The organism is Polaromonas sp. P1_F4, assembly GCF_056405675.1.
In genome coordinates this window covers 229,098-284,352 of the sequence record NZ_JBFUBP010000002.1, presented here as the reverse complement: position 1 = coordinate 284,352, position 55,255 = coordinate 229,098, and the positions used below count along the sequence as shown (strand labels likewise).

General features: G+C 61.1%; 57 protein-coding genes and 1 tRNA gene (2 of these 58 only partly in view). 35 read left to right on the top strand and 23 right to left on the bottom strand.

What is annotated here, in order from left to right:
* From AC1DYQ_RS06320 to AC1DYQ_RS06300, 5 genes are all read left to right on the top strand, one after another.
* On the top strand, positions 1–281 hold the end of the coding sequence (locus AC1DYQ_RS06320; RefSeq protein ID WP_477686065.1) for a M23 family metallopeptidase. It extends 700 nt beyond the left edge of the window; the window shows 281 of its 981 coding nt (coding positions 701–981); the start codon falls outside the window, past its left edge; the stop codon is at positions 279–281.
* Positions 282–493: 212 nt separating this feature from the next.
* Positions 494–3,259 carry a preprotein translocase subunit SecA gene (secA, locus tag AC1DYQ_RS06315; protein ID WP_477686064.1) on the top strand — a complete coding sequence of 922 codons (2,766 nt, stop codon included), beginning with the start codon at positions 494–496 and terminating at the stop codon, positions 3,257–3,259.
* A gap of 58 nt (positions 3,260–3,317) precedes the next feature.
* A complete protein-coding gene (gene argJ / locus AC1DYQ_RS06310) occupies positions 3,318–4,559 on the top strand; it encodes a bifunctional glutamate N-acetyltransferase/amino-acid acetyltransferase ArgJ (protein WP_477686063.1) in 1,242 nt (413 codons plus the stop codon).
* 13 nt (positions 4,560–4,572) lie between these two features.
* Positions 4,573–5,547 carry an ATP-binding protein gene (locus AC1DYQ_RS06305; RefSeq protein WP_477686062.1) on the top strand — a complete coding sequence of 325 codons (975 nt, stop codon included), beginning with the start codon at positions 4,573–4,575 and terminating at the stop codon, positions 5,545–5,547.
* Entirely contained in the window at positions 5,544–5,984 is a 441-nt protein-coding gene (locus AC1DYQ_RS06300) for an NUDIX domain-containing protein (RefSeq protein WP_477658581.1), read from the top strand. The genes AC1DYQ_RS06305 and AC1DYQ_RS06300 overlap by 4 nt, the downstream gene beginning before the upstream one ends.
* 525 nt (positions 5,985–6,509) lie before the next feature.
* Here AC1DYQ_RS06300 and AC1DYQ_RS06295 read toward each other — a convergent pair.
* Together AC1DYQ_RS06295 and AC1DYQ_RS06290 are read right to left on the bottom strand one after the other, a co-directional pair.
* Positions 6,510–7,184, bottom strand: coding sequence for a lytic transglycosylase domain-containing protein (locus AC1DYQ_RS06295; protein WP_477686061.1), 675 nt, complete (start codon positions 7,182–7,184; stop codon positions 6,510–6,512).
* Between the two features lie 7 nt (positions 7,185–7,191).
* Entirely contained in the window at positions 7,192–8,934 is a 1,743-nt protein-coding gene (locus AC1DYQ_RS06290; RefSeq protein WP_477686060.1) for a proline--tRNA ligase, read from the bottom strand.
* 159 nt (positions 8,935–9,093) lie between these two features.
* Between AC1DYQ_RS06290 and AC1DYQ_RS06285 the strand changes: the two genes are divergently transcribed.
* Together AC1DYQ_RS06285 and AC1DYQ_RS06280 are read left to right on the top strand one after the other, a co-directional pair.
* Positions 9,094–9,798, top strand: a complete 705-nt coding sequence (locus tag AC1DYQ_RS06285) for an RNA pyrophosphohydrolase (RefSeq protein ID WP_477686059.1) — start codon at positions 9,094–9,096, stop codon at positions 9,796–9,798.
* The gene (locus tag AC1DYQ_RS06280; RefSeq protein ID WP_477686058.1) at positions 9,795–10,301 is read left to right on the top strand and encodes a CNP1-like family protein; all 507 of its coding nucleotides are present in this window, start codon (positions 9,795–9,797) and stop codon (positions 10,299–10,301) included. Before AC1DYQ_RS06285 ends, AC1DYQ_RS06280 begins: the two co-directional genes overlap by 4 nt.
* A 42-nt stretch (positions 10,302–10,343) precedes the next feature.
* Here AC1DYQ_RS06280 and proB read toward each other — a convergent pair whose 3' ends face one another.
* The 4 genes from proB to rplU form a co-directional block, all read right to left on the bottom strand.
* Positions 10,344–11,480: a glutamate 5-kinase gene (proB, locus tag AC1DYQ_RS06275; protein WP_457279681.1), complete on the bottom strand. Its 1,137-nt coding sequence runs from the start codon at positions 11,478–11,480 to the stop codon at positions 10,344–10,346.
* A 106-nt stretch (positions 11,481–11,586) separates the two neighbouring features.
* The gene (cgtA, locus tag AC1DYQ_RS06270; protein WP_457279680.1) at positions 11,587–12,663 is read right to left on the bottom strand and encodes an Obg family GTPase CgtA; all 1,077 of its coding nucleotides are present in this window, start codon (positions 12,661–12,663) and stop codon (positions 11,587–11,589) included.
* A gap of 119 nt (positions 12,664–12,782) precedes the next feature.
* A complete protein-coding gene (gene rpmA, locus AC1DYQ_RS06265) occupies positions 12,783–13,040 on the bottom strand; it encodes a 50S ribosomal protein L27 (RefSeq protein WP_122955354.1) in 258 nt (85 codons plus the stop codon).
* A 27-nt stretch (positions 13,041–13,067) separates the two neighbouring features.
* Positions 13,068–13,379: a 50S ribosomal protein L21 gene (gene rplU / locus AC1DYQ_RS06260; RefSeq protein WP_122955355.1), complete on the bottom strand. Its 312-nt coding sequence runs from the start codon at positions 13,377–13,379 to the stop codon at positions 13,068–13,070.
* Between the two features lie 194 nt (positions 13,380–13,573).
* Between rplU and AC1DYQ_RS06255 the strand changes: the two genes are divergently transcribed.
* From AC1DYQ_RS06255 to AC1DYQ_RS06215, 9 genes are all read left to right on the top strand, one after another.
* Positions 13,574–14,557 carry a polyprenyl synthetase family protein gene (locus AC1DYQ_RS06255; protein WP_477686057.1) on the top strand — a complete coding sequence of 328 codons (984 nt, stop codon included), beginning with the start codon at positions 13,574–13,576 and terminating at the stop codon, positions 14,555–14,557.
* 13 nt (positions 14,558–14,570) lie between these two features.
* Positions 14,571–14,647: transfer RNA gene (locus AC1DYQ_RS06250), tRNA-Pro, on the top strand.
* A 135-nt stretch (positions 14,648–14,782) separates the two neighbouring features.
* The gene (gene pilB / locus AC1DYQ_RS06245) at positions 14,783–16,516 is read left to right on the top strand and encodes a type IV-A pilus assembly ATPase PilB (protein ID WP_477686056.1); all 1,734 of its coding nucleotides are present in this window, start codon (positions 14,783–14,785) and stop codon (positions 16,514–16,516) included.
* Positions 16,517–16,596: 80 nt separating this feature from the next.
* Entirely contained in the window at positions 16,597–17,817 is a 1,221-nt protein-coding gene (locus tag AC1DYQ_RS06240) for a type II secretion system F family protein (protein WP_477686055.1), read from the top strand.
* Complete coding sequence (locus AC1DYQ_RS06235; RefSeq protein WP_477686054.1) at positions 17,817–18,668, top strand: prepilin peptidase; 852 nt, start codon at positions 17,817–17,819, stop codon at positions 18,666–18,668. The genes AC1DYQ_RS06240 and AC1DYQ_RS06235 overlap by 1 nt, the downstream gene beginning before the upstream one ends.
* Before the next feature lie 6 nt (positions 18,669–18,674).
* Positions 18,675–19,286, top strand: coding sequence for a dephospho-CoA kinase (gene coaE, locus AC1DYQ_RS06230; protein ID WP_477686053.1), 612 nt, complete (start codon positions 18,675–18,677; stop codon positions 19,284–19,286).
* Positions 19,287–19,331: 45 nt separating this feature from the next.
* Positions 19,332–20,087, top strand: a complete 756-nt coding sequence (gene zapD / locus AC1DYQ_RS06225; RefSeq protein WP_477650967.1) for a cell division protein ZapD — start codon at positions 19,332–19,334, stop codon at positions 20,085–20,087.
* A gap of 70 nt (positions 20,088–20,157) precedes the next feature.
* On the top strand, positions 20,158–20,364 hold the full coding sequence (locus tag AC1DYQ_RS06220) for a DNA gyrase inhibitor YacG (protein ID WP_477649824.1): 207 nt from the start codon (positions 20,158–20,160) through the stop codon (positions 20,362–20,364).
* Positions 20,365–20,425: 61 nt separating this feature from the next.
* Positions 20,426–20,698, top strand: coding sequence for a hypothetical protein (locus AC1DYQ_RS06215; protein WP_477686052.1), 273 nt, complete (start codon positions 20,426–20,428; stop codon positions 20,696–20,698).
* A 45-nt stretch (positions 20,699–20,743) separates the two neighbouring features.
* Here AC1DYQ_RS06215 and grxD read toward each other — a convergent pair whose 3' ends face one another.
* The 4 genes from grxD to hemA form a co-directional block, all read right to left on the bottom strand.
* Positions 20,744–21,076, bottom strand: coding sequence for a Grx4 family monothiol glutaredoxin (gene grxD / locus AC1DYQ_RS06210; RefSeq protein WP_457279670.1), 333 nt, complete (start codon positions 21,074–21,076; stop codon positions 20,744–20,746).
* Between the two features lie 110 nt (positions 21,077–21,186).
* Positions 21,187–22,074 (bottom strand): peptide chain release factor N(5)-glutamine methyltransferase, encoded by an 888-nt coding sequence (prmC, locus tag AC1DYQ_RS06205; protein WP_477686051.1) that lies wholly within the window; start codon positions 22,072–22,074, stop codon positions 21,187–21,189.
* Between the two features lie 90 nt (positions 22,075–22,164).
* Positions 22,165–23,286, bottom strand: coding sequence for a peptide chain release factor 1 (prfA, locus tag AC1DYQ_RS06200; protein ID WP_477686050.1), 1,122 nt, complete (start codon positions 23,284–23,286; stop codon positions 22,165–22,167).
* Positions 23,287–23,392: 106 nt separating this feature from the next.
* The gene (gene hemA / locus AC1DYQ_RS06195) at positions 23,393–24,682 is read right to left on the bottom strand and encodes a glutamyl-tRNA reductase (RefSeq protein WP_477686049.1); all 1,290 of its coding nucleotides are present in this window, start codon (positions 24,680–24,682) and stop codon (positions 23,393–23,395) included.
* A gap of 137 nt (positions 24,683–24,819) precedes the next feature.
* Between hemA and AC1DYQ_RS06190 the strand changes: the two genes are divergently transcribed.
* A complete protein-coding gene (locus AC1DYQ_RS06190) occupies positions 24,820–25,110 on the top strand; it encodes a hypothetical protein (protein WP_477686048.1) in 291 nt (96 codons plus the stop codon).
* Between the two features lie 151 nt (positions 25,111–25,261).
* Here AC1DYQ_RS06190 and ugpQ read toward each other — a convergent pair whose 3' ends face one another.
* From ugpQ to ugpB, 5 genes are all read right to left on the bottom strand, one after another.
* Positions 25,262–26,017 carry a glycerophosphodiester phosphodiesterase gene (gene ugpQ / locus AC1DYQ_RS06185; protein ID WP_477686047.1) on the bottom strand — a complete coding sequence of 252 codons (756 nt, stop codon included), beginning with the start codon at positions 26,015–26,017 and terminating at the stop codon, positions 25,262–25,264.
* A gap of 42 nt (positions 26,018–26,059) precedes the next feature.
* Entirely contained in the window at positions 26,060–27,079 is a 1,020-nt protein-coding gene (locus AC1DYQ_RS06180) for a sn-glycerol-3-phosphate import ATP-binding protein UgpC (RefSeq protein WP_477686046.1), read from the bottom strand.
* Between the two features lie 62 nt (positions 27,080–27,141).
* Complete coding sequence (gene ugpE, locus AC1DYQ_RS06175) at positions 27,142–27,993, bottom strand: sn-glycerol-3-phosphate ABC transporter permease UgpE (protein WP_477649832.1); 852 nt, start codon at positions 27,991–27,993, stop codon at positions 27,142–27,144.
* Positions 27,994–28,029: 36 nt separating this feature from the next.
* The gene (gene ugpA / locus AC1DYQ_RS06170) at positions 28,030–28,911 is read right to left on the bottom strand and encodes a sn-glycerol-3-phosphate ABC transporter permease UgpA (RefSeq protein WP_477686045.1); all 882 of its coding nucleotides are present in this window, start codon (positions 28,909–28,911) and stop codon (positions 28,030–28,032) included.
* A gap of 131 nt (positions 28,912–29,042) precedes the next feature.
* Positions 29,043–30,356, bottom strand: a complete 1,314-nt coding sequence (gene ugpB / locus AC1DYQ_RS06165) for a sn-glycerol-3-phosphate ABC transporter substrate-binding protein UgpB (RefSeq protein WP_477686044.1) — start codon at positions 30,354–30,356, stop codon at positions 29,043–29,045.
* A 219-nt stretch (positions 30,357–30,575) separates the two neighbouring features.
* Here ugpB and AC1DYQ_RS06160 point away from each other — a divergent pair, with 219 nt between their 5' ends.
* From AC1DYQ_RS06160 to AC1DYQ_RS06085, 16 genes are all read left to right on the top strand, one after another.
* Positions 30,576–34,508 carry a DUF3683 domain-containing protein gene (locus AC1DYQ_RS06160; protein WP_477686043.1) on the top strand — a complete coding sequence of 1,311 codons (3,933 nt, stop codon included), beginning with the start codon at positions 30,576–30,578 and terminating at the stop codon, positions 34,506–34,508.
* 101 nt (positions 34,509–34,609) lie between these two features.
* Positions 34,610–35,023 (top strand): gamma-butyrobetaine hydroxylase family protein, encoded by a 414-nt coding sequence (locus AC1DYQ_RS06155; RefSeq protein WP_477686042.1) that lies wholly within the window; start codon positions 34,610–34,612, stop codon positions 35,021–35,023.
* A 144-nt stretch (positions 35,024–35,167) separates the two neighbouring features.
* Positions 35,168–35,899, top strand: coding sequence for a bifunctional demethylmenaquinone methyltransferase/2-methoxy-6-polyprenyl-1,4-benzoquinol methylase UbiE (gene ubiE / locus AC1DYQ_RS06150; RefSeq protein ID WP_477686041.1), 732 nt, complete (start codon positions 35,168–35,170; stop codon positions 35,897–35,899).
* Positions 35,900–35,938: 39 nt separating this feature from the next.
* Positions 35,939–36,928: a Tim44 domain-containing protein gene (locus AC1DYQ_RS06145; protein ID WP_477686040.1), complete on the top strand. Its 990-nt coding sequence runs from the start codon at positions 35,939–35,941 to the stop codon at positions 36,926–36,928.
* A 149-nt stretch (positions 36,929–37,077) separates the two neighbouring features.
* Entirely contained in the window at positions 37,078–37,710 is a 633-nt protein-coding gene (locus AC1DYQ_RS06140) for a hypothetical protein (protein WP_477686039.1), read from the top strand.
* A complete protein-coding gene (gene ubiB / locus AC1DYQ_RS06135) occupies positions 37,707–39,260 on the top strand; it encodes a ubiquinone biosynthesis regulatory protein kinase UbiB (protein ID WP_477686038.1) in 1,554 nt (517 codons plus the stop codon). The genes AC1DYQ_RS06140 and ubiB overlap by 4 nt, the downstream gene beginning before the upstream one ends.
* A 126-nt stretch (positions 39,261–39,386) precedes the next feature.
* Positions 39,387–39,761 carry an FmdB family zinc ribbon protein gene (locus AC1DYQ_RS06130; RefSeq protein WP_477686037.1) on the top strand — a complete coding sequence of 125 codons (375 nt, stop codon included), beginning with the start codon at positions 39,387–39,389 and terminating at the stop codon, positions 39,759–39,761.
* Positions 39,761–40,390: a DUF502 domain-containing protein gene (locus AC1DYQ_RS06125; protein WP_477686036.1), complete on the top strand. Its 630-nt coding sequence runs from the start codon at positions 39,761–39,763 to the stop codon at positions 40,388–40,390. Before AC1DYQ_RS06130 ends, AC1DYQ_RS06125 begins: the two co-directional genes overlap by 1 nt.
* Before the next feature lie 51 nt (positions 40,391–40,441).
* On the top strand, positions 40,442–42,247 hold the full coding sequence (aspS, locus tag AC1DYQ_RS06120) for an aspartate--tRNA ligase (protein ID WP_477686035.1): 1,806 nt from the start codon (positions 40,442–40,444) through the stop codon (positions 42,245–42,247).
* Positions 42,248–42,379: 132 nt separating this feature from the next.
* Positions 42,380–42,826 carry a dihydroneopterin triphosphate diphosphatase gene (gene nudB, locus AC1DYQ_RS06115; protein ID WP_477686034.1) on the top strand — a complete coding sequence of 149 codons (447 nt, stop codon included), beginning with the start codon at positions 42,380–42,382 and terminating at the stop codon, positions 42,824–42,826.
* Between the two features lie 136 nt (positions 42,827–42,962).
* Positions 42,963–44,189, top strand: a complete 1,227-nt coding sequence (gene clsB, locus AC1DYQ_RS06110; RefSeq protein ID WP_477686033.1) for a cardiolipin synthase ClsB — start codon at positions 42,963–42,965, stop codon at positions 44,187–44,189.
* Between the two features lie 140 nt (positions 44,190–44,329).
* Entirely contained in the window at positions 44,330–45,052 is a 723-nt protein-coding gene (gene folE / locus AC1DYQ_RS06105; protein WP_477686032.1) for a GTP cyclohydrolase I, read from the top strand.
* 2 nt (positions 45,053–45,054) lie between these two features.
* Positions 45,055–45,477 (top strand): BLUF domain-containing protein, encoded by a 423-nt coding sequence (locus tag AC1DYQ_RS06100; RefSeq protein ID WP_348045618.1) that lies wholly within the window; start codon positions 45,055–45,057, stop codon positions 45,475–45,477.
* Positions 45,478–45,503: 26 nt separating this feature from the next.
* Positions 45,504–46,385, top strand: coding sequence for an EamA family transporter (locus tag AC1DYQ_RS06095; protein WP_477686031.1), 882 nt, complete (start codon positions 45,504–45,506; stop codon positions 46,383–46,385).
* Positions 46,386–46,404: 19 nt separating this feature from the next.
* Positions 46,405–47,223, top strand: a complete 819-nt coding sequence (locus AC1DYQ_RS06090) for a DUF429 domain-containing protein (protein WP_477686030.1) — start codon at positions 46,405–46,407, stop codon at positions 47,221–47,223.
* Positions 47,224–47,466: 243 nt separating this feature from the next.
* Positions 47,467–47,994, top strand: a complete 528-nt coding sequence (locus AC1DYQ_RS06085; protein ID WP_477686029.1) for a thermonuclease family protein — start codon at positions 47,467–47,469, stop codon at positions 47,992–47,994.
* 157 nt (positions 47,995–48,151) lie between these two features.
* Here AC1DYQ_RS06085 and AC1DYQ_RS06080 read toward each other — a convergent pair whose 3' ends face one another.
* From AC1DYQ_RS06080 to AC1DYQ_RS06050, 7 genes are all read right to left on the bottom strand, one after another.
* The gene (locus AC1DYQ_RS06080; RefSeq protein WP_457279644.1) at positions 48,152–48,466 is read right to left on the bottom strand and encodes a BON domain-containing protein; all 315 of its coding nucleotides are present in this window, start codon (positions 48,464–48,466) and stop codon (positions 48,152–48,154) included.
* A 92-nt stretch (positions 48,467–48,558) separates the two neighbouring features.
* Entirely contained in the window at positions 48,559–49,110 is a 552-nt protein-coding gene (locus AC1DYQ_RS06075) for a ferritin-like domain-containing protein (protein ID WP_477686028.1), read from the bottom strand.
* A complete protein-coding gene (locus AC1DYQ_RS06070) occupies positions 49,107–49,559 on the bottom strand; it encodes a hypothetical protein (protein ID WP_477686027.1) in 453 nt (150 codons plus the stop codon). The genes AC1DYQ_RS06075 and AC1DYQ_RS06070 overlap by 4 nt, the downstream gene beginning before the upstream one ends.
* Positions 49,560–49,563: 4 nt before the next feature.
* Entirely contained in the window at positions 49,564–49,929 is a 366-nt protein-coding gene (locus AC1DYQ_RS06065; RefSeq protein WP_477686026.1) for a hypothetical protein, read from the bottom strand.
* A 67-nt stretch (positions 49,930–49,996) separates the two neighbouring features.
* On the bottom strand, positions 49,997–50,380 hold the full coding sequence (locus tag AC1DYQ_RS06060; protein ID WP_477686025.1) for a glycine zipper domain-containing protein: 384 nt from the start codon (positions 50,378–50,380) through the stop codon (positions 49,997–49,999).
* A 99-nt stretch (positions 50,381–50,479) separates the two neighbouring features.
* Entirely contained in the window at positions 50,480–50,644 is a 165-nt protein-coding gene (locus AC1DYQ_RS06055; RefSeq protein WP_457279639.1) for a DUF1328 domain-containing protein, read from the bottom strand.
* A 259-nt stretch (positions 50,645–50,903) separates the two neighbouring features.
* Positions 50,904–52,244 carry a sensor histidine kinase gene (locus AC1DYQ_RS06050; protein ID WP_457279638.1) on the bottom strand — a complete coding sequence of 447 codons (1,341 nt, stop codon included), beginning with the start codon at positions 52,242–52,244 and terminating at the stop codon, positions 50,904–50,906.
* A 130-nt stretch (positions 52,245–52,374) separates the two neighbouring features.
* Between AC1DYQ_RS06050 and AC1DYQ_RS06045 the strand changes: the two genes are divergently transcribed.
* Positions 52,375–53,007 carry a response regulator gene (locus AC1DYQ_RS06045; RefSeq protein WP_007867910.1) on the top strand — a complete coding sequence of 211 codons (633 nt, stop codon included), beginning with the start codon at positions 52,375–52,377 and terminating at the stop codon, positions 53,005–53,007.
* A 2-nt stretch (positions 53,008–53,009) separates the two neighbouring features.
* On the opposite strand, the gene AC1DYQ_RS06040 is transcribed toward AC1DYQ_RS06045, so the two are convergent.
* On the bottom strand, positions 53,010–53,390 hold the full coding sequence (locus AC1DYQ_RS06040; protein WP_477669807.1) for a response regulator: 381 nt from the start codon (positions 53,388–53,390) through the stop codon (positions 53,010–53,012).
* Positions 53,391–53,735: 345 nt separating this feature from the next.
* On the opposite strand from AC1DYQ_RS06040, the gene AC1DYQ_RS06035 reads away from it, so the two are divergent.
* A protein-coding gene (locus tag AC1DYQ_RS06035; RefSeq protein ID WP_477686024.1) for an AsmA family protein crosses the window boundary here: on the top strand, positions 53,736–55,255 show its 5' portion. Its footprint extends 496 nt past the window's final position; the window shows 1,520 of its 2,016 coding nt (coding positions 1–1,520); the start codon lies at positions 53,736–53,738; its stop codon lies off the right edge, out of view.

Here is a 55,255-nt window from a genome sequence, read left to right as displayed (position 1 = left end):
TGGAAATCGACCACGGCAACGAACTCGTCACACGCTACGCCCATGCGTCCCGCGTGCTGGTCAAAAAAGGCGACCTGATCAAGCGCGGCCAGAAGATTGCAGAAGTGGGCACTACGGGCCGTTCCACCGGTCCGCACCTGCATTTCGAGGTGCTGGTCCAGGGCGTCTTCCAGGACCCGCAAAAATTCCTGACCGCAGGGCAAAAACTGCCCGGACCCACGGTGGCAGCGGTTTCTCCGCGGCAGCCTGTGCCGGCTCCCCAACTGCCGCGCCCCCACTAGGCGCTTGCCGCTGCCGTGCCACGTGCGCGGCTTTTGGCTTGCCGCTGCGGTTTTACGGCGCCCGGCCATGTGGCTCCCTTGGCAGAGTTAAAATCAGGGGTTTGGGCCCAGTTGAAGTAACTGTTGGCGCCCACACCTAGGTTCCGTACACAAAAAGGGATTTCGGCCGCATTGCCTAGCTCGCGGGAGCGGTCAAAGGCGGCCTCGCATTTATGGCTTCCAACATCCTGACCAAAATTTTCGGCAGCCGCAACGACCGCCTGCTCAAAACCTACCGCAAAACCGTAGAACGCATCAATGCGCTGGAACTCGAGTATGAGAAGCTGAGCGACGACCAGCTGCGCACCAAAACCCAGGAATTCAAAGACCGGGTGGCCGCAGGCGAAGAACTCGATGCCATTCTTCCCGAAGCTTTTGCCGTGGTCCGGGAGGGCAGCAAACGCGTCATGAAGATGCGTCACTTTGATGTGCAGCTGCTGGGCGGCATGTCGCTGCACAACGGCAAGATTTCCGAGATGCGCACCGGCGAGGGCAAGACCCTCACCGCCACGCTGCCGGTCTACCTCAACGCACTGACCGGAAAAGGCGTGCATGTGGTGACGGTCAATGACTACCTGGCCAGCCGTGACGCGCGCTGGATGGGCAAGCTCTACAACTTCCTGGGCCTCACCGTCGGCATCAATCTGCCCAACATGTCGCGCGAGGAAAAGCAGGCAGCCTACGGCTCCGACATCACCTACGGCACCAACAACGAATACGGCTTCGACTACCTGCGCGACAACATGGTCTACGAGGTGGCTGACCGCGTGCAACGCGGCCTGAACTACGCCATCGTCGACGAGGTCGATTCGATCCTGATCGACGAAGCCCGCACGCCGCTCATCATCAGCGGCCAGGCTGAAGACCACACCGAGATGTATCTGGCGATGAACAAGGTCGTGCCCTTGCTGACACGCCAGGAAGGCGAAGCCGATCCGCGCACCGGCGAAGGCGTGACCAAGCCCGGCGACTACACCATCGACGAGAAAACCCACCAGGTCTTCCTGACCGAGCAGGGCCATGAGAACGCCGAGCGCCTGCTGTTCAACCTGAGCCTGATCCCCGAAGGCGCCACGCTGTACGACCCGGCCAACATTTCGCTGATGCATCACCTGTATGCAGCGCTGCGCGCCAACCTGCTGTACCACCGTGACCAGCACTATGTGGTGCAGGACGGCGAGGTCGTGATCGTTGACGAATTCACCGGCCGCCTGATGTCGGGCCGCCGCTGGAGCGACGGCCTGCACCAGGCCGTCGAGGCCAAGGAAGGCGTGCAGATCCAGGCTGAGAACCAGACGCTGGCCTCCATCACCTTCCAGAACTATTTCCGCCTGTACAGCAAGCTGGCCGGCATGACCGGAACGGCCGACACCGAAGCCTACGAGTTCCAGGAAATCTACGGCCTCGAAACCACGGTCATCCCGCCCAACCGCGTCAGCCGCCGCGATGACCAGCTGGACCGCGTCTACAAGACCACCCGCGAGAAGTACGAAGCTGCGATCAAGGACATCCGTGAATGCTATGAGCGCGGCCAGCCCGTGCTGGTCGGCACGACGTCCATTGAGAACTCCGAAATCATCGACCAGTTATTGATCAAGGAGAACCTGCCGCACCAGGTGCTCAACGCCAAGCAGCATGCCCGCGAAGCCGACATCATTGCCCAGGCCGGGCGGCCGAAAATGATCACCATCGCCACCAACATGGCGGGCCGCGGAACCGACATCGTGCTGGGCGGCAATGTTGAAAAATTGATTGAAGCGGTTGAAACGGACGAGTCGCTTGACGTGGGGGCCCAGGAAGCGGAAATCACCCGTCTGCGCGCGGTCTGGAAAGAAGAGCACGAGCAGGTTACCTCCCTGGGCGGCTTGCGCATCATCGCGACCGAACGTCATGAATCACGCCGTATCGACAACCAGCTGCGCGGCCGTTCGGGCCGCCAGGGCGACCCCGGTTCATCGCGCTTTTATTTGAGCCTGGACGATCCGCTGATGCGCATCTTCGCGGGTGATCGCGTCAAGGCCATCATGGAGCGGCTCAAGATGCCCGACGGCGAGGCGATCGAGGCGGGCATTGTGACCCGCAGCATTGAGTCGGCCCAGCGCAAGGTCGAGGCGCGCAACTTCGACATCCGCAAGCAGTTGCTGGAATATGACGACGTGGCCAATGACCAGCGCAAGGTGATTTACCAGCAGCGCAACGACATCATGGATGCGGCCAACCTGCAGGCGCAAATCGCTTCCCTGCGCGAAGGCTGTTTTACAGACCTGGCGCGGCAGTATGTGCCGGTTGAAAGCGTTGAAGAGCAGTGGGATATCGCCGGGCTCGAGAACGTGCTGCGCGACGAATGGCAGATCGAGTTGCCCCTGCGCCAGGAGCTGGAAGCCGCGACCGCCATCACCGACGACGAAGTCGTGGAAAAAGTCATTGCCGCGGCCAACGCTGCATTCGCAGACAAGGTCGAAAAAATCGGCGAGGAAAACTTCACGCAGTTCGAACGCATCGTCCTGCTGCAAAGCATCGACAGCCACTGGCGCGAGCACCTGAGCGCCCTCGACTACCTGCGCCAGGGCATTCACCTGCGCGGCTATGCACAGAAGCAGCCCAAGCAGGAATACAAGCGCGAAGCCTTTGAACTCTTCGGCCAGTTGCTGGACAGCGTGAAGAACGAGGTCACCAAGGTGCTGATGACGGTCAAGGTCCAGTCGGGCGAACAGCTGGAGCAGGCCGCTGAGGAGCTGGAAAACCGGGCTGAGAACATCACCAACGTCACCTACACCGCCCCCACTGAAACCGGTGAGGTGGAAACGACGCTGGACAGCGAATCGCAGCGCCGCGCGTCGTCCATACCGGCCGACGAAGTGCCGCGTGTGGGCCGCAACGACCCTTGCCCTTGCGGCTCGGGCAAGAAGTACAAAAACTGCCACGGCCGCCTGAACTGAGCACCGCCCTGCGCTGAACACCGCCCGACTTAACCCTGATTTTCCGGAGTCCTGGAACATGCCCGTCAATCTGGTTGCCACACCCGCTGCGGACCTTTACCCTGTACCCGGCGTGCGCTGGGGCATTACCGAGGCGGGTATCCGCAAGGCCAATCGCAAAGACCTGTCGGTGCTGCTGCTCGACGAGGGGGCCTCGGTAGGTGCCGTCTTCACGCAGAACCGCTTTTGTGCTGCGCCCGTGCAGATCTGCCGTGAGCACCTGGCCAAAAATGACGGCAAAACAGCCGGCATACGCGCCATGCTCATCAACACCGGCAATGCCAACGCCGGCACCGGTGACGACGGCCTGAGCCGCGCGCACGCCAGCTGCATTGCGCTGGCCCGCCTGCTGGACATTGCGCCCGAGCAGATCCTGCCGTTTTCCACCGGCGTCATCATGGAGCCGCTGCCCAACGACCGCATCGCGGCGGGCCTGCCGGCCGCGCTGGAAGCCGCCAGGGCCGACAACTGGGGCAACGCCGCCGAAGCCATCATGACGACGGATACCGTTGCCAAGGCTTTCTCCGCGCGCGTCAAGATTGCAGGCGCCGACATCACCATCACCGGCATCAGCAAGGGCGCCGGCATGATCCGACCCAACATGGCCACCATGCTGGGCTTCATGGCAACGGATGCCTGCGTTGCCCAGCCGCTCATGGCGCAACTGGCTACGGAACTGGCTGAAGGGTCATTCAACCGCGTGACGGTCGACGGCGACACCTCAACCAACGACTCGTTCGTCGTGATGGCCACCAACAAGGCGAAACACCCGCCCATCACCTCGCTGGATAGCGCGGAAGGCAAGGCCCTGCGCGCCGCCATGCTGGACATTGCCCGCAAGCTGGCGCAAGCCATCGTTCGTGACGGCGAAGGCGCGACCAAGTTCATGACCATTCAGGTCGAAGGCGGCAAGACCGGCGAAGAGTGCCGCAAGGTCGCCTACGCCATTGCGCATTCGCCGCTGGTGAAAACCGCCTTCTTCGCCAGCGACCCCAACCTCGGCCGCATCCTGGCGGCCGTCGGTTACGCCGGCATCGACGACCTGGACCAGACGAAGATCGATTTGTACCTGGACGATGTGCTGGTCGCCAAAAACGGCGGCCGCCACCCTGGCTACGTGGAGGCCGACGGCCAGCGCGTGATGAAACAAAGCGAGATCACCGTGCGCGTGGTGCTGGGCCGCGGCAATGCAGCCGACACGGTCTGGACCTGTGACCTGTCTTACGACTACGTCAAGATCAACGCCGATTACCGCAGTTAATCAGCACACTCCCATGAACGAGCAGTTTGAACGCCTGATCACCCGCGTCGAGTCCCTGATGGCGCGGATTGAGTCCGTGCTGCCGCAGCCCTTGAGCGCACCCGACTGGAGCGCTTCAATTGCCTACCGCTACCGCAAACGCAGCTCCGGCCACGGCTCGCTGGAGCCGGTGCGCCACATCGGCAACATGAGCCTGGGCGACCTCAAGGAAATCGAGGACCAGAAGGAAAAAATCCAGCGCAATACCGAGCAGTTCGTCAGCGGCAAGCCCGCCAACAACGTGCTGCTGACCGGCGCCCGCGGCACCGGCAAGTCCTCGCTGATCAAAGCCTGCCTCAATGAATATGCGGCGCGCGGCCTGCGGCTGATCGAGGTCGACAAGGCCGACCTGACCGACCTGCCGGACATCATCGACGTGGTGTCCGGGCTGCCTGAAAAATTCATCGTCTTTTGCGACGACCTGAGTTTTGAGGAAGGCGAGCCCGGCTACAAGGCGCTCAAGTCCATCCTCGATGGCTCTGTCGCAGCGGCCACTCCCAATGTGCTGATCTACGCGACCAGCAACCGGCGCCACCTGCTGCCCGAGTACATGACGGAAAACCTCACCTACACCCACGGCGACGATGGCGAGGTGCATCCCGGTGAAGTGGTCGAGGAAAAGATTTCGCTGTCGGAGCGCTTCGGCCTCTGGGTCAGTTTTTACCCGTTCACCCAGGACGAATACCTGACCATCGTCGCGCAGTGGCTGTCGTCTTTTGGTGTGGGCCCCGATGCGATCGCGGCCGCGAGGCCCGCATCACTGGTCTGGGCGCTGGAGCGTGGTTCGCGCAGCGGCCGCGTGGCCTACCAGTTCGCCCGCGACTACGCCGGACGCGACAGCGCCAGCCGGCCCGTGGCGGCTGCGCCCATCGCGGCGTATGAGCGGCCGGGCGCGGCGGTGGCTGCTGCGTCGCCCGATGGTGACCACGCTCCCGACCATTCGACATGAGCGTGCTGGTCGCCGACGGCGAGCGCCCGCGCGAGGGCGGTGTGGACCGCAAGGTGGTCGACGTGGCCGTCGGCGTGCTGATTCGCCCGAACGGCGATTTCCTGCTGACCTCGCGCCCACCGGGCAAGGTCTACGAAGGTTATTGGGAATTCCCCGGCGGCAAGCTCGAAGCCGGCGAAACCGTCGAGCAGGCCCTGCGACGCGAACTGCAGGAAGAAATCGGCGTCACCATAGGCGCCGCCCAGCCCTGGAAAGTCGAAATGGTCGACTACCCGCACGCCTTGGTGCGCCTCAACTTCTGCAAGGTCTTCGACTGGACCGGCGAGCTGCACATGCACGAAGGCCAGTCGTTTGCCTGGCAAAACCTGCCGGTCACGGTGCAGCCGGTGCTGCCAGGCACGGTGCCCGTGCTGGACTGGTTTGCCGCAGAAAAATAGAACACCCCCGTTCAGGCTCACTGCGTGTAGCCTGCTCCCCCCTTGCAGGGGGCGGCGCCTGCGGACTGGCAGAGCCAGTTCCGCGGCCCCTGCTGGCAAGGCAGCCGACCGCTATTAAATTTATAGCTGCTTGCGCCCGCCAGTATTGGTCTAGAGGCACTATTCATGGGTAAAAAGAGGCTCAAAAGCCCTTTTTGGGCGCCAAAACACCTTCAAAATCTGTTGTCTCGGCCGAAAAACAGCGTCAAAACCCGATTTTCAGGCATCAAATAGGGCCTCAGCCCAATATTGGCGAGCGCGAGTAGCTATTGAATTGATAGCGCCATGCTGTATCAAGCTGGGGCCGCGGAACTGGCTTTGCCAGGCCGCAGGCGCAGCCCCCTGCAAGGGGGGAGCAGGCTACACGCAGTGAGCCTGAACGGGGGTGTACCGATGGCACCGCGGAACTGGCTTTGCCAGGCCGCAGGCGCAGCCCCCTGCAAGGGGGGAGCAGGCTACACGCAGTGAGCCCCGATGGGGGTGTGCCTAGAACTCCCAGGCTTTGCTGGCACCCATCACGGCATTGGGGTAAGGCGACTTGCCCCGCGAACCGTTGTAACGGCCCAGGCCCATGAAGAGGTCACCGCGTTCGCGGTCCAGGTAGTGGCGCAGGATCACGCAGCCAAAGCGCAGGTTGGTCTGCATGTGAAAGAGTTTGGAGGGGTCGCCGTCGCCGATCACGCGCGTCCAGAAAGGCATGACCTGCATGTAGCCGCGCGCGCCGACGTTGCTCACGGCGAACTTGCGGAAGTTGCTCTCGACCTGGATCAGGCCCAGTACCAGTGTGGTGTCCAGCCCGGCGCGGCGGCTTTCGTACCAGACGGTCTGCAAAAACTCCTTGCGGATCTGCCACTCGGGTTTTTTCTTCTTCAGCCGCTCGCTCATGGCGCCCAGCCAGCGCAGGTAGGCGAGCCGGCTTTCGGTGTCCTTGAACTCGGGCACGGGCGGCGCCTGGTTGGCGATGGCAGAGCTCAGCGCGGTCCGCACCGAGTCGATCAGCGGCTCTTCAACCTGCGCACCGGCATGCGCCTGCTGCGCCAGCAGCAGCGGGCTGAGGGCGATGGGCAGGGCCTGCAGGCAGCTTCGCCTGGAAATCCCCTGCGCCCTGGCCTGGGCGGCAGCTTCGGATGCGGACAGGGTCAGTGAGCGCACGGAAACCATTGGAGCGTCAAAGCGCCAGCTTTCCCTTGAGGAAATCAAAGGCGCCGGCAACGTCGATCTTGCTGGAAGCCGCATCGCGCCGGTGCTGGTATTCGAGCTGGCCGTCTTTCAGGCCGCGGTCGCCGATGGTGACGCGGTGCGGCACACCAATCAGTTCCCAGTCGGCAAACATGGCGCCGGGCCGTTCGCCGCGGTCGTCCAGGATCACGTCCACGCCGGCCGCGAGCAGCTCTGCGTAGAGCTTGCTGGCGGCCGCTTCGACTTCGGGAAAGCGGTCGGGGCTGATGGGGCACAGCACCACGGTGAAGGGCGCAATCGCGTCGGGCCAGATGATGCCGCGCTCGTCGTGGTTCTGCTCAATGGCGGCGGCCGGCAGGCGCGTGATGCCGATGCCGTAGCAACCCATTTCCAGGAATTGGGGCTTGCCGTTTTCACCGAGGAAGGTGGCGTTCATGGCCTGGCTGTATTTGGTGCCGAGGTAGAACACGTGGCCGACCTCGATGCCGCGCTCGATCACCAGCGCGCCCTTACCGTCGGGCGAAGGGTCGCCCGCAACCACGTTGCGGATGTCGGCCACCAGTTCGGGCTCGGGCAGGTCGCGGCCCCAGTTGACGCCGGTGGTGTGAAAGTCCACTTCGTTGGCGCCGCACACCCAGTCGGCCATGGCCGCGACTTCGCGGTCCGCCACCAGCTTGACGGGCTTCTTCAGGTTGAGCGGGCCGAGGTAGCCGGGCTTGCAGCCGAAATGGTCTTCAATCTCCGGCAGGGTGGCAAAGCGGAAGTCCGCCAGGCCCGGCACCTTGCCAACTTTGACTTCGTTCATGTCGTGGTCGCCGCGCAGCAGCAGCAGCCAGACCTGCGTCTTGACGATCTTGCCGGTTTCATCCATCTGGTCAGTGGCCAGCACCAGCGACTTGACGGTGGAAGCGAGCGGGATGCCCAGCAGCTCGGCCACGTCGGCGCAGGTGGCTTTGCCGGGCGTGGCGGTTTTGGTCAGCGCCTGGGAGGCTGCCCTGCGCACGCCCTGGGGCGCCAGCGCTTCGGCTTTTTCCATGTTGGCCGCGTAGTCGCTGCCGGGGCAATACACGATGGCGTCTTCGCCGGTGGCGGCGATCACCTGGAACTCTTCGCTGAGGTCGCCGCCAATGGCGCCGCTGTCCGCCGCGACGGCGCGGTAGGTCAGGCCGAAGCGGTCAAAAATCTTGCGGTAAGCCCCGGCCATGACCTGGTAGCTGGCCTTGGCGCTCGCCTGGTCGCGGTCAAAGCTGTAGGCATCCTTCATGATGAACTCGCGTCCGCGCATCAGGCCGAAGCGCGGACGGCGTTCGTCGCGGAACTTGGTCTGGATCTGGTACAGGTTTTTGGGCAGCTGCTTGTAGCTCTTGATGTCCTGGCGCATCACATCGGTGACGACTTCCTCGCTGGTCGGCTGGACGACAAAGTCGCGGCCGTGACGGTCCTTGATGCGCAGCAGTTCGGGGCCCATTTTTTCAAAACGGCCGGTTTCCTGCCAGAGCTCGGCCGGCTGGATCACCGGCATGGTCATTTCAATCGCACCGGCGCGGTTCATTTCCTCGCGCACGATCGCCTCGACCTTGCGGATCACGCGCAGGCCCATCGGCATGTAGTTGTACACGCCGGCGCCCAGTTTCTTGATCATGCCGGCCCGCATCATGAGCTGGTGGCTGACGACTTCCGCGTCGGCAGGCGCTTCCTTGAGGGTGGAAATAAAGAACTGGGAGGCTTTCATGGGCGGTTTTCGGGGATTCCGGGGTTGGAAAAAAGGATGAAAAAGAGTCGAAAAAGGAACGAAAAGGAACGGGAAAGGGGTGCTGCAGCCCGCCGTGCGCTTGGCGCTGGGGCCTTCGCTGTGCATAATGGACTCAGTTTAAAAAATTGAGGTTTGATTATGCTTGACCGGGACGGCTTTAGGCCCAACGTCGGCATCATCTTGCTCAACCAGAGAAGTCAGGTATTTTGGGGCAAACGTATCCGTACCCACTCGTGGCAGTTTCCGCAGGGTGGCATTGACCGGGGCGAAAATCCCGAGCAGGCCATGTACCGCGAGTTGCATGAAGAAGTGGGGCTGTTGCCGCAGCATGTGAGTGTGCTGGCCCGAACCCGAGACTGGTTGCGCTATGAGGTGCCTGACCGGTTCATCCGCCGCGATGCGCGCGGACATTACAAAGGCCAGAAACAAATCTGGTTCCTGCTGCAACTGGTCGGCCACGACTGGGACTTGAACCTGCGCGCAACAGACCATCCGGAGTTCGATGCCTGGCGCTGGAACGACTACTGGGTGCCGCTGGACGTGGTGGTCGAGTTCAAGCGCGGCGTGTACGAAATGGCCCTGACCGAGCTGTCGCGGTTCGTTCCGCGCACGGACATGCGTTTCGAGCAACGCCCCGACCACCGCAACCGTTATTTGCGCGGGGGCTTGCATCAGCGTGACCACGCGGGCCAGGCCGGCGAGGGCGGTTTTCCGCCCGCTGGCGAGCCCTTTCATGCACCACTGACACGGCTGGGAGCGTCTTTTGAATTGCCGCCCGGCGCCACTTTTGAACCCGATCCGCAGACCAGCCTGGATGCGAACAGCCAACCAACCAAACCATGAATCTCAAACCCGCCCTTGTGGCCGCCGCCCTTTTGCTGGGGATCAGCTTTACGTCGTGGGCCCAGACCCCGATGGAAGACCCCGAGTGGAAGGAGGACAGCGTCTCGGCGCCGCCGGCCTTCGACCTCACCAAACTCGTCACGTTTGAGGTGTCGCCCAATTCCCAGCTGGTGTACGGTGTGGACCCTGCGACCATCCAGATTTCGAACAAGGACAGCGTCGTGCGCTACGTGATCGTGGCCTCGAATTCCAGCGGCGCACGCAATGTGATGTACGAAGGCATTCGCTGCAGCACCGGCGAATTCAAGACCTATGCCCGTTATTCGGACGGTAAATGGACCAACGTCAGCAATCCCGAATGGAAGTCGGTGTTCGGCAATATGCCGTCCAAGCATGCTTTTCGTTTGGCCAGGGCCGGAGCCTGCGACAGCGCGGCACCTGTGCAAACAGTGGACCTGATGGTGTCGCGGCTGAAGAACCCGAATTTCAGGACCCGGGAATAGGCGAGGGCGAGCGGCTGCGACGCCGCGTGGCGCCCGACAAACCTAGCGGGTCAATACCAGGTTGGTGCGGTGAACCATTTCAGGCTCGCCGGTGTAGCCCAGCAGTTTCTCGAACTCTGACGATGCCTTGCGGCAGATCATGCGGGCTTCGGCGCTCGAATAATTGGCCAGGCCGCGCGCGATCTCGGCGCCTCCGGGGTCCCTGATGGCGATGACATCGCCGCGCGAAAACTCCCCCTGAACGGCCGTCATGCCGATGGGCAGCAGGCTTTTGCCCTCATCGCGCACCTTGCCCACGGCGCCTGCGTCCACAGTGACTGAGCCCCGCATTTGCAGGTGATCGGCCATCCATTGCTTGCGTGCCTGCATCTTCTGGGTTTGCGCCACCAGCAGCGTGCCGATGGGCTCGCCCCGGGTCAGCCGGACCAGGGCTTGCGGCTCGCGGCCCCAGGCGATAACTGTCGATGCGCCTGAGCCCGCGGCGCGTTTGGCGGCCAGGATCTTGGTGATCATGCCGCCCTTGCCGATGCTGGAACCTGCGCCTCCCGCCATGGTCTCCAGCGCTGCGTCGCCGGCCTTGGCCTCATGCACAAACTGCGCAGCCGGGTCCTTGCGCGGATCGGCGGTGTAGAGGCCGCGCTGGTCTGTGAGGATGACCAGCGCGTCGGCTTCCACCAGGTTGGCGACCAGTGCGCCCAATGTGTCGTTGTCGCCAAACTTGATCTCGTCGTTGACGACGGTGTCGTTTTCATTGATGACCGGCACCACGCCAAGCTGCAACAGCGCCAGCAGGGTGGAGCGCGCATTGAGGTAGCGTTCGCGGTCTGCCAGGTCGGCGTGCGTCAGCAGGACCTGGGCGCTGCCGATACCGTTTTCGCGCAGCTTGGTCTCATAGACCTGTACCAGCCCCATCTGGCCCACGGCGGCGGCGGCCTGCAGCTCATGGATGGCCTTGGGCCGCGTTGCCCAGCCCAGGCGTTTCATGCCCTCGGCAATGGCGCCGCTGCTGACCATGATGACCTCCCGGCCGTCCTTCACAAGGGCTGCCAGCTGCTCGCACCACTGGCCGATGGCCACGGAATCCAGCCCGCGCCCCTCGTTGGTGACCAGGCTGGAGCCCACCTTCACCACGATGCGTTTGGCGTTGCGCAGGACCAAGGAGCCGGTTTGTTCTTGCATTTAAGTGTATTTTAGGGCTCTAGCCCAATCAGGGCGGGCGCAAGCAGCTATCGTTTATATAGCAAATGCCGGCGGCGTTTGCCCGGAAATCAGCGGGGAAAGGCCGTTACGGGGATTCCGGCGGCAGTTCGGCAAATCGCGGATCAACCTCTTCCACCGGCTGCTCGCTTTTCTGGACTTGCTTGACGTGCTGGTAAATGGTTTTGACCAGCTGCTCGCAACCCTCGCGCGTCAGGGCCGAGATTTCGAAGACGGGGCCTTTGAACTTGAAGCGCTTGACGAAGTCCTTCACCAGCGCGGCACGTTTGTCCTTGTCCACCATGTCGAGCTTGTTGAGGACGAGCCAGCGTGGTTTGTCGTAAAGGGCTTCGTCGTATTTTTTGAGTTCACCCACAATGGCTTTTGCCTGCGCCACCGGGTCCACGCCTTCATCGAAAGGCGCCATGTCGACAATATGCAACAGCAGACGTGTGCGCTGCAGGTGCCGGAGGAACAGGTGGCCCAGGCCGGCGCCTTCCGAAGCACCCTCGATCAGGCCGGGAAGATCTGCCACCACGAAGCTTTGTTCCGGGCCCACGCGTACCACGCCGAGGTTGGGATGCAGGGTGGTGAACGGGTAGTCTGCAATGCGCGGGCGCGCGTTCGACACGGCCGAAATGAAGGTGGACTTGCCGGCATTGGGCATGCCCAGCAAGCCGACGTCGGCCAGTACCTTGAGTTCGAGCTTGAGGCTCTTGCGCTCGCCGGGCCAGCCGGGTGTCTTGCTGCGTGGCGCGCGGTTGGTCGAGCTTTTGAAGCGCAGGTTGCCGAAGCCGCCGTCGCCGCCCTTGGCGATCAGCACCTGTTCGCCGGGGACCAGCAGTTCGTACAGTACTTCCCCGGTTTCACCGTCGGTCAGGATGGTCCCGACTGGCATCTTGAGGATGATGTCGTCGCCCTTGGCGCCGAACATGTCTGAACCCATGCCGTGCTGGCCGTTACGGGCCTCGTGGCGGCGTGAAAACCGGAAGTCGACCAGGGTGTTCAGGTTGATGTCGGCCACCGCGTACACATGGCCGCCGCGTCCGCCGTCGCCGCCGTTTGGGCCGCCGAACTCCTTGTACTTTTCGTGGCTGAAGGAGACGCAGCCACTCCCGCCATCGCCTGCGGCAATGTCAATAAAGGCTTCGTCAACAAATTTCATGATGGAGTGCTGCGGTTAAAACAGGGGGCGTCAGGGGCCGGAGATCAAGTTTACAAACAAAAAAGCCCCGACAGGTCGGGGCTTCGTTTCAGTCGAAGTGACTTATCGAAGTGATCAGCTTACGCCGGGGTCACATTCACGGTGTGCTTGTTCAGCGCACCCTTGACGGAAAACGAGACCGAGCCGTCAACCAGCGCGAACAGCGTGTGGTCTTTGCCGATGCCGACATTGACGCCTGGGTGGAACTTGGTGCCGCGCTGGCGCACAATGATGCTGCCTGCGTTAATGACTTCACCGCCAAATTTCTTGACGCCGAGCATTTTGGGCTGTGAATCACGCCCGTTTCGCGTAGAGCCGCCGCCTTTTTTCTGTGCCATTTTTCGTTACTCCTGGTACGTCCCTGCTTAACCGGCGATGGCGCCGATTTGCAGTTCCGTGTAGTTTTGCCGGTGGCCCTGACGCTTTTGGTAGTGCTTGCGACGGCGCATTTTGAAAATGCGAACCTTGTCGTGCCTACCCTGGGAAAGGACAGTGACTGTAACAGTGGCGCCGGACACCAAGGGCGTACCAACCGTGATTGTGCTGCCGGTGCCGACAGCCAATACCTGGTCAATAACGATCTCTTGGCCTACGTCCGCAGCAATCTGTTCTACTTTAATTTTTTCTCCAGTAGCAACCTTGTATTGTTTGCCACCGGTTTTTATGACCGCGTACATGTAAGACCTCGTAATTTGAGTTCTGCAGACGGATTTCCGCAGAGCCCAATATTCTAGCATGGAGGTGCCAAATTGGCCAGAAGTGCCGTTTTACGGCTTTCAGGCGGTGGTTGCAGGTTGCGGCAGCGCCTCCAGACAGAGGGGGCTTCCTATAATCTGCCCAAACTTACCATCTCTCAACATCTGGATCCCCTTTGTCCGTCAACTCTTCAAGCACTGCCGCAGCCCTAGCCCTGATTGCCGACGACATGCGTGGGATGGACGCGGTCATCGAGCGGCGGCTCAAATCCGACGTGCCATTGGTCAGCCAGGTGTCGCAGTACATCGTGGCAGCTGGCGGCAAGCGACTTCGTCCCGCCCTGCTGCTTCTGCTGTGCGGTGTGCTGGGGTACCGGGGTGAACAACGCCACAACCTCGCGGCCGTGGTGGAATTTATCCATACGGCAACTTTGCTGCATGACGACGTGGTGGACGAATCCACCTTGCGCCGGGGCCGCACGACCGCCAACGAAGCCTTCGGCAACCCTGCCAGTGTTCTGGTGGGGGACTTCCTCTATTCCCGGGCGTTCCAGATGATGGTCGAAGCCGGCGATATGCGTGTCATGCAGACACTTGCCGAAGCGACCAACGTGATCGCCGAGGGCGAGGTGCTGCAACTTATGAACATGCACGACGCGACACTGTCGGAGGAGGGGTACCTCCGGGTGATTCGCTCTAAGACGGCCAAACTATTCGAAGCCAGCGCCCGCCTGGCGGCCTTGCTGGCCCAGTCGCCGCCAGCCATTGAGCAAAGCTGCGCAGACTACGGCCAGGCACTGGGCACCGCATTCCAGGTGATCGACGACGTGCTGGACTACGACGGGGATGTGTCTGAAATGGGGAAGAACCTGGGCGACGATTTACGCGAAGGCAAGGCGACACTTCCGCTGATCATCGCCATGCAGCGAGGTACCGAGGCTGAGCGTACGACCATCCGGCAGGCAATTGAGACGGGTGGCACGGACCAGATGGCACAGATCATCGCCATCGTGCAACAGACCGGAGCGCTGCAGGCCACCCGGGATGCTGCGGCTGTAGAAGCACAGCGCGCGCTGAATGCCTTGCAGGCCCTGCCCCAAAACATTTACAGTAATGCCCTGATGCAGCTGGCCTCCCAATTGCTGGAAAGGCGTTTCTGACGGTTGCCGGGATCGGGGTGTAGCTTAGCCTGGTAGAGCGCTACGTTCGGGACGTAGAGGCCGGAGGTTCGAATCCTCTCACCCCGACCAGAAATGTCCTGGCCTTGGCCATATGTGTGCGTTTCTTCGCATACTTCCAACGCCGGGCAGGCCTCTGGCGCGTTTTCGATTTACACCTTGTAATCTATAAGCGATGATACCCATTTAAGCCCATTCAGATTACCCATGGCCGCTGTCGACACCGCTATCAACCAACCGCCATCGATGGCACTGCCGGGTCTAGGCCGGGCCTTGGTGATTGCGGGGAAACTGGGCCAAAAGGCCGCTGAAGACATCTTTCGCAAAGCCCAAACGGGCCGCACCAGCTTTATTGCCGAACTGACAGGCTCCGGGGCGGTTTCTGCGTTTGACCTTGCGCACACCATGTCAACCGCCTTTGCAGCGCCTTTGCTTGACCTGGATGCCATAGACATACAGCGCCTGCCCAAGGGGCTGCTTGATTCCAAGATTTGTGCAACATACCGCATCGTTGTGCTGAGCAAGCGCAATAACCGGCTGATTGTTGCAACGGCAGATCCTTCTGACCAGGAGGCGGCCGAAAAAATCAAGTTTTCCACCCAGATGGGGGTTGACTGGGTCATCGCCGAATACGACAAGTTGTCCAAGCTGTCGGAAGTGTCCAACACCAGCGCCTCCGAAGCGATGGAAAGCATCATCGGCGACGACTTTGAGTTTGATGAAACCAGTGCGGATTCTGGTGCAGTCGAAGACGAGGCTGGCGTTTCCGAGGTTGAGGACGCGCCCGTTGTTAAGTTCCTTCAGAAGATGCTGCTGGACGCTTTCAGCATGCGTGCCTCTGACCTGCATTTCGAGCCGTTTGAACACACCTACAGGGTTCGCTTCCGGGTGGACGGTGAATTGCGTGAAATCGCATCACCGCCGGTAGCCATCAAGGAAAAGCTCGCCGCGCGTATCAAGGTCATCTCCAAGCTGGATATCTCTGAAAAGCGTGTGCCGCAGGACGGCAAGATGAAGCTCAAGATCGGCCCCGATCGCGTCATCGACTTCCGGGTGAGCACTCTGCCGACCATGTACGGTGAAAAGATCGTTATCCGTATCCTGGACCCGAGCAGCGCCAAGCTGGGCATCGATGCGCTGGGATACGAGACGATCGAAAAAGAGCGTCTGATGGCCGCCATTCAGAGGCCCTACGGCATGGTGCTGGTGACAGGGCCTACCGGTTCCGGTAAAACCGTCTCGCTTTACACCTGCCTGAATATCCTGAACAAGCCAGGTGTCAACATCGCTACGGCGGAAGATCCGGCTGAAATTACCTTGCCAGGCGTCAACCAGGTCAGCATGAATGACAAGGCCGGCATGACTTTTTCAGTCGCGCTCAAGGCCTTTTTGCGGCAGGATCCGGACATCATCATGGTCGGTGAGATTCGGGATCTTGAAACCGCCGACATTGCCATCAAGGCTGCCCAGACGGGGCACATGGTCATGTCCACGCTGCATACCAATGATGCACCCACTACGTTGACGCGTATGCGCAACATGGGTATTGCGCCTTTTAATATCGCTTCCAGCGTAATCCTGATCACCGCCCAGCGCCTTGCCCGCCGGCTTTGCCCAAACTGCAAGGCGCCTGCAGATATCCCCCGCGAGACATTGTTGGAGGCCGGTTTTAAAGAGGAGGACGTCGACGGTTCGTGGACACCGTATCGGCCCGTGGGTTGCTCCATGTGCACAAATGGTTACAAGGGCCGTGTCGGTATTTATCAGGTGATGCCGATTTCCGAGGAAATCCAGCGTATCGTCCTTCGCGACGGAAGCGCCTTGGAAATCGCTGCGCAGGCCGAACTCGAAGGGGTCAGAAGCCTGCGCCAATCCGGATTGCAAAAAGTTAAACTCGGAATGACGTCACTGGAAGAGGTTTTGGGTTGCACGAATGTTTAAATTTACGCGCGTAAAGTTTTGATCAATCGGCGTCTGTAGCGAAAGGTGGCTTGGGCCATCGATAAAACGAGAAAACCATCATGGCAACTGCAGCATCTGTCAAAGGCGTCAAGGAATTTGTTTTTGAGTGGGAGGGCAAGGACCGCGGCGGCAAACAGGTTCGAGGCGAGATCCGGGCCGCCGGAGAAAATCAGGTCAAAGCCTCCCTGCGCCGCCAGGGCGTTTTGCCCACCAAGATCAAAAAACGCAGCATGCGCTCCGGCAAGAAGATCAAGCCGAGGGACATCGCCATCTTTACCCGCCAGCTCGCTACCATGATGAAAGCGGGCGTCCCGCTTTTGCAGTCGTTTGATATTGTGGGACGCGGCAACGCGAATGCCAGTGTCACCAAGCTACTCAACGATGTGCGCACGGACGTGGAAACCGGCACCTCCCTGAGTGCGGCCTTTCGCAAATACCCGATGTATTTCAATGCCCTGTATTGCAATCTGGTCGAGGCCGGTGAAGCTGCAGGTATTCTGGAATCCCTGCTGGACCGCCTTGCGGTCTACATGGAGAAAACCGAGGCCATCAAATCGAAAATCAAGTCGGCCCTGATGTATCCCATTTCGGTGGTGATTGTGGCCTTTGTGGTGGTCGCGGTGATCATGATTTTTGTGATTCCCGCATTCAAGAGCGTGTTTTCCTCGTTCGGTGCGGACTTGCCGGCGCCTACCCTGTTTGTCATTGCGGTCAGTGAATTTTTTGTGGCCTATTGGTGGCTTATTTTTGGGGGCATCGGGGGGGGGGTTTACTTTTTCTTCCAGGCCTGGAAGCGCAATGAAAAAATGCAGAAGGTGATGGACAGGGTGCTGCTTAAGGTGCCTGTCTTTGGTGCCTTGATTGAAAAATCGTGTATTGCCCGCTGGACCCGTACCTTGTCCACGATGTTTGCTGCCGGTGTCCCACTGGTTGAGGCGCTGGATTCCGTCGGTGGCGCGTCTGGCAACTCCCTTTATGCCGAGGCCACCGAGAAAATCCAGCAGGAGGTCTCCACGGGCACCAGCCTGACGGCCGCGATGGGCAATGCGAATCTGTTCCCGACCATGGTGTTGCAGATGTGCGCTATCGGTGAGGAATCCGGCTCCGTCGATCACATGCTCGGTAAGGCCGCCGACTTTTATGAAGCGGAAGTCGACGAGATGGTGGCCGGCCTTTCGAGCCTGATGGAGCCCATCATCATTGTGTTTTTGGGTACCCTTATTGGCGGCATCGTGGTATCGATGTATCTGCCCATTTTCAAGTTGGGTCAAGTCGTTTGATGGGTACGGGTATGGGCCCGGCGTTTGATGCGTCGCTGGCCGGCATCCTGGGCCTGCTGATTGGCAGTTTCCTGAATGTCGTGATTTACCGCCTCCCCAAAATGATGGAGCGGCAATGGGCGCAGGAATGCGCGGAACTGGCTGGGCATCCAGCAGAACCTTCCGACAAGTTCAATCTGCTGGTGCCACGCTCACGGTGCTCCAGTTGCGGCCATGCCATCCGCTGGTACGAGAACATTCCGGTAGTCAGTTACGTGTTTCTGCGAGGCAAGTGTTCGGTATGCGGCTCGCCCTACGGTATGCGCTACCCAGTCGTGGAAGCGGTGACGGGCACCCTGTTCTTCTTTTGTGTGTGGCGTTGGGGTTGGTCGCTGACTGCGCTGGGCTGGTGCGGCTTTTCGGCCGCACTGCTGGCCCTGGCGATGATCGACTGGGACACCACGCTGCTGCCGGACGATATCACCTTGCCTTTGCTGTGGGCCGGCCTGATCGTCGCAGCCCTGCAGTGGAACCCTTCGGTTAGCCTGCCAACGGCCTTATGGGGTGCCGTCGCTGGCTACCTGTCTCTGTGGCTGGTGTACTGGGCCTTCAAACTGGCCACCGGCAAGGAAGGCATGGGCTATGGCGACTTCAAGCTTTTCGCCGCACTCGGTGCCTGGTTCGGCTGGCCTGCGCTGGTTCCCATGATCCTGATGGCTTCGGTAATTGGTGCTGTCATAGGTATTGCGTTGAAGTTTTCCACGGGCTTGCGCGAGGGCGGTTATGTGCCCTTTGGGCCTTTCCTGGCCGGTGCGGGTTTCACGGCCATGATTTTTGGGCCGCAATCCATTTTGCGATTTGCTGGTCTGTGAGATGCCATGTCCCGTGCAGCCCTGCGTATTGGACTGACCGGTGGCATAGGCAGCGGTAAAAGCACGATTGCCGGTATTCTGGTTGCCCACGGCGCGGCGGTGGTGGATGCTGATGCCATTTCCCGTGCGGTCACGGCAGCCGGCGGGGCGGCTGTGCCGGAAATTGCAGCACTGTTCGGCGGAGAACTGATCACTCCCGAAGGCGCCATGCACAGGGAGCGGATGCGACAGCTGGTCTTTGACGACCCGTCTGCGCGTCGCAGGCTCGAGTCCATCGTGCATCCCTGGGTAAGCCGGGAAACCTTGCACCAATATGGGCAAGCGGTCGCTGGCGGCAGTGCTTGTGTCATTTTTGACGTCCCGTTGCTGGTGGAGTCGGGGCGATGGCGGCAGCAGCTTGACCAGGTTCTGGTTGTGGATTGCAGTGAAAAGACACAGATTGACCGCGTGATGGCCCGAAACGGCTGGCCACGGGAGGTGGTGGAGAAAATCATGGCTGGCCAGGCAAGCCGCGCGCAGCGCCTGTCTGCGGCTGACATATGCCTCTATAACGATGGCTTGTCTCTGGCGAGCCTGGAAGCCCTGGTCCGACAGCTTGCCTGGCGCTTCGGGCTATGATGCGCAAACAAACCTCCTCATTTAAAGCCGACGAAATCTAGCGCTGTGATCCTTTACGAGTATCCTTTTCACGAACGAATACGCACTTACCTGCGACTTGAACACCTGTTTCGCCGTCTCGGTGAATTGGTGGAGCGTGAGAGCCCGACGGATCATCATTACGCGATCACGACCATTTTTGAAATCATGGATGTCGGCGCGCGGGCCGACCTGAAGACCGACGTGCTCAAGGACCTCGAGAAACAAAAACATGTTCTCAATGGTTACCGTGGCAACCCGGCCATTTCCGAAGCCGTTCTGGACGAGGTGACCGGCCAGCTTGAAGGCTGTTTTTCCGCTTTGAACAACCTGCCGGGCAAAGCCGGTCATTCCCTGACGGAAAACGACTGGCTGATGAGCATTCGCAGCCGTGTCGGCATCCCGGGCGGAACCTGTGAGTTTGACTTGCCGGCCTACTATGCGTGGCAGCACCTGGATACCGAGACACGCAAGCAAGACCTGCAGCGCTGGATTACGCCGCTGGTGCCGCTGGCCGAATCCATACGTGTACTGCTAACGCTGTTGCGCGACTCCGGGGCACCTCAAAAAGTGGTGGCACCCGGCGGGCAATACCAGCAGACGTTGCCGCAGGGGCGTACCTTCCAGCTGTTGCGCCTGCGGATAGACCCGGCTTTGGGGCTGATTCCCGAAATCAGCGGTAACCGGCTGATTGTGTCGGTGCGCCTCATGCGTCACGGCAGCGACGACCGCCTGCACGCCAGCACCGAAGATTCTGCGTTTGAGCTGACGCTTTGCTCCTGATTTCAGGACTTGCTGCCTCCTCGCCATCACACCCGATTGATCCCCAGACCTGTCTACAAACATGCCTGCGATGAAGAAAGATTCCCCGCCTCTCAAACGGGTCGTATGCCCGGGCTGCGGCGGTGAAAGCATTTACGCACCCAGCAACCCTTTTCGCCCATTTTGCAGCGAGCGTTGCAAGAACATAGACTTGGGCGCCTGGGCCAGCGAAGGGTTCCGCCTGCCGGCTGATGTGCCACCTGATGATGAACAATTTGGCGACCCCAAGCTGCAATAAAGCTTGAGGCAAAACGCGGTGTCACCTGCGTTTGCGAAAGAATAAAAAGGGAGGAAAAAGTATGAACAGGAATTATTGCAATGCGCTGGCTGCCGTCGTGGCCATGGCGCTGCTGGGCGGTAATGTGCAGGCTCAATCGGCCCAGGATGGAGTAAAGCCCGCCAAGGCCAAAAAAACCAAAAAGACCACCGCTTCGCCTGGTGCGACAAATTCGGGTGGCAAGGTGAAATTCATCTCAGGGTCCGGGGAGACCCCCGGCCAGCGCGATGCCCGGCTCAAACGCGAATGCAAGGGCGCAGTGGATGCGGGTGCCTGCGCGGGCTACACGCGCTGATCCATCGATGGCGCCGGTGCAAAACCGGCACAACGTCTGCAATGCTCAGTTGGTGGTGGGGGTTCCCAGCACCTGTTGCAGCTCGCCGTTCTGGTACATCTCCATCATGATGTCCGAGCCGCCGATGAATTCGCCTTTCACGTAGAGCTGCGGAATGGTCGGCCAGTTGCTGAACTCCTTGATGCCGTGGCGGATTTCCTCGTCTTCCAGCACGTTCACGGTGGCGGGCTTATTCACGCCGCAGGCCTTCAGCACCTGGATGGCGCGACCGGAAAAACCGCACATCGGGAATTGGGCCGTGCCTTTCATGAAAAGGACCACATCGCTCGATTTGACGATTTCGGCGATGCGTTGCTGGGTAGGGTCTGTGGTGCTCATGGTGAATCCTTTTGGGTGTGGGCCGAAGCGACCGTGCCGGGCCGAAAAATGCGTTTCGGCGAGGCTGTTTCAAATAGATGGAATCTGGAAACCAGAATTCAACCTTCCGATTATCCCGCCGTTTGATTTCCCGTGTGGATTCGTCGTTCGCCGGGCCACAGCCCACCAGAACAGCGTTCAATGCCCGCCAGGTCCTGTCGGCTCTGAACCTGTACAAAGCCCTCCTGCGCCAGCAGTGACCGCACGGCTTCAGCCTGGTCGTAGCCGTGCTCCAGCAATAGCCAGCCGCCTGGCAGCAGGCTGGCGGGCGCCTTCCGGGTGATCTCCCGGATGTCGTCCAGCCCGTCCGGGCCGGCGGTCAGGGCTGACAGGGGCTCGTGAACCAGGGCAGCCAGATGTGGGTCAGCACTGGCAATGTAGGGCGGATTGCTGACGATCAGGTGAAGGTGCCCGCTGACTTCCTGCAGCCAGTGACTTTGAATGAAATCAATATCCAGGTTCAGGCGGGCCGCATTGCTTCTGGCGACATCAAGTGAGTGTGTACTCACATCTACGGCTGTAACGCGGCCCTGACGGCCGGTTTTCTGCAGGCTGTGGGCAATGGCCAGGGCAATGGCCCCGCTGCCGGTGCCGAGGTCCAGAATTCCCGGCTCGGGTGGCGTGCCGGGGGCCTGCAGCAGCTCAAGCGCCCAGCTCACCAGCGTTTCGGTGTCGGGGCGCGGCACCAGCACACGGGCATCCACCTGAAGTGTCAGGCCGAAAAACTCCTTGCTTCCCACGATATATGCCAGAGGTTCCCCGGCAGCACGGCGCAGGCATAGGGCCTGGAAATGCTGTGTGGCTTCTTCTGTCAGTTCGTCCGTATCGTGGGCCAACAGCCAGGCGCGGGCATGCTCGGGCTTGCCGAGCGCATGCAGCAACAACAACTGGGCATCCAGGCGGTCCAGCCGCAATGCCTGGGTGGCAGCCAGGGCTTGCGCGCAGGTAAGCCCGCTCAACTGAATCCCCTTGAAGCGCTATGAAAATAGTAGCTGCTTGCGCACATTCTGATTGGGCTGGAGGCCTTTTTGTTGCTCAACTGCTGACGTTCAGGCGCCATTGTTGGCGGTCTCAAGCTCCGCCAGCAGCTCGGCGCCGCGCGCCACCTGCAGGGCCGTGACCACATCGCCCAGGTCGCCTTCCATGATGGCCAGCAATTTGTACAGCGTCAGGTTGATGCGGTGGTCGGTCAGCCGCCCCTGCGGGAAGTTGTAGGTGCGGATGCGGTCGCTGCGGTCGCCCGTGCCCACCAGCCCCTTGCGCAGGGCGGCATCTTTGGCGGCGCGCTCGGAGCGGTCTTTTTCGTGGATGCGTGCGGTGAGCACCTTGAGCGCCTGGGCCTTGTTGCTGTGCTGGCTCCGCCCTTCCTGGCATTCCGCGACGATGCCGGTCGGAATATGCGTGATGCGCACGGCCGAATCCGTCTTGTTGATGTGCTGGCCGCCGGCACCGCTGGCACGGTAGGTGTCGATGCGCAGGTCGGCCGGGTTGATCTGGATGGCTACGGCTTCGTCCGGCTCCGGCATCACGGCCACCGTGCAGGCGCTGGTGTGGATGCGGCCTTGCGTTTCAGTGGCGGGCACGCGCTGTACGCGGTGGCCGCCTGACTCAAATCGCAGCTTGCCGTACACACCGACGCCCAGTGCGTCCGTGGCGCCGTCAATGCGCAGCACGACTTCCTTGTAGCCGCCCAGCTCGCTGGATGACTCGCTGATGATTTCCACCTGCCAGCGGTTGCGCTCGGCAAAGCGGGTGTACATCCGGAACAGGTCGCCGGCAAACAGCGCCGATTCGTCACCGCCGGTGCCGGCACGGATTTCGATGAAAGCCGCCCGTGCGTCATCGGGGTCCTTGGGGATCAACATCAGCTGCAAGGCTTCGTCAATCTCGGCGATATCGGCTTTGGCTGCAGCGATTTCTTCCTCCGCCATTCCCGCCATTTCCGGATCGTCTTTGGCTTCAGCCAGCATGCCTTCGGCGCTGCCGAGGTCGGCCTCGCGGCTGGTGAGCCGCAAATACTGGTCGGCGATCACGCTCGCCTCGGCATGTTCCCGGGTCAGCGAGCGGAAGCGGTCCAGGTCGCTGACCACGTCGCTGGCGGACAGCAGCGCGTCCAGCTCGTGCAGCCGCAGCAGCTGGCGGTCCAGGGTTTGGCGAAGAAAAGGTTTCATGGGAATGGAGGACTGAAAAAGGGGGCCGCACGGCCGTCAACAACGACGCTCCGCCAGCGGAGCCACCGGCTTGCGCCGGCAGGGGGAGTTAGTGCGTTGGCGGTCGCTAACGCTCTTTGTCGCCGGACTGGATTTTGGGCAGCTGGCCGCGTAAAAACAGCCTGGATACGGTCTGTGCCGTGGCTTCGCGGCTGTTGGCGTCGCCCGCATGCAGCTCGGCCAGCGCGCCGTGCAGCATTTTCTGGGTGAGGCCGCGGGTCAGCGCGTCCAGCACCGTGTCGATGGGCTCGCCCCGGGCCAGCAGCTTTTTGGCCCGCACGATCTCGGCAGCGCGCCACTCATCGGTCTGCGCGTTGAGCTGCTGGATCAGCGGCACACTGCGGCGCTGGCCCAGCCAGTGCATGAAGTTCTGCACGCCGGCGTCGATGATGACCTCGGCTTGCGCCACGGCGGCCTTGCGGTTGTCCTTGCCGGTCTGCACCACGTGGGCCAGGTCGTCCACCGTGTAGAGGTAAATGTCAGGCAGCGCCTTGACTTCGGGTTCGATGTCGCGCGGCACGGCCAGGTCAACCATGAACATCGGGCGATGTTTGCGCAGCTTGACGGCGCGCTCGACAGCACCGAGGCCGATGATGGGGAGCGTACTGGCGGTGCAACTGATCACGGCGTCGAACTCATGCAGGCGGCTGGGCAAATCGGCCAGGCGCATCACTTCGGCGCCGAAGCGGCCGGCCAGCTTTTCGCCGCGCTCCAGCGTGCGGTTGGCAATCGCCATGGCCTTGGGGTTTTTGGCGGCGAAGTGGGTGGCCGCCAGGTCGATCATTTCGCCGGCGCCGACAAACAGCACCTTGATGTCGCTCAGGTCTTCAAACAGCTGGCCGGCCAGGCGTACGCTGGCCGCCGCCATGCTGATGCTGTGCGCGCCGATTTCGGTGCTGCTGCGCACTTCCTTGGCCACGGCAAAGGAGCGCTGAAAGAGCTGGTGCAGCGTGGTGCCCATGGCGCCTGCGTCTTCGGCGGCGCGCACGGCGTCCTTCATCTGGCCCAGGATTTGCGGCTCGCCCAGCACCATGGAATCGAGCCCGCTGGCCACGCGGAAAGCATGGCGGGCCGCTGCGTCGTCGTGCAGGGTATAGGCATGTGAGCGCAGCAGGGCGGGCGAGACGCCGCCACTGTGCGCCAGCCAGTCCAGCGTGTGGTCCAGGTCGTTCTTTTCGCCAGCGCAGTAGATTTCAGTGCGATTGCAGGTGGAGAGCAGCGTAGCCTCGGGCTGGCGGGCCAGCGACTCGCGCAAACCGCGCAAAGTGGGCTCGACCTGGTCCAGGGCGTAGGCGAACCGGCCGCGCAAATCGAGCGGTGCGGTGTTGTGGTTTAGCCCAAGGGCCCAGACTGACATCCTCCGATTATAAAATTGAAGCGGTCAGGCCGGTACAAAGGCCGGACAATCGCCCTGATAGTCCTTTTTTTGGCCGTTTTGAAGCTTGTTCTGGATCTGTTCTGAAGCCAGGCGAGTTTTTAACTACCCCTACGCGCATGACCTTTTACCTGCTGACGAACCACCTGCTCAATCTTGTCCTGCCGGCCGCCGCGGTGGCCCTGCTGCTGGTGCTGGCAACTCAGCTTATGGGTGGATTATTTAGATCAAAAATGCCTTTAGCCCAGACCTGGTATGCGCAAGCAGCTATTGTTTTTGTAGTAAACGTGGTGGTGCTGGTGGCCGGGCTGGTGTTCTTCGGCCATGACGGGAAGATGCTGACGTATGCCGCCATGGTGGCCGGCGCGGCCGTCTGCCAGTGGGTCTTGCTAGGCGCCTGGCGGGCCTGAAAGGGGCTTTGTAAATCCAATTGCCGGGCGCATGGCTGCGTTGCGCGGTGCTCGGAATCCTCATGCACCCAAGTGCATTCCGGTGTCCTGCGCCCCGTGCGCCTTGCCCTGCACCCGGTAATTGAATTTCTAAAGTCCCTTCGAATACCGACTACAAATCGGGCTTGAAGACGTTCACTGCGTCGGTGATGATGCCGTCGGTGCCCAGGGCCAGCAGCCGCTGCACGTTCGCTTCGTCATTCACTGTATAGCTCAGCAACTTGAAGCCGGCTTTTTTGGCTTGGGCCACTGTATCGGCGTTCCAGAGCTTGTGGTTGCAGACGATGGCTACGCAGCCCAGGCCGGTCGCCGTTTTCAGCCAGTTGGCCGGGAGTTGGTCGAGCAGCAGGCCGCGCGGCAGTTGGGGCTGGGCGCTTCTGGCTGCCTCAAGTGACAGCGGCTGGAAGGACGTCAGCAACGGTGGAACCGCCGTCCCCTGCCACAACCGTGCCGCTTCGTTGGCCACCACGGTGCCGGTGTGACTCTCGATGCCCGGTGTGGGCTTGATCTCGATATTGAGGAAGTAGCCCTTGTCCAGGCAAAAGCGGGCGATGCGCTCAAAGCTGGCGAGGCCCTCCGCGGCAAACGCCGGGGAATGCCAGCCGCCGGCGTCAAGCTTGGCCAGCGCCTCCCAGCTCAACTCGCCAGCCACACCTTTGCCGTTGCTGGTGCGCTCCAGCGTGGCGTCGTGCAGCAAAAAGGGAACGCCGTCGGCGCTCAGCTTCACATCGCACTCGAACATGCGGTAGCCATGGCTGGCGCCCAGCATGAAGGAGGCCAAAGTGTTTTCGGGAGCCAGCTTGCCGGCGCCACGGTGCGCTACCCAGCGCGGGTAGGGCCAGTTGGCCGCTGATACGGGGTTTGTCATGGGCGTGCTCAGGACCTGTGGAGACGAGACGAAAGCCGGAAATTAGATCCGTTTGCCCGTTTCCGAGTCAAACCAGTGCAGGCGGTCTGCACGCGGCGTAACGTGGATGGTCGCGCCGATTTCGGGGGCCGTTGACAGGCTTTCATCGGTGCGCACGATCAGGAATTCTTCACCCATGCGGCAATACACCAGGCGCTCAGCACCCAGCATTTCGATGGTGTCGACCTGCACCGCCCAGCCGGTGGCGCCCACCGTCAGGTGCTCGGGGCGTATGCCCAGAATGGCGCCGGGCTTGCCGCCGAAGTCGGTGTTCGGCGCCTGCTTGAGCAAATTCATGGGCGGCGAGCCCATAAAGCTGGCCACAAAGGTGGTGGCGGGCCGGTTGTAAACCTCTTCGGGCGTACCGAACTGTTCCATGCGGCCGGCGTTCATCACCATCATGCGCTGGGCCAGCGTCATGGCTTCGACCTGGTCGTGCGTGACGAAGAGGGATGTGATGCCGAGTTCGCGGTGCAACTTCTGGATCTCCAGGCGCGTCTGCACGCGCAGTTTGGCGTCCAGGTTGGACAGCGGCTCGTCGAACAAAAACACCTGCGGCTGGCGCACGATGGCGCGGCCCATGGCCACGCGCTGGCGTTGCCCGCCAGAAAGGGCGCGGGGTTTGCGGTCCAGCAGGTGGCCCAGTTCCAGAATCTTGGCGGCCTTGTCGACGCGCGTCTTGATTTCGTCTTTGGGCACCTTGGCGATCTTCAGGCCGTAGGCCATGTTGTCGAACACGCTCATGTGCGGGTAGAGGGCGTAGTTCTGGAACACCATGGCGATGTCACGCTCGGAAGGCTCCAGCTCGTTGACGACCTTGCCGCCAATGGAGATTTGCCCGTCGCTGACTTCTTCGAGCCCGGCCACCATGCGCAGCAGGGTGGACTTGCCGCAACCCGAAGGGCCGACGATGACGATGAACTCATGGTCGTTGATTTCGGCGTTCACGCCGTGAAGGACCTGCAGCATGTCTTTGCCGGAGCCGTAGCGCTTGATGATGTTGTTGAATGATAGGGATGCCATGTCTGTATTTCCGTTGTGTCTTGGTTGTTCTTGGCAGTCTGGGCCGCTCTGGGTTGCAGCTGTTATTTCTCGGTGTCGACCAGGCCCTTGACGAACCATTTCTGCATCAGCACCACCACCAGGGCGGGCGGCAGCATCGCCAGAATCGCGGTGGCCATGACCACGTTCCATTCGTTCTGGCCGTCGCCGCCGGCGATCATGCGCTTGATGCCAACGACCACCGGGTACATGTCTTCACTGGTCGTGGCCAGCAGCGGCCAGAGGTACTGGTTCCAGCCATAAATGAACTGGATGACGAAGAGCGCCGCGATCGAGGTTTTCGACAGTGGCAGCAGCACGTCAAAGAAAAAACGCATGGGGCTGGCGCCATCCATGCGCGATGCTTCGGTCAGCTCTTCTGGCACCGTCAGGAAAAACTGGCGGAACAAAAAGGTCGCCGTGGCCGAGGCAATCAGCGGCACTGTGAGGCCTGCATACGTGTTAAGCATGTTCAAGTCCGACAACACCTTGTAGGTGGGCAAAATGCGCACCTCCACCGGCAGCATCAGCGTCACGAAGATGGCCCAGAAGCAGGTCTTCTTGAACGGAAACCGGAAGTACACGATGGCGAATGCCGACAGCAGCGAGATCGTGATCTTGCCGATGGCGATCACCATGGCTGTCACGAAGCTGACCCACATCATGTGCGCCACCGGTGCGTTGGAGCCGGCTGCCGATTCGCGCCCGAACAGCGCCGCCTTGTAGCTGTCGAGCATGTTGGTGCCCGGCAGCAAAGGCATGGGCGCCTGCACGATCTCCTGCGCCGTGTGGGTCGAGGCCACAAAGGCCAGGTAGAGGGGGAAGGCGACGATAAAGACGCCCAGGATCACAATGACGTGGGCGAGGATGCCGTGGGTTCCGCGTTTTTCAACCATGGTGGGCTCCCGTCGTATTTTTTGTTGTCGTTTTCATCAGTACTGGACCTTCTTCTCTACGTAGCGGAACTGGATGACCGTGAGCGCCACCACGATCACCATCAAGACGACCGATTGCGCAGCCGAGCCGCCCAGGTCCATGGCCTTGAAGCCGTCGTAATACACCTTGTAGACCAGGATGGCCGTGTCCTTGCCTGGCCCGCCCTGCGTGGCGGCATCGACGATGGCAAACGTGTCGAAGAAGGCATAGACCACGTTGATCACCAGCAGGAAGAAGGTCGTGGGCGACAGCAGCGGGAACTGGATGGTCCAGAAGCGGCGCCATGGGCGGGCACCGTCAATCGCAGCGGCCTCGATCAGCGATTTCGGTATGGACTGCAGGCCCGCCAGGAAAAACAGGAAGTTATAGGAAATCTGCTTCCACACCGAGGCCATCACGATCAGCGTCATGGCGTGGCCGGAGTCGAGCAGATGATTCCAGTTGATGCCTATCTTGCCCAATGCGTAGGCCACCACGCCGAGCGAGGGCGAAAACATGAAAACCCACAGCACGGCCGCCACAGCCGGGGCCACCGCGTAGGGCAACACGAGCATGGTTTTGTAGAACATGCCGCCGCGCACGATGCGGTCGGCAAACACCGCCAGCAACAGTGACAGGCTGATGCCGATGCCGGCGACCATCACTGAGAAAAAAGCGGTCGTCTTGAACGACTCCACATAGCTCGGGTCATCCAGCAGTTGCCTGAAATTGTCCAGGCCGACGAACTCGATGGAGGTGCCGAAAGGATCTTGCTGTTGCAGCGACTGCAGCAGGGCCTGCCCCGCCGGCCAGAAGAAGAACACCAAAATGACCGCCATTTGCGGCAGCAGCAGCAGCCAGGGCAACCAGCTGGATCGGAAGACAACGCGTTTTTCCATAAGGCCTTCAGTGGGCAAAAACTTGTGAGTGCTAAAACATAAAAACCCGCCTGGCCTTCCCCGATGAGGGAGAGAGGGCGCAGCGGGCTGAGTTTAGCCCGCCGTGCGGGCCTGCTCTGTCTCTTGGGCGATCAGCCCTTGTTGGCTTTCTGGAAGCGCTCAAGCTGCTCGTTGCCGCGCTTGACGATGGAGCCCAGCGCTTCCTTGGCCGATTTCTTGCCATTCCAGACCTGCTCGAGCTCTTCGTCCTCGATCGCGCGAATCTGCACATAGTTACCCAGACGGATGCCGCGGCTCTTGTCCGTGACCTTGCGGATCATCTGCGTGACCGCGACATCGGTGCCCGGGTTCTGTTTGTAGAAGCCGGACTTTTCGGTCAAGTCATACGAGGCCATCGTCACGGGCAGGTAACCGGTGCGCTTGTGGCTGGCCGACTGCACTTCAGGTGTGGAGATGAAGCTGAAGAACTTGGCCACGCCCTTGTATTCCTCCGCTTTCTTGCCCGACATTACCCAGAGGCTGGCGCCGCCGATCACGGTGTTCTGCGGCGCGCCGGGAACGTCCTGGTAGTAAGGTAGAGGGGCCAGGCCGTAGGCGAACTTGGCGTTCTTGGCCACATTGCCGTAAAAGCCCGAAGACGTGTTGATCATGGCGCATTCGCCCGACACGAAGCTGGCTTCCGGTACATTGCCGCGGCCCTTGTAGACAAAGAGGCCCTGCTTGGCCATGTTGGCCAGGTTCTCGATGTGGCGCACATGCAGCGGCGAATCCACCTTCAGGCGCGCATCCAGGCCCTGCAGGCCGTTGGCTTTGGTGGCGAACTCGACGTTGTGCCAGGCCGAGAAACTTTCCACCTGCGTCCAGTTCTGCCAGGCGGTCGTGAAGGGGCACTTGTGACCGGATGCCTTCAGTTTGGCGGCGGCGTTGACGACTTCAGGCCAGGTGACAGGGGCCTTGTCGGTCGGCAGGCCCGCAGCCTTGAACGCGTCCTTGTTGAAATAGAAGATGGTGGTGGAGCTGTTGAACGGAAAGCTCAACATCTGGCCGTTCGGCGCGGTGTAGTAGCCGGCGACAGCGGGTATGTAGGCTTTCGGGTCGAATTTTTCTCCGGCGTCCTGCATGATCTTGCCGACCGGGACGATGGCTCCCTTGCTGGCCTGCATCGTGGCGGTGCCTACTTCAAACACCTGAAGGATATGCGGCGCATTGCCGGCGCGGAAGGCCGCGATGGAGGCCGTCATGGATTCGTCGTACGTGCCCTTGAAGGTGGGTACTACCTTGTATTCCTTCTGGCTCTCATTGAATTGCTTGGCCAGGTCATTGACCCATTCGCCGTTGACGGCCGTCATTGAATGCCACCACTGGATCTCGGTCTGGGCCTGGCTGGCCAGCGGCGCACACAGGCCGAGGGCCGCGAAGGCGAATGCTGAGAGACGGTTTTTCATTAAAACTCCTGGGATTGGACGCGCACCGGGGCGCGCCACGTTAAACGGGACAGTGTAAAAACTGTTTGTGACACGCGATTTAATCGATTTGCGGGCTTCCCGACAAGCGGGATTTCCATAAGGACACATACGACTTCCATGCGCCACGGGTAAATGTTGCGCTGCGGTAATATAGGGCAACAGCGCTGGACACGGGTCCGAAGCCGCTGGCTTTTCACGATGAACGCCCCTACTACCCTCCAAGAATTGAACGTCTTTGCCGATGACGCAAAGGCTGGCGAAGCCCGCATCCGCGAGATTCCCTATAACTACACCTCGTTTTCCGACCGCGAGGTGGTCATCCGCCTGCTCGGCGAGCGGGCCTGGGACCTGCTGAACCGCCTGCGCGACGAGCGCCGCACCGGCCGCTCCGCGCGCATGCTGTATGAAGTGCTGGGCGATGTCTGGGTCGTGCAGCGCAACCCCTATTTGCAGGACGACCTGCTCGACAACCCCAAGCGGCGCAAGCTGCTGGTTGACGCCTTGCAGCACCGGCTGACTGAAGTCGAAAAACGCCGCACCCCGGATGCAGACCAGCAGCGCGACGCCATTGTGGGCGAACTGCTCGACGCCGCTCGCGGCGCCGTCGCCCGCTTCTACACCTCCTTCAGTGAGATGTACGACCTTCGCCGTCTGACGGAACGCAAGCTGCGCAAACTGACGCTCAAAGACAACATCAAGTTCGACGGCCTCTCGCGGGTGTCACATGTCACCGATGCGACTGACTGGCGTGTCGAATACCCCTTTGTGGTGCTGACGCCCGACACCGAAGTCGAAATGGCCGGCCTGGTCAAGGCCTGTATCGAGCTCGGCCTGACAATCGTGCCGCGCGGCGGCGGAACCGGTTACACCGGCGGGGCGATTCCGTTGACCTGGAAGTCGGCTGTCATCAATACCGAAAAACTCGAAGCCATGACCGAGGTCGAAATGGTTTCGTTGCCCGGCGTTGACAAGCCAGTGGCTACCGTGTGGACTGAAGCCGGCGTGGTCACCCAGCGTGTGGCCGATGCGGCCGAGCGCGGCGGCTTTGTGTTCGCGGTCGACCCGACCTCTGCCGAAGCCTCCTGCATAGGCGGCAACATCGCGATGAACGCGGGCGGCAAGAAGGCCGTGCTGTGGGGCACGGCGCTGGACAACCTGGCTTCGTGGCGCATGGTCACGCCACAGGCCGAGTGGCTGGAAGTCACGCGCGTGGGCCACAACCTCGGCAAGATCCATGATGCCGAGATGGCCAGCTTCGATCTTCAGTATTTCGAAGCCGACGGCAAAACGCCTATCCGCACCGAGCGGCTGGATATTCCCGGCAAGACTTTCCGCAAGGAAGGCTTGGGCAAAGACGTGACAGACAAGTTCCTGAGCGGCTTGCCCGGCATCCAGAAAGAGGGCTGCGACGGCCTCATCACCAGCGCGCGCTGGATCGTGCACCGCATGCCGGCGCACACCCGCACCGTGTGCCTGGAGTTCTTCGGCAATGCCAAGGATGCCGTGCCCAGCATCGTCGAGATCAAGGATTTCATGTTCGCCGAGCAAAAGCGCGGCGGTGCCATCCTCGCGGGGCTGGAGCACCTGGACGACCGCTACCTGAAGGCAGTCGGCTACGCGACCAAATCGAAAAAGCATGGCGGCCTTCCGAAGATGGTGCTGTTTGGCGACATTGCCGGCGACGACGCTGATGTCGTGGCGCGCGCCACGTCGGAAGTCGTGCGCATTGCCAACTCGCGCCACGGCGAAGGCTTTATCGCCATCAGCCCTGACGCCCGCAAGAAATTCTGGCTGGACCGCAAGCGCACCGCCGCGATCTCCAAGCACACCAATGCCTTCAAGATCAATGAAGACGTGGTGATTCCGCTGCCCCGTATGGCCGAATATACCGACGGCATCGAGCAGATCAATATCGAGCTCAGCCTTGCCAACAAGATACGCCTGTGCGACGAGCTGGAGGCATTTTTCCTCAAGGGCAACCTGCCTTTGGGCAAATCGGACGATGCCAACGACATTCCTTCGGCGGAGCTGCTGGAAGACCGGGTAGCCCAGGCGCTGGCGCTTGTGGCTGACGTACGGGCCCGCTGGTCCGGTTGGCTGGCAGGCGTGGCCACCTTGTTCCCGCAACTGCAGGACCACTCGCTGCGCGCCAGCTGGAAAACCGATATCCGCGCCCAGCTCCAGTCGATCTTCTCAGGCGGCGCGTTTTTGCCCATCCTCGAAGAATGCAATGCCATCCACAAGCGTGTGCTCAAGGGGCGTGTCTGGGCGGCGCTGCACATGCACGCCGGCGACGGTAACGTGCACACCAACCTCCCAGTCAACAGCGACGACTACGAGATGCTGCAGACCGCGCATGTGGCGGTGGCGCGCATCATGGTGCTGGCCCGCTCACTGGATGGCGTGATCTCCGGGGAACACGGCATCGGCATCACCAAGCTGGAGTTCCTGACCGACGAAGAGCTGCGGCCCTTTACCGAATACAAGCAAAAAGTCGATCCGGAAGGCCGCTTCAACAAAGGCAAGCTGCTACGAAATCAGGAGCTGCTCGCGCACGGTGGAAGCGGGCTGCAGGCCAAAAACGATGCTAAACCGATCTTGCATGCCGACTTGACCAATGCCTATACCCCCAGCTTCGGCTTGATGGGGCATGAGTCGTTGATCATGCAGCAGTCGGACATCGGCGCCATTGCCGACAGCGTGAAGGATTGCCTGCGTTGCGGCAAGTGCAAACCGGTGTGCGCCACCCATGTGCCGCGCGCCAACCTGCTGTACAGCCCGCGCAACAAGATTCTGGCCACATCGCTGCTGGTCGAGGCTTTTCTGTATGAAGAGCAGACCCGGCGCGGCGTAAGCATCAAGCACTGGGAAGAGTTCGAGGACGTGGCTGACCACTGCACGGTGTGCCACAAGTGCCTGACGCCTTGCCCGGTGGACATCGATTTCGGCGAAGTCTCCATGAACATGCGCAACCTGCTGCGCAAGATGGGGCAAAAGTCCTTTCGGCCCGGCAACGCCGCCGCCATGATCTTCCTGAACGCGACCAATCCGCAAACCATCAAGTTCATGCGCAGTGCCATGGTAGATGTGGGTTTCAAGGCCCAGCGGCTGGCCAATGACCTGCTGCGCCGGCTGGCGCGCAAGCAGACGGCGTTGCCACCGGCCACGGTAGGCAAGTCGCCCGTGAAAGAGCAGGTGATCCACTTCATCAACAAGAAGATGCCGGGTGGCCTGCCCAAAAAGACTGCACGGGCGCTGCTGGACATCGAGGACAAGGACTACGTCCCGATCATTCGCAACCCCAAGAGCACCACGTCGGAAACCGAGGCGGTGTTTTATTTCCCCGGCTGCGGCTCCGAGCGCCTCTTCAGCCAGGTCGGCCTGGCCACGCAAGCCATGCTCTGGCACGCGGGCGTGCAAACTGTGCTGCCGCCGGGCTACCTGTGCTGCGGCTACCCGCAGCGCGGCAGCGGCCAGTTCGACAAGGCCGAGAAAATCATCACCGACAACCGGGTGCTGTTCCACCGCGTGGCCAACACGCTGAACTACCTGGACATCAAGACCGTGGTGGTGAGCTGCGGCACCTGCTACGACCAGTTGCAGGGTTACGAATTCGACAAGATATTCCCGGGCTGCCGCATCATCGACATCCACGAATACCTGCTCGAAAAAGGCATCACCCTGCGCACCGACCAGCCGGGCGCAGGCTACCTCTACCACGACCCCTGCCACAGCCCCATGAAGCTGCAGGAGCCGATGAAGACCGTCAAGGCGCTGCTGGGCGACAACGTGCTCAAAAATGACCGCTGCTGCGGTGAGTCGGGCACGCTGGGCGTTACCCGGCCGGACATTTCCACGCAGATCCGCTTTCGCAAGGAGGAAGAGTTGCGCAAGGGCGAAGCCCAGCTTCGCGAAGCTGGCGCCGTTGCCGAGGCGGGAAACGTGAAGATCCTCACCAGCTGCCCGAGTTGCCTGCAAGGGCTCTCGCGCTACGGCAACGATCTGCAAAACGGCCTGCTCGAGGCGGACTACATCGTGGTGGAAATGGCCAATCAGATCCTCGGCAAGGAGTGGTTGCCCACGTATGTGGAGGCGGCCAACCACGGCGGCATCGAGCGGGTGCTGGTCTAGGGCAATTTCTGGTTTTGATGTCAACGGGCTTATTGCCAGAAAGCCGAATCCTCACGAAGGCCTGATGCGTCCGGCCTTTTCTTTTCAGAAAGCGATTTCCCATGGCAGGCCTTCAACCCGGTTCACCCACGCCCACCGCACTGACGGTTCACAGCCAGTCGCGCATTCTTGAAATCGCGTTCTCCGACGGCGCCGAATTCAGGATTCCGTTTGAACTCATGCGCGTCTACTCGCCCTCGGCAGAGGTGCAGGGCCATGGCCCAGGCCAGGAAATCCTGCAAACCGGCAAGCGCGAAGTGAATGTGGTTGAGCTCGAGCCTATTGGCAATTACGCGGTCAAGCCCGTGTTTTCCGATGGCCATGAGAGCGGAATCTTCTCGTGGGACTACCTCTACAAATTAGGCACCGATCAGGCCCAGCTATGGGACGAGTACCAGAGGCGCCTGCAGGCGGCCGGTGTTGAGCGCGACGCACCCATGGCCGCCCCCGGCGGCCACGGCTGTGCAAGCCACTGATTCCGCGCGAGCGGTGCGGCGGCGAATACGCATTTCGCGCCACTGTTGTTTTTCCAGCATAAAAGCGGGCAATAAGCCGCAATGCCCCATGTCAGCTCAGGGTTGTCGAGAGCAATTACACCTTTGCCCTCTAGCATTGATGGTATGAGCAGTACCCATTTCGGTTTTGAATCCGTCGACGAGCAGGACAAGGCACGCCGCGTGCGCGGGGTGTTCGATTCCGTCGCGCCCAAATACGACGTGATGAACGACCTGATGTCCATGGGCCTGCACCGCGTCTGGAAGGCCTACACCGTGCTGGTGGCCAACGTCAAAGAAGGCTATCAGGTGCTGGACATCGCCGGTGGCACCGGCGACCTGGCGCTGGCCTTTGCACCCAAAGTTGGCAGCACCGGGCGTGTTGTCCACACCGACATCAACGAAGCCATGCTGCGCGAAGGTCGCAACCGCCTGCTGGATGCCGGCGTCAGTTTGCCGACCCTGGTGTGCGACGCCGAGCACCTGCCGTTTCCCGATGCGAACTTCGACGTGGTGACCGTCGCCTTCGGCTTGCGCAACATGACGCACAAGGAAGACGCGCTACGCGAAATGAACCGCGTGCTCAAGCCCGGCGGCAAGCTGCTGGTGCTGGAGTTCTCCAAAGTGGCCAAGCCCCTGGAAAAAATTTACGACTGGTATTCCTTCAAAGTGTTGCCGCGGCTCGGCAAGCTGGTGGCCAATGACGATTCAAGCTACCAGTACCTCGCCGAATCAATTCGCATGCACCCCGGCCAGGACGAACTGAAAGCCCTTATGCATAAAAGTGGTTTCGGCCATGTGGACTATCACAACATGACAGGCGGAGTTGTGGCATTGCATGTTGGAATCAAGTGTTGAAAAGTCAAACGGCCTCAAAACCGTGATCAAGGAGACGATATGAAAATCTGGCCGGCAATTTTTTCCGCAGCGCTTGCGTTAACCCTGACTCTGGGGGGAACGGCTGCTGACGCCAAACGACTGGGCGGTGGCTCGTCTTTTGGCAAACAGTCGTCCAACGTGACCAAGCGCGAGGCGGCGCCTGGTGGCACCAATGCCGCCAAACCGGCGGCCCCTGCGGCAACGCCGGCGCCTGTTGCGCCCAAGAAACCCTGGGGCGCCATGCTGGGTGGCCTGGCTGCGGGCCTGGGCCTGGCGTGGCTGGCTTCGTCGCTGGGCCTGGGCGGCGCCTTCGGCCAGATCATCATGTTCGCTTTGCTGGCGCTGGTGGTCATGCTGGTGATCGGCTTCATCATGCGCAAATTCAAGGGCGGAGCGACTGGTGCGCAAGGTTCTGCGCCCGGGCAGGCGCCTTTTGCCTTCCAGGGTGCGGGCAACGCCACCACCCCCAAGAACTACAGCCCTGAGAACGTCGGCAACGATGCGTCCGCACGACCCTGGGAGCGCAGCAGCATGGCTTTTGATGCCAACAAATACGATGCGGCAGCGCCCGCAGGCGGTTCCATGATCGGCTCGGCCTTGCTGGGTGCGCAGTCCTGGGGCGTCCCGGCTGGTTTTGACGCCGAAGGCTTCCTCAAGGCCAGCAAGGCCAACTTCGTCACGCTGCAGGATGCCTGGGACCGCTCCGACATCCAGAACCTGCGCGCCATGATGACGGACGACATGCTCGAGCAGATCAAGACCCAGCTTGCCGACCGCGAGTCGCACACCGGCGGTGTGGTCAACAAGACCGAGGTCGTGATGCTGGATGCGCAATTGCTGGGCATCGAGGAACTGAGCGATGTCTACATGGCCAGCGTGGAGTTTTCCGGCATGATCCGCGAAGACGCCTCCGCAGGCGCCAGCCCCTTCCGCGAAGTCTGGAACATGACCAAGCCACGCAGCGGCGGCAGCGGCTGGCTTGTGGCTGGCGTACAGGCATTGCAGTAGCCCCCACGGTCGCTCACTGCGTGTAGCTCCCTGCCCCCCGAGGGGGCCGCTGCGCCTGCGGCCCGGCAAAGCCGGTTCCGCGGCCCCGGCTGATAGATAAATAGGGGGCTTAACTTGTCAGGCGTTTTATCCTGCAAAATCGGGGTCGTATGAACACTACGACCCCTTTTTCATTTCTGGAATCCATTGCCACCCGCTTTCAGCCGCCCGCCTGGGTGGTGGATGAGGGGCAGCAACGGCTGGTGCTCTTCCTGAACCATGTCCTGATGCAGGAAAAGCAGGCGCAGGACCGTCTGCTGCGGCAAAAGGGGCGCGTGGTGCATCTGCGCTGGGGCCTGTTTGCGATTGACCTGGTGGTGACACCCGCGGGCCTGGTGGATCGGGCCCAGCCCGCTGCCAAGCCGGACCTGTTGCTGGCTGTGGCTACTGAATCGCCGCTGACCGTGATGCAGTCTGTGCTGGCCGGCAAGCCGCCGCCGGTGAAAATTGAGGGTGATGTGCAGCTGGCCGCCGAACTGGGCTGGCTGGCTGAAAACCTGCGCTGGGATGCCGAAGAGGACCTTTCCCGGCTGATCGGTGATGCTCCTGCGCATGCAGTGGCCGATGCCGGGCGGCGAATCTTTGCCGGGCTCAAGCAATTTTTGGCAAGTACACCTCTTGCGTCGGTTCCTCCTTCGTCCGCGGCAGCAACCTCCGGCGCCCAACCTTCTGAAACGGCGCCCAAGGCGGGTCCTTCTGCGGCAGGCGGCGATGCCGAGCCAGTGAAAGCACCTGCTGCATGAGTCGCCTCTTCAGAGGTGTTTTTATTGTCTGGACCGTGCTCCGGTTTGGCCTGGATGAGCTGGTGCTCTCCAGTTTCGAGCGTCCCTGGATCCGTTTGCTGACCCGCATCGTTTCGCTGGGCCGCAACCTGAAGGCGCCGCGCGGCGAGCGCCTGCGCGAAGCGCTTGAAAGCCTGGGCCCCATCTTTGTCAAGTTCGGCCAGGTCATGTCTACCCGGCGCGACCTGCTTCCGCCCGACATCGCCGACGAGCTTGCGCGCCTGCAGGACCGGGTGCCGCCTTTTGAGTCCGCCGTCGCCGTCGCCATCATCGAAAAAGCCTTTGGCCGGCCGCTGGACCGCATCTTTGCAAGCTTCGAACAAATCCCCGTAGCCAGCGCCTCGATTGCCCAAGTGCACTTCGCCACCTTGCCAAATGGCCGCGAAGTGGCCGTCAAGGTGCTTCGGCCCAATATGCTGCCTGCCATTGAGAAAGACCTGGCGCTGATGCACATGATGGCGGGCTGGGTGGAGGGCGCTTCTGCCGACGGCAAGCGCCTCAAGCCCCGCGAGGTGGTGGCCGAGTTTGACAAATACCTGCACGACGAGCTGGACCTTCTGCGTGAGGCGGCCAACGCGGCCCAGCTGCGCCGCAACATGCAGAACCTTGACCTGGTGATGATCCCCGAAATGGTCTGGGACTTCTGCATGCCCGACGTCATGGTGATGGAGCGCATGAAAGGCGTTCCGATCAGCCAGGCCCAGCGCCTGCGCGATGCCGGTGTCGACATGAAAAAACTGGCGCGCGACGGCGTTACCATTTTTTTCACCCAGGTGTTCCGCGACGGCTTCTTCCATGCCGACATGCATCCCGGCAATATCCAGGTCAGTCTGGCGCCGGAAACCTTCGGCCGCTACATCTCGCTGGATTTCGGAATCGTGGGCACCCTGACCGAGGTCGACAAGGAATACCTCGCGCAGAATTTCAGCGCGTTTTTTCAGCGCGACTACAAACGGGTGGCCGAGTTGCATCTCGAATCCGGCTGGGTTCCGCCCGAGACGCGGGTGGACGAGCTGGAAGCCGCCATTCGCGCGTGCTGCGAACCCTACTTCGACCGGCCTCTGAGGGAAATCTCGCTGGGGCTGGTGCTGATGCGGCTGTTTCAGACCTCGCGCCGTTTCCATGTCGAAATTCAGCCCCAGCTGGTGCTGCTGCAAAAGACCCTGTTGAATATCGAGGGCCTGGGCCGCGAGCTGGACCCTGACCTGGATCTCTGGAGCACCGCCAAGCCCTTTCTCGAGAAATGGATGCTCGAGCAGGTGGGACCGGAAAAACTGCTGGCGCAACTCAAGGCGGAGGCGCCTGCTTATGCCAAGCTGCTACCCGGTTTGCCGCGCCTGTTGTCCCAGTACCTGAAATCACCCCCCGGAATCAACCGGCGCGAGCTTGAGGAACTGCTGTATGAGCAAAAGCGCACCAACAAACTGCTGCAAAGCCTGATTTATGGCGGTTTGGGCTTTGTGTTGGGGCTGATTGCCATGCAGTTTGTCCTGCGGGTACGGGTGTTTTAGGGCCGGCCGGGGAAGGTCTCAACGGCCTATAATTGAAGGCTTTGCATCTGGGAGCCTTTTCCAGGCAAATTCCCCGGGATATTCCCGGGAATACCCCGGGGACAGCCCCTCAAAGCCTTAAGCACTATGCCAATCTACGCCTATAAATGCGAGTCCTGTGGGCATGCCAAGGACGTTCTGCAAAAAATCTCCGATGCGCCCCTCTCGGTGTGTCCGCAATGCGGCGAACCCGCATTCAAAAAGCAGGTCACGGCCGCAGGTTTCCAGCTCAAGGGCTCAGGCTGGTACGTGACGGACTTCCGCGGCGGCAACAGCACGGGTGTGCCCGCGCCCAAGACTGACGGCGGCGAAGCCGGCACTGCCAGCGGCAACGGGGCGGACAGCAAGCCGGCCGATTCCGGTGCAGCCGCACCGGCAAGTACCGCAGCAGCCCCCGCTCCCGCGCCGGCCGCGCCCGCCAAGGCTTCGGCCAGCGACTCCTCTTCCAAGACTTCTTCGTGATGGCTTCGATCCGCCGATGGCTTCTGGCCGGACTGTTGGTGCTGGTGCCCCTGGCCATCACGCTGTGGGTGCTCGACTGGATTGTCGGCACGCTGGACCAGACGCTGCTGATTCTTCCTGGCTCCTGGCATCCCGACAAGCTGCTGGGTTTTCATATCCCCGGTTTCGGCGTGTTGCTGACGCTGCTGATCGTGCTGCTGATGGGCGCGGTCGCCAGCAATTTCTTCGGTAAAAAACTGGTCCGCTGGGGCAACTCGTTCCTGAGCCGCATTCCCATCGTCCGCTCCATCTATTCCAGCGTAAAGCAGGTCTCCGATACGGTGTTTTCGGAAAACGGCAATGCCTTTCGCAAGGCCTTGCTGGTGCAGTGGCCGCGTGAAGGTGTCTGGACCATCGGTTTTCTGACGGGACTGCCCGGCGGCGATGTGGTCAATCACCTGCAGGGCGACTACCTGAGTGTTTATGTACCCACCACGCCCAATCCCACCGGTGGCTATTTTGTGATGCTCAAAAGAAGCGACTGCATTGAGCTCCAGATGAGCGTCGATGAGGCTTTGACCTACGTGATTTCCATGGGCGTCGTGGTGCCCTCCAAACCTGTACCGCGGCCGCTGACCCCTCCCCTTTAAACGGCGAAAATTGCAACACTGCGCGCGAGGCGCTGAAAGTCCGAGATTTTTATGGCTATCGTTTCCCAAATGCGTTCGAACTATTGCGGTCTGGTGACCGAGGCCTTGCTGGGCCAAACCGTGAGCCTGTGCGGCTGGGTCAATCGCCGTCGCGACCATGGCGGGGTGATTTTCATCGACCTGCGCGACCGCGAAGGCTATGTCCAGGTGGTCTGCGACCCGGACCGCGCCGACATGTTTAAAACTGCCGAAGGCGTGCGTAACGAATTCTGCGTACAGGTCAAAGGCGTGGTGCGGGCCCGCCCTGAAGGCACGACCAACGACAACCTCAAAAGCGGCAAGGTCGAGGTGCTGTGCCACGAACTGATCGTGCTGAACCCGAGCGTGACGCCGCCGTTCCAGCTTGACGACGACAACCTGTCGGAGACGACGCGCCTCACGCATCGCGTGCTGGATTTGCGCCGCCCCTACATGCAGAACAACCTCATGCTGCGTTACCGCGTGGCCATGGAAACGCGTAAGTTCCTCGACGCCAACGGCTTCATCGACATCGAAACCCCGATGCTGACCAAGAGCACGCCCGAAGGCGCGCGCGACTACCTGGTGCCCAGCCGCGTCAACGAAGGCATGTTCTTCGCGTTGCCGCAAAGCCCCCAGCTGTTCAAGCAGCTGCTCATGGTGGCCGGTTTTGACCGCTACTACCAGATCACCAAGTGCTTCCGAGACGAAGATCTGCGCGCCGACCGCCAGCCCGAATTCACGCAGATCGATATCGAGACGTCCTTCATGGGCGAGCAGGACATCCGTGACCTGTTCCAGGGCATGATCAGCAACATTTTCAAGACCGTGCTCAACACCGACCTGGGCGAATTTCCGGTGATGGCCTACAGCGAAGCCATGCATCGCTTCGGTTCCGACAAGCCTGATTTGCGTGTGAACCTGGAGTTCACGGAACTCACCGAAGTCATGGCGACGGTGGACTTCAAGGTTTTCAGCACGCCGGCCACCACTGCCGGCGGCCGTGTGATTGCCCTGCGCGTTCCCGGCGGGTCCGAAATGAGCCGCGGCGAGATCGACGGCTACACCGAGTTCGTCAAGATCTACGGTGCCAAGGGCCTGGCCTGGATCAAGGTCAATGACATCACCAAGGGCCGTGACGGCCTGCAAAGCCCCATCGTCAAGAACATCCATGACGCGGCTATTGCGGAAATCCTCAAGCGCACCGGGGCCCAGAACGGCGACATCCTTTTCTTCGGCGCCGACAAGGCCAAGGTCGTCAACGACAGCATTGGCGCGTTGCGCCTCAAAGTCGGTCACAGTGAGTTCGGCAAGAAAACCGGCCTCTTCACCAAAGGCTGGAAGCCGCTGTGGGTGGTTGATTTTCCGATGTTCGAATTTGACGAGGAAGGCCAGCGCTGGAGCGCGGTGCACCACCCGTTCACCGCACCCAAGGACGGACACGAAGACTGGATGGACACCGACCCGGGCCGCTGTATTGCCAAAGCGTATGACATGGTGCTCAATGGCTGGGAGTTGGGCGGCGGTTCGGTCCGTATCCACCAGGCGGACGTGCAGAGCAAGGTGTTCAATGCCCTGAAGATCGGCCCGGAGGAAGCGCAGCAGAAGTTCGGCTTCCTGCTGGACGCGTTGCAGTACGGCGCACCGCCCCACGGCGGCCTGGCCTTCGGCCTGGATCGCATCGTCACCATGATGACCGGCGCCGACTCGATCCGCGACGTGATCGCATTTCCCAAAACCCAGCGCGCGCAGGATCTGCTCACGCACGCGCCCAGCCCTGTCGACGAGAAACAACTGCGCGAACTGCATATTCGCCTGCGCAACCCACAGCCAGTTTAATGTGGCCCCCACGGTCGCTCGCTGCGCGTAGCTTCCTGCCCCCCGAGGGGGCGCTCTTTTCCTTGGGGCGGCCCGGCGGAAAAGCCTGTCGCTCACAAGCAAGCGCACGCATCTGAGTGACGAGGGGACAGCTTGAAAGCCTTCAAGATCCCCGAATCCGTGCTGGTCGTCATTCACACACCGCAGCTGGACGTGCTGCTGATCGAGCGCGCCGACAACCCGGGCTTCTGGCAGAGCATCACAGGCTCCAAAGATATGGCGGGCGAGCCCTTGCTGCAGACCGCGGTGCGCGAGGTGCTGGAAGAGACCGGCATCGCAGCCGCGCCCGGCCAGTTTCGCGACTGGGGCCTGTCCAACGTCTACGAAATTTATCCAGTCTGGCGCGCCAGGTATGCGCCCGGCATCACCCACAACACCGAACATGTCTTCAGCCTGTGCTTGCCCCAGGCGTGCGATGTAAAGCTCAGCCCCAGGGAGCACGTTGCCTGGCAATGGCTGCCGCACTACGCCGCCGCCGACCTGTGCTTTTCCCCTTCGAATGCGGAAGCGGTGCTCCTCCTGCCGAAATTCCTGGCTTGAGCGGTGAGCGCAGGGCAGAGGCGCAACACTTTGTGAGTTTGGCGTTCCACTGGATTGGCAAACATCGGCCAGTCGGTTCAAATGGAATGGACCTTCCCGCCAACTCTCCATACTTCCAGGAAAAAAGCCGCTGGCCATGTTTCCACTCCACAAGTCCGGTGCGTTGCAGTTGCTCCAGGGCGGCCGGGATTTTTTCCCCGCACTCGTCAAGGCCCTGGACGCGGCGCAGACCTGGATTCAGCTGGAAACCTATATTTTTGATTTCAACGGCGCCGGCGCGGATGTCGCTGAAGCCCTGGTTCGCGCGGCCCTGCGCGGCGTCACAGTGCAGGTGCTGGTCGACGGCATAGGCACCGGCCCCCTTCCGGCCGAGTGGCGCGAAAAATTCGCGGCGTCGAAAGTCGACTGGTGCGTGTACTCGCCCCTGGGGACGGGCCTGAGCCGCCTGGGCCTGCTGTTGCCCGAGCGCTGGCGCAGGCTGCACCGCAAGCTCTGCGTGGTGGACCAGCACACGGTGTTTTGCGGCGGCATCAATGTGCTCGATGATTTCTACGATCCCAACCACGGGGAGCTCCAGACTCCGCGCGTCGATTTCGCCGTGGCTGCCACCGGCCCGCTGGCGGAGGAGGCCGCCGATGCCATGGCGCTGCTGTGGTGGCGTGTGCAGGCTGGCTACAGTGCGCGGCAGCGTCACATGGCCGCCGCATGGGAGAACTTCAGGGCAGCGGGCTATGGCGGGCGTACCGGCACCACATCGCTCGCGGTGGGTAACGGGTCTGGCGTTGCCGGCCCCAAGGCAGCGCTGATCCTGCGCGACAACCTGCGCAATCGCAGCAGCATCGAGCGCGCCTACCGCAGGGCCATCGGCAAGGCGCACCGGGAAATCATCATTGCCAACGCCTATTTCCTGCCGGGCGGCAAGCTGCGGCGCGCCCTCATCGGGGCGGCCAAACGCGGTGTGCGTGTCACCTTGCTGCTGCAGGGGCGCTACGAGTACTTCATGCAATACCATGCCGCCCGGCCCGTCTACGGTGCCCTGCTGGAAGCCGGCGTGGAAATCCATGAATACGAGGCCGGTTTCCTGCACGCCAAGGTGGCCGTGGTGGACGGGCATTGGGCCACCGTGGGCTCCTCCAACCTGGATCCCCTGAGCCTGCTGCTGGCCCGCGAGGCCAATGTGGTGGTCGAGGACAAGGCCTTTGCCGAAAGCCTGGCGGGTATTGTGCGCGAGGCCATGGCGAAACAGGGGCGGCGCATGGAGCCGGCCGACCACAGCCATCGCCCCTTTGGCCAGCGGCTGCGGGGCTGGATAGCCTATGCCCTGGTGCGGCTGGCGCTGCTGGTGGCAGGCCAGCGTTATTGAGGCGTCTTGTGCCAGCCCGGCCTTCATGTCATTAGCTATGAATTTGATAGCTGCTTGCGCTCATGAGGAAAGGGCTGGAGGCCAAAAACCTTATCAAATTCCGGACAAGACGGTTTAGGGGCGGGCTGGTAATATCTGGCATGCTTATGAAATCCGATACGCCCCCCCAGGACGCGACCGACGAGGGCACGCCCGTCTCCGTCAAGATCCGCGAACGCCTGGCCCAGGCACGCAAGCGCTTTCACGCCAACGACAACATCGCCAAGTTCATTGAACCGGGCGAGCTCGAAAAGCTGCTGGACGAAGTCGAAGTCAAGATGCAAGGCGTGCTCGACAGCCTGGTGATCGACACCGCCGGCGACCACAACACCCACAACACCGCGCGCCGCGTGGCCAAGATGTACCTCAACGAGGTATTCAAGGGCCGCTATGTAGCGCCTCCCACCATCACCGAATTCCCTAACGCCGAGCACCTCAACGAGTTGATGATCGTCGGGCCCATCACGGTTCGCAGTGCCTGCTCCCATCATTTCTGCCCGGTCATCGGCAAGATCTGGATCGGCGTGCTGCCCAACGAGCACACCAACGTGATCGGCCTCTCAAAATACGCGCGCCTGGCCGAATGGGTCATGGGCCGCCCGCAGATCCAGGAAGAAGCGGTGGTGCAACTGGCCGACCTCATCATGGAAAAAACCCAGCCCGACGGCCTGGCCATCGTGATGGAGGCCAGCCACTACTGCATGGCCTGGCGCGGCGTCAAAGACATGGACAGCAAGATGATCAACTCGGTGATGCGCGGCGTCTTCCTGAAGGATTCGACATTGCGCCGCGAATTCCTCGCTTTGATCCCGCAGAAAGGCTAACCATGCTCGTCCGTTTACTTTACGCAAGCCGCGCGGTCGACACCAGCCCCGAGGCCATCGAGGGCATCCTCTCGCAGTCGCGCCAGCACAACCCCTCGTCCGGAATCACCGGCATTCTCTGCTACGGCGGCGGCATCTTTTTGCAGGCCATCGAAGGCGGCCGCATGGCGGTCAGCGAACTGTTCGGCCACATCCAGCAAGATGCCCGCCACAAGGACGTGATCCTCCTGCACTTCGAGGAAATTTCCGAGCGCCGTTTTGGCGGCTGGACCATGGGCCAGGTCAACCTGTCCAAGCTCAACCATTCCATCCTGCTCAAGTACTCCGAAAAAGCCGAACTCGATCCTTATTCGGTGTCGGGCAAGGTCTCGTTCGCGCTGCTCGAAGACCTGATGGCCACCGCCTCCATCTGCGGCAGGGTTTGAGGCCTGCGCACCGCCAGGCCTGACGCGTGTCTCCAGGCGCCCTGGCCCTCGTACTCCTCGCCGGACTGATTCACGCCAGCTGGAACATCGCCGCCAAGAAGGCCGGCGGTGATGCCCGCTTTGCCGCTTTTACCGGCTTGGTGCTACTGGTGGCGTGGGCGCCGCTGGGCATCTGGTTCGGCATTGCCGAGCTGCCGCGCTGGGGCTGGGCGCAATGGCTGCTGCTGTGTGCCAGTGCCTTGCTGCACACCATCTATTACATCGTCCTGCTGCGCGGCTACCGCAAGGCGGACCTCACCGTGGTCTATCCGCTGGCGCGGGGCTCAGGGCCGCTGCTGTCGTCGCTGGCCGCCATCGTGCTGCTGGGCGAGCAAATTTCCGCGCTGGGTCTGGCCGGTATCGCGGGTGTCGTGGGTGGCGTGTTTCTGGTCGCCGGCGGGCCGGGCTTGTGGCGCGCCTCGCACGACCCGGCGCAGCGCCAGCGGGTGCGCAAGGGTATGGTCTATGGCTTGTTGAGCGGCGCCTTTATCGCCAGCTACACCGTCGTCGATGGCTATGCGGTCAAGATCCTGCTGATGTCGCCGATCCTGGTGGATTACATGGGCTGCCTGCTGCGCATGCTGGTGCTGGCGCCCGCTTTGCTGCGCGACCCCGCTGCGGCCAGGGTGTTGTGGAAGCAGCAATGGAAGTACGCGGTGTTTGTCGGCGTCGTCAGCCCCGTGTCCTATGTGCTGGTGCTGTACGCCATGCAGACCGCGCCGCTGTCGCATGTGGCGCCTGCGCGCGAGGTGTCCATGTTGTTTGCCGCGCTGATAGGCGGCCACCTGCTGGGCGAGGGCGACCGTGCTTTACGCCTGATCGGCGCCGCCTGCATTGCGGCGGGTGTGATGGCGCTGGCGCTGGGTTGAGACCGTGATTGAGGCCGCGATGACAGTGCCCTTGCTGCTTGGCTGCGATTTCTCCAGCAGCCCGACGAAGAAAAAACCCATTGTTTTAGCCCTTGGGGCCATGTCTCATGGGCGCTGCGTGCTATCAAAAATAGAGCGGTTGGAGTCCCTGGCGGCGTTTGGGCGCTGGCTGCAACAGCCCCAGCCCTGGCTGGGTGCGTTTGATTTTCCGTTTGGCCTGCCGCGTGAACTGGTGGCGCATCTGGGCTGGCCGCTGCAGTGGGAAGCCTGCATGCGCCACTATGCGGCCCTGAGCCGCGAAGACATCCGGAGCACCTTTGCCGCCTTCTGCAACGCGCGGCCAGTGGGCGGCAAGTTTGCCCATCGTGCCGCCGACGGCCCGGCCGGCTCCAGCCCCTCGATGAAATGGGTCAACCCACCCGTGGCCTACATGCTGCACGCCGGTGTGCCGCGTTTGCTCGCGGCGGGTGTGCACTTGCCCGGCCTGCATGACGGCGACACCCAACGTGTGGCGCTCGAAGCTTACCCGGGCCTGCTGGCGCGCGAGGTGCTGGGCAGCCGTTCTTACAAAAGCGACGACAAAGCCAGGCAGACGCCCGAGCGGCTGATCGCACGCAAAGACCTGATCACCGCGCTGGAGAACGGCCAAACGCGTCTGGGGCTGCGCCTCAAGGTCAGCCACGCGCAGCGCGACCTGCTCGCCGACGACGCCAGCGGCGACAGCCTGGACGCCGTGCTGTGCCTGATGCAGGCGGCCTGGGCGGCGCAGCGGGGCGCTCCCCGCTACGGCTTGCCGGTGGAAATGGACACGCTGGAAGGATGGATCGTTACAGCGTGATCGGGGGCGAGAACGAGGCTGTTTATTTGTACAGTATATTCAGGGCTTCCCCCGCTTCTCTTTTGTTCTCTGAAAACTCATGCTCCTCCGGTCTCTGCGCACATCCCGGCCTTGATGGCTTTATTGCGCGCTGGCGACGACAGCAGGGAAACGAAGCAGCCGATCTTCAATGTTCATCAAGATTTCTGCCTTCAGGTCAATATTGACGGGCGCAAGCAGCTATCAATTTGGTAGCAAATTAACGTGACAAAAAATTCCGTAGTCAAGGCCGTGGGCGTGTTCTTTCTGGTGGCGCTCATGCATGGGAGCGTGCCGGCGCGCACAGCCTCGCCTCCCATCGCGGCCTGGCCCGGGATCGTCACCTATGTGGTTGATGGCGACACCGTCCGGGTGCGCCCGGTAGCCGGGGGTAAACCGGTCAGCGTTCGCATTCAGGGTATTGACGCGCCGGAAATCTGCCAGCCTGGCGGAGCCCTCGCGCGCGATGCGCTGATGCGCCGGCTTCTGGGCAAGCGTGTGGGGGTGCATGGCCAATACCACGACGACTACGGCCGCCTCCTGGCCAGGGTGGTGTTCAGCGGGGAAGATGCCGGCAAATGGATGGTCGCGAACGGTATGGCCTGGTCCTACCGTAGCCGCGGCAATGCAGGTCCCTATGCCCGGGCGGAAAAACGTGCCCAGGCCGCAAGGCTGGGACTGTTTGCATCGACAAAAGGCGCGCCGCCTGTTTATCCGGCGCTGTTCCGCAAGCAGCATGGAAGCTGCCACTGAAAAGACCCGGGCCTGGGATCTGCAAAAACTGCAGGATCCAGGCGCTGCGGTGACCGCATCGCTGCCCGGTCACAACGAAAAAAGCAGGCACAGATTATCTGTAGCCTGCTTTTTTTAGCCACCTGCGCGGTGGCCCGACCTGTTCAGCCGCTTACGCTCAAGGACGAACGACGATGTCGTTACGCACACCCTTGACGTTCTTCACATTGCGGGCAATGTTTTCGGCCTGGGCTTTTTCAGCGCTGGACTTGGCAAAGCCGGACAGCTGAACCGTGCCATTGAGCGTTTCCACCTTGATGGAGGACGCCGCAACAGTTTTGTCCTCGATGAACTTGGCCTTGACGGACGTGGTGATGGCAGCATCATCAACATAGGCGCCAGCAGTCTCCTGTCCACGCCCAACGGCGCAGCCGCTGCCGATGATGGTGATGCCTGCCAGTGCGGCGAATGCAATTGCGCGAGCGTATTTCATATTGTTTTCCTCTAAGTTGGTTTAATCGTCTGGTGCATGGTTAAAAAGGCCTGTCGACTGGCGGCACCACGCCGGCCGACCTGCGGTAATCGTTATTTCTCCAGCCAGTCCTTGAGCTCGTCGGCATGCTCTTCCTCATCGGCAAGAACATCTTCGAGCAGGCGGCGTGTCGTGGGGTCCTTGTCACCGATCAGCGCAATCATCTGGCGATAGGTTTCAACCGCGATGCGTTCGGCGATCAGGTTGACCCGCACCATGGTTTTGAGGTCACTGGATTCGTCGTAATCCGCATGGCTGCGCTGCAGCAGTGTGGCCGGCGAAAAGTCCGGCTCGCCGCCCAGCTGCACAATGCGCCGGGCAATGCGGTCCGCATGTCCGGATTCTTCATTGGCGTGGACCAGGAACTCGTCGGCAATGGGCGGCGACGACACACCGCTGGCCGTGAAGTAGTGCCGCTTGTAGCGCAACACGCAAACCAGTTCTGTTGCCAATGCGTCATTCAGCAGCTTGACGATTGCATCGCGGTGCGGCCCGTAGGCCGGCGTAATTGCGCCGTCGTTGAGGCTGTTCCGGGCTGCGTTCAGCCCTGTTTCATCAAGCGTCAGCTCGTCGGGAGCGGTGCGGGAAAGCGTGGAGGTGTTCATCGTGTGTAGGGTGTTTTTTCAGGCTTTTGCGGTGCGCCAGACAGCATGGACAGCAAGGTGCCCGGGAGTTCGGACGTCTTGAGGGCGGCCAGCAGCAAGCCGCCAAGTGATACCAGTCGCCAGGGCCGCAGCACGACCGCCGCGGCGCCTGCCGCGGCTGCAATACCCAATAGCTGCAACGGCTTTTCTTCGGCGTACCTGTCAATCATCGGCCGGGCAATGTCAACTGCCACGCTCACCGGGTGATGCCGCCACCAGCTCCCCAAAGCATGTTTGAGAACGCCCCAGGTTCCGCGGTCGAGAAAGTGCGCCGGATCATCCTCCGGGCCGGTCTCTGCATTGCCCGGGTTTTCTTCATGGTCCAGCTTTTCCCGGCTCATGTGCCGGACAATGGCCTTGCGGCTGCTGGCCAGCCTTTCCTGCGGCGTTGGGGCGGTGAGGGTGGACATCGGTTCAGGCGGCCATGCGCAATGCGCGCGCGTCGCTGTCAATCTGGGCTTTCAACTCGGGAAAGCGTTCATTCGCGAAAGGTTTTCTCGCGCGCAATGCGGCCCCGATGGCGATGGCCAGTGCAATGCCCGGAACCGCCACCAGTGCCCAGTGAAACTGGTTTTGAAGCGTCCCCAGCATGACCGCTGTTCCTGCGAGCCCCAAAAATACGGCGGCCGCCAGTACCGCAATCACCCACGCCACAGCCCGTGCAACCAGCTCGGCACCCGCATCGGAAGCCTCTTCATGAAAGAGCGCCGCGTAAGCAGAGACATGGTCCATGACGAGGTCAGGCCGCTGCACGATGGTGGAGAACAGGGGGTGAAGCATTGGTGGGGCGAATCTGCGTGCAGTGGTAGTAGTCGATACAGGGGAAAGGCGGATGGGAGCCTGGCGATCAGTAGCGGTTATGGTTGCGATGGCGTGCAGACGACACCAGCAGCGCGATGCCGGCGCCGACGGCGGCGGCAATCAGCACCGAACGCAGGGGTTGCTCGGCAACATAACGGGTGGTTGCACCTGCGGCATTGGACAGCGACTGCTGTGCGCGATGCTTGGCTTCAGAGGCGATATCGAGGCTCTGACGGGCAAGGTGCTGGGCCTTGGACGCCAGCATGTCAACGACGGGATCCACACTGCCGCGCAGTTCGCGCACTTTGGTTTCGGCTTTGTCGAATGCCTCGTTGGCATAGCTGCGGGTGGAGTCAACGGCTTTTTCTGCGTTCTGCAGCAACTCATCCGAGCTTTGGCGGGCGGTCTTGGTGGCGGTTTGGGTGTTCATGTCAGGTCCTTGGTGAGTTGAGTGAATGACGATGGAGATGCAAGGAGAGAGCGCGCCGCTCGCCCGTAAAAAGCGTTCGGCACTTCCGGAATGGCTGGATCAATTCTTTCGGAGCAAGCTGATGACAAAGCTCACGATGGCCATGACGGCGAAGATGAAAAAGAGGATCTTGGCGATCTCGACGGCACCTGCAGCGATGCCACCAAAACCGAACACGGCAGCGATCAGCGCGATGATCAGAAAAACGACGGAGTAGTGCAGCATCTCGGTCTCCTTGCTTGTTTAAAGGGGTGGTGCTTCTTTTGAAACGCCTTCAGCAAGGTTAATGAGTGCCTTCAATTTCCTTCATCGGCTGCCAGCGTGTGCCCCTGTCAGTTCGAGCGGCCACGCCCTGTAGGAGGTGGCCGACATTTTGTTACGCTGGCAGCGCAGCGCGTGCCTCGAAAAGCCGAGAGATGTTGAGCCCTTTGGCGGGCAGCGCGCAGCAGCAGGTGACCTGCCCCGCGCCGCGTTCAGAGACCGGTCAAAGTGTTTTGGGCAGCACTGCTGAGATGCGCGTGCCATCGCCTTCGGTGCTGGACACCGTCAGCCGTCCGCCTGCGGCTTCGACGCGATGGCGCATGCCGGCAAGGCCATGGCTTCCCGGGCCCACGCTCTCAAGCTTGAAGCCTTTGCCGTTGTCTTTGACTTCCACCGTGATGTAGCTGTCGAAGTTGTGAAGGCTGATCTCGGCTTGCCTGGCTTCTGCGTATTTGCCGATGTTTGTCAGTGACTCCTGCACCAGCCGGTAGATGGTCAGCTGCGCCGAGCCGCCGAGTTCCACAGGCTCCAGATCGGTGGTGATGGAGAGTCCGGAGCGTTCTTCAAACTCGCGTGCGAGGATCTCGAGAGAGGCGACCAGGCCCAGGTGCGACAGGGAGGACGGCCGGAGGTCTTCCACAATGCGGCGTTTCAGCGCAATGCCGCTGTTAAGTGTGTTGGTCAGGTGTGTCAACCGCTCAGCCGCTTCCGGCAGATTGCCTGCCAGGCGGGACTTCAATCGGGCCACATCCAGTTTCGCGGCGGTCAAAAGCGCACCCAATTCGTCATGCAGTTCACGCGCCAGGTGACCCCGTTCGTCTTCGCGTACATTTTGCAGGTGGGTAGCCAGCTCGGCCAGGTTGGCGGTTCTTTCACGTACCTGTATTTCGAGGAAGTCGCGCTCGCGTTGCAGGGATTCCTGCTCGCGCCGGCCGGAAGCAAGCAGCGCTTTGGTTTGAAGGAGATACATGTAAAAAGCCAGCAGGCCTGCCAAAGCCATGGCCGCAATGCCGATGCGGGAGAGCTCCAGCGCCTTCTTGATCTGAACCTGCCCCTGCTCCATTTTGCTGACGCTGTTGGAGGCCAGTTTCGCGGACTGCGCGCGAATCGCCTCCATATGCTCTTTTCCGACGTCCGTGGTCAGGACAAATTTCCAGGCGTCCTCGTTGCCTTCCTTGCGCATGCGCACGCTCAGGTCCATTTCGGCCAGCTTGCGCGAAACATGCCTGGACATGACCCCGAACTCTGCAAGTTGATCCTGGTAAGGGGTGAACAGCCGGCGCAAGGCATCCAGGTTCTGGTCGATATCGGCCAGGGCGGAGTTGTAGGGCTCGAGATATCGAACGTCGCCGGTCAGCAGGTAGCCGCGCTGCCCGGTTTCCGCGTCCAGCATGTGCTGCATCAACCGGTTGATGGCGCCGCGGGTTTGCTGAGCCTCTTCAATACTGGCCGCCGCCTCCGTGGATTTCTGAAAGCTTGCCTCGTTAATGAAGATGAGAATGGCGGCAGCCAGCACCGCCAGGGGCAGGCTGATGGCCATTTTTGGGATCGCAAATCGTTTCACGGCAAACTCCGTTCAGTCATTTGGTGAAAATTTCGTCAATAATGAACACTGAAAATCAATGCGGATGTCCTGCAGGCCATCTTTTTCATTGCGTTGCCCGCTTGCGCAGACCTTATAGAAAGACAGCGACATGATCAAAATTGGAATTGTGGACGACCATGCCATTGTGCGTTCCGGACTCAAACAGTTTTTTTCCGACCAGGTAGACCTGCGCGTCGTGGGGGAGGCCGGCAGTGGCCGCGAGGCAATTGATCTGGTGCGTAACGTTGAGCTGGATATTCTGGTCATGGACTTGTCCATGCCTGGGCAAAGCGGCATCGATGCCCTGGCCATGATTCGCGCCAAGGCGCCCGATGTCGGCATCCTCATTCTGAGCGGCTATCCTGAAGAGCACTATGCAGTCAACCTGATTCGCCAGGGCGCCAGCGGCTATCTGAACAAGGAATGCGATCCATCCGAGATTGTGGATGCGATCCGCGTGATTTCGCTTGGAAAACGCTACATTACCCCGGCGGTGGCAGAGCTCCTTGCGCAGCAACTGAACCGGCCTAACGACGTGGCTTCCCACGAACAATTGTCCGAGCGGGAGTTCCAGGTTTTTCTCAAGCTGGCCAAGGGCGAAACCGCTGGCGACATCGCCAAGGCGCTTTCGCTGAGCGTGAAAACCGTGAGCACCTACAGGACGCGTGTCATGGAAAAAATGAGCCTGTCGTCCAACAGCGACCTGACCTATTACGCGCTCAAGAACAAGCTGATTGATTGAGTTCAATCTGAAATGGTGCTCTGCTGGATGCAATAGTCCACCAGGGCATCGATTTCGTTGGACTTGTCAAAAACGGCATCAACACCGAGCTGGGCACATCTCTGGCGGATGTCTGCAGTGGCGTAATTGCTGAGGACGACGACTTTTTGCGTGGCGGGGCGGTCACGGCAGGCAGCCAGCACACCCAAACCGCTTCCCTGTTTCAGAAACAGGTCAACAATCGCCAAATCCCAATCGCCGCTGTTCTCGACAAGCCAGGCCTTGCCTTCGTTTTCAGTTTCGGCCGTGCCTACCGCGTCAATGCCTGCCAATTCCTCAAGCGTCCCGATCAAATTCTCTCGAATGGTGGGATTGTCTTCTACGATGTACGTTTTCAGTCTCACTGCTCGGGTCCAGGTGGGAAGGCTACGTGCTTCTCGGAAATATTACAAAAGGCTCAAGAACGCGGTGTCCTTGTTTCCTAATGTATCTTTTTATTGTGGCCCATTCTGCCAGTGACCAAGGGCAGTGCCTGTAGGAGGTTTCCTACGACCCGCTCGAAAAAACTGTAGGCACATGCCCACAGCGTCTTATGGCGCTTGCCGACTGTCCTGTGGGGTGAGCTGACGCACATTGGATTCACTGTAGTTCAACGCGCTTGTAAGGGTGATGGACATTGTGGGCAGCCGCGCATTTGTTGGCCATTACAGACTGCCCTTGCAATGGTTTGAACGATTCCTCCCCAGCACATGAACAACGTCTTGTCCTCATCGCCTCTTCTGCGTAGAACACTCATCGGCATTGCCGTATTGGCGGTGGTTCTGGTGCTGGTTGCGGTGTTTTTCCCTTGGGACATGCTTCGTGGTCCGATCAATCGTCACGTATCCGAGCAGCTCGGAAGGCGTTTTGAAATTACCCGGCACCTGTCGGTGCAGCTCGGACGTACCGCCACGGTCAAGGCCGACGGGGTGGAAATCGCCAACCCCGAATGGGCCAGCAAACCTTATCTGATGACGGCAACCGCCGCAGAATTTGATATCCGGTTGTTGCCGCTTCTTTTTGGCCGGGTAGAGTTGCCCCGGATTGTGTTGACCGAGCCGCAAATAGGGCTCCAAATAGAGCCCGACGGCCGCCGGACCTGGGCCTTGTCGCGGGATACCTCCGACGAAGGCTCCGTTCCGCGAATCGACGCGCTGGTCATTGACCGCGGCACGGTTGACTACCAGGCAGCAGCGCAAGGCGCCAATATCCATGTTCAGTTCTCACTGGCACAAGAAGCAAATAAGCAGTTGCCCCTGAGCTACAAGGCCACCGGCAAATGGAAAAACGAGTCCTTCAATGCGACCGGCCGCACCGGCGGGGTACTCCAGCTGAGTAAAGACCTCGAAGCGCCGTTCCCGGTAGAAGTGAACGCTGTAGCCGGCAAGACCAGCCTCAAGGCCAAAGGCTCGGTATCCAATCTCGCAGAACTGGCCGGCATCGACGCGACCTTCGACCTGCAGGGACGCAACCTGGAAGAACTCTACAAGCTGGTGGGCGTTGTGCTGCCTTCAACACCGCCCTACAAAGTCCGGGGCAAACTGGCCAGGCATGGCAAGGTGTGGGCCGCCACCCAGATGCAGGGCGTTCTGGGAAGTTCGGATATCAATGGGGCGCTCAGTTTTGACCAGTCCGCCGCCGTGCCGCTTCTGACCGGCAAGGTTCAGTCCAGGCTGCTTGATTTTGCCGACCTCGCGCCCGTGATCGGCCTGGCTCCATCAGGGAAGGCCACGCCTGCCAGTGCCGACACACCCGTCGCCAGGACTGACAGCGATTCGGTGGTGGCGGCGCCGGGCAGAAAGGCGGTGCCCGCTGCACGCAAGGTTCTGCCTGTCGCAACGCTTGATGTGACGCGGCTGCAGGCGATGAACGCCGATGTGATTTATTCTGCGGCTGATATACGGCATGTGAAAGTGCTGCCGCTCGACAAGGGCAGCGTTCATGTGCAGTTGAAAGCCGGTATTTTGCAACTCGAACCGATCTCGCTGGGCATTGCAGGCGGTACGGTGGCAGGGAGTATCCGCATCGACTCCAACCCTGTGCCCGCGGTTTTCACGACACGACTGGACCTGCGGTCTGTGCAGCTCAATCAGCTCTTTCCTGCCGTTGAAACGACCAGGAGCAGCCTGGGCAAGGTCAGCGGCCAGCTGGACCTGAAAGGGCACGGAAATTCACTGGCACAGATGCTGGGATCGGCATCCGGCGACGTCGCCGTGTTGATGGGCAAGGG

What these genes read in the sequence shown, in the direction of transcription:
- AC1DYQ_RS06145 (WP_477686040.1), top strand. Translation starts at nt 35,939, where the DNA reads ATGAAAATCTGGCCGGCAATTTTTTCCGCAGCGCTTGCGTTAACCCTG.
- AC1DYQ_RS06125 (WP_477686036.1), top strand. Translation starts at nt 39,761, where the DNA reads ATGGCTTCGATCCGCCGATGGCTTCTGGCCGGACTGTTGGTGCTGGTG.
- AC1DYQ_RS06130 (WP_477686037.1), top strand. Translation starts at nt 39,387, where the DNA reads ATGCCAATCTACGCCTATAAATGCGAGTCCTGTGGGCATGCCAAGGAC.
- AC1DYQ_RS06215 (WP_477686052.1), top strand. Translation starts at nt 20,426, where the DNA reads ATGAACAGGAATTATTGCAATGCGCTGGCTGCCGTCGTGGCCATGGCG.
- AC1DYQ_RS06160 (WP_477686043.1), top strand. Translation starts at nt 30,576, where the DNA reads ATGAACGCCCCTACTACCCTCCAAGAATTGAACGTCTTTGCCGATGAC.
- AC1DYQ_RS06220 (WP_477649824.1), top strand. Translation starts at nt 20,158, where the DNA reads ATGAAGAAAGATTCCCCGCCTCTCAAACGGGTCGTATGCCCGGGCTGC.
- AC1DYQ_RS06235 (WP_477686054.1), top strand. Translation starts at nt 17,817, where the DNA reads ATGGGTACGGGTATGGGCCCGGCGTTTGATGCGTCGCTGGCCGGCATC.
- AC1DYQ_RS06155 (WP_477686042.1), top strand. Translation starts at nt 34,610, where the DNA reads ATGGCAGGCCTTCAACCCGGTTCACCCACGCCCACCGCACTGACGGTT.
- cgtA (WP_457279680.1), bottom strand. Translation starts at nt 12,663, where the DNA reads ATGAAATTTGTTGACGAAGCCTTTATTGACATTGCCGCAGGCGATGGC.
- ugpQ (WP_477686047.1), bottom strand. Translation starts at nt 26,017, where the DNA reads ATGACAAACCCCGTATCAGCGGCCAACTGGCCCTACCCGCGCTGGGTA.
- AC1DYQ_RS06280 (WP_477686058.1), top strand. Translation starts at nt 9,795, where the DNA reads ATGAATCTCAAACCCGCCCTTGTGGCCGCCGCCCTTTTGCTGGGGATC.
- AC1DYQ_RS06045 (WP_007867910.1), top strand. Translation starts at nt 52,375, where the DNA reads ATGATCAAAATTGGAATTGTGGACGACCATGCCATTGTGCGTTCCGGA.
- AC1DYQ_RS06285 (WP_477686059.1), top strand. Translation starts at nt 9,094, where the DNA reads ATGCTTGACCGGGACGGCTTTAGGCCCAACGTCGGCATCATCTTGCTC.
- AC1DYQ_RS06065 (WP_477686026.1), bottom strand. Translation starts at nt 49,929, where the DNA reads ATGCTTCACCCCCTGTTCTCCACCATCGTGCAGCGGCCTGACCTCGTC.
- AC1DYQ_RS06290 (WP_477686060.1), bottom strand. Translation starts at nt 8,934, where the DNA reads ATGAAAGCCTCCCAGTTCTTTATTTCCACCCTCAAGGAAGCGCCTGCC.
- ubiE (WP_477686041.1), top strand. Translation starts at nt 35,168, where the DNA reads ATGAGCAGTACCCATTTCGGTTTTGAATCCGTCGACGAGCAGGACAAG.
- AC1DYQ_RS06060 (WP_477686025.1), bottom strand. Translation starts at nt 50,380, where the DNA reads ATGAACACCCAAACCGCCACCAAGACCGCCCGCCAAAGCTCGGATGAG.
- hemA (WP_477686049.1), bottom strand. Translation starts at nt 24,682, where the DNA reads ATGTCAGTCTGGGCCCTTGGGCTAAACCACAACACCGCACCGCTCGAT.
- ugpA (WP_477686045.1), bottom strand. Translation starts at nt 28,911, where the DNA reads ATGGAAAAACGCGTTGTCTTCCGATCCAGCTGGTTGCCCTGGCTGCTG.
- ugpB (WP_477686044.1), bottom strand. Translation starts at nt 30,356, where the DNA reads ATGAAAAACCGTCTCTCAGCATTCGCCTTCGCGGCCCTCGGCCTGTGT.
- clsB (WP_477686033.1), top strand. Translation starts at nt 42,963, where the DNA reads ATGTTTCCACTCCACAAGTCCGGTGCGTTGCAGTTGCTCCAGGGCGGC.
- AC1DYQ_RS06070 (WP_477686027.1), bottom strand. Translation starts at nt 49,559, where the DNA reads ATGTCCACCCTCACCGCCCCAACGCCGCAGGAAAGGCTGGCCAGCAGC.
- proB (WP_457279681.1), bottom strand. Translation starts at nt 11,480, where the DNA reads ATGCAAGAACAAACCGGCTCCTTGGTCCTGCGCAACGCCAAACGCATC.
- coaE (WP_477686053.1), top strand. Translation starts at nt 18,675, where the DNA reads ATGTCCCGTGCAGCCCTGCGTATTGGACTGACCGGTGGCATAGGCAGC.
- AC1DYQ_RS06190 (WP_477686048.1), top strand. Translation starts at nt 24,820, where the DNA reads ATGACCTTTTACCTGCTGACGAACCACCTGCTCAATCTTGTCCTGCCG.
- ugpE (WP_477649832.1), bottom strand. Translation starts at nt 27,993, where the DNA reads ATGGTTGAAAAACGCGGAACCCACGGCATCCTCGCCCACGTCATTGTG.
- AC1DYQ_RS06100 (WP_348045618.1), top strand. Translation starts at nt 45,055, where the DNA reads ATGCTCGTCCGTTTACTTTACGCAAGCCGCGCGGTCGACACCAGCCCC.
- ubiB (WP_477686038.1), top strand. Translation starts at nt 37,707, where the DNA reads ATGAGTCGCCTCTTCAGAGGTGTTTTTATTGTCTGGACCGTGCTCCGG.
- rpmA (WP_122955354.1), bottom strand. Translation starts at nt 13,040, where the DNA reads ATGGCACAGAAAAAAGGCGGCGGCTCTACGCGAAACGGGCGTGATTCA.
- AC1DYQ_RS06305 (WP_477686062.1), top strand. Translation starts at nt 4,573, where the DNA reads ATGAACGAGCAGTTTGAACGCCTGATCACCCGCGTCGAGTCCCTGATG.
- argJ (WP_477686063.1), top strand. Translation starts at nt 3,318, where the DNA reads ATGCCCGTCAATCTGGTTGCCACACCCGCTGCGGACCTTTACCCTGTA.
- AC1DYQ_RS06180 (WP_477686046.1), bottom strand. Translation starts at nt 27,079, where the DNA reads ATGGCATCCCTATCATTCAACAACATCATCAAGCGCTACGGCTCCGGC.
- folE (WP_477686032.1), top strand. Translation starts at nt 44,330, where the DNA reads ATGCTTATGAAATCCGATACGCCCCCCCAGGACGCGACCGACGAGGGC.
- AC1DYQ_RS06080 (WP_457279644.1), bottom strand. Translation starts at nt 48,466, where the DNA reads ATGAAATACGCTCGCGCAATTGCATTCGCCGCACTGGCAGGCATCACC.
- secA (WP_477686064.1), top strand. Translation starts at nt 494, where the DNA reads ATGGCTTCCAACATCCTGACCAAAATTTTCGGCAGCCGCAACGACCGC.
- rplU (WP_122955355.1), bottom strand. Translation starts at nt 13,379, where the DNA reads ATGTACGCGGTCATAAAAACCGGTGGCAAACAATACAAGGTTGCTACT.
- prfA (WP_477686050.1), bottom strand. Translation starts at nt 23,286, where the DNA reads ATGAAACCTTTTCTTCGCCAAACCCTGGACCGCCAGCTGCTGCGGCTG.
- AC1DYQ_RS06140 (WP_477686039.1), top strand. Translation starts at nt 37,078, where the DNA reads ATGAACACTACGACCCCTTTTTCATTTCTGGAATCCATTGCCACCCGC.
- AC1DYQ_RS06240 (WP_477686055.1), top strand. Translation starts at nt 16,597, where the DNA reads ATGGCAACTGCAGCATCTGTCAAAGGCGTCAAGGAATTTGTTTTTGAG.
- pilB (WP_477686056.1), top strand. Translation starts at nt 14,783, where the DNA reads ATGGCCGCTGTCGACACCGCTATCAACCAACCGCCATCGATGGCACTG.
- AC1DYQ_RS06075 (WP_477686028.1), bottom strand. Translation starts at nt 49,110, where the DNA reads ATGAACACCTCCACGCTTTCCCGCACCGCTCCCGACGAGCTGACGCTT.
- AC1DYQ_RS06090 (WP_477686030.1), top strand. Translation starts at nt 46,405, where the DNA reads ATGACAGTGCCCTTGCTGCTTGGCTGCGATTTCTCCAGCAGCCCGACG.
- AC1DYQ_RS06300 (WP_477658581.1), top strand. Translation starts at nt 5,544, where the DNA reads ATGAGCGTGCTGGTCGCCGACGGCGAGCGCCCGCGCGAGGGCGGTGTG.
- AC1DYQ_RS06055 (WP_457279639.1), bottom strand. Translation starts at nt 50,644, where the DNA reads ATGCTGCACTACTCCGTCGTTTTTCTGATCATCGCGCTGATCGCTGCC.
- grxD (WP_457279670.1), bottom strand. Translation starts at nt 21,076, where the DNA reads ATGAGCACCACAGACCCTACCCAGCAACGCATCGCCGAAATCGTCAAA.
- AC1DYQ_RS06295 (WP_477686061.1), bottom strand. Translation starts at nt 7,184, where the DNA reads ATGGTTTCCGTGCGCTCACTGACCCTGTCCGCATCCGAAGCTGCCGCC.
- aspS (WP_477686035.1), top strand. Translation starts at nt 40,442, where the DNA reads ATGGCTATCGTTTCCCAAATGCGTTCGAACTATTGCGGTCTGGTGACC.